The organism is candidate division WOR-3 bacterium (assembly GCA_039802205.1).
Lineage (GTDB): Bacteria > Hydrothermota > Tepidihabitantia > SM23-42 > JAOAFX01 > JAOAFX01.
The window spans coordinates 1-47153 of sequence record JBDRWD010000006.1; the positions used below are offsets into that span (position 1 = coordinate 1).

Annotated in this window: 31 protein-coding genes; 20 read left to right on the forward strand and 11 right to left on the reverse strand. The window is 38.8% G+C overall.

All coding sequences use genetic code 11. The annotated features are described in order from the left end of the window. The 17 genes from ABIL39_02160 to ABIL39_02240 all read left to right on the forward strand — a co-directional run. Positions 1-181: hypothetical protein (locus ABIL39_02160; GenBank protein MEO0164923.1), on the forward strand; the 181-nt coding region annotated here is incomplete at its 5' end. Beyond that, positions 178-3057: a CHAT domain-containing protein gene (locus ABIL39_02165; protein MEO0164924.1), complete on the forward strand. Its 2880-nt coding sequence runs from the start codon at positions 178-180 to the stop codon at positions 3055-3057. The genes ABIL39_02160 and ABIL39_02165, both read left to right, overlap by 4 nt. A 16-nt stretch (positions 3058-3073) precedes the next feature. Beyond that, positions 3074-3769 carry a hypothetical protein gene (locus ABIL39_02170; protein MEO0164925.1) on the forward strand — a complete coding sequence of 232 codons (696 nt, stop codon included), beginning with the start codon at positions 3074-3076 and terminating at the stop codon, positions 3767-3769. Between the two features lie 47 nt (positions 3770-3816). Beyond that, positions 3817-5538 (forward strand): M48 family metalloprotease, encoded by a 1722-nt coding sequence (locus ABIL39_02175; protein MEO0164926.1) that lies wholly within the window; start codon positions 3817-3819, stop codon positions 5536-5538. Positions 5539-5716: 178 nt separating this feature from the next. Beyond that, positions 5717-7687: a tetratricopeptide repeat protein gene (locus ABIL39_02180; GenBank protein ID MEO0164927.1), complete on the forward strand. Its 1971-nt coding sequence runs from the start codon at positions 5717-5719 to the stop codon at positions 7685-7687. A 2-nt stretch (positions 7688-7689) separates the two neighbouring features. After that, complete coding sequence (locus ABIL39_02185) at positions 7690-8013, forward strand: hypothetical protein (GenBank protein ID MEO0164928.1); 324 nt, start codon at positions 7690-7692, stop codon at positions 8011-8013. Beyond that, entirely contained in the window at positions 8010-12605 is a 4596-nt protein-coding gene (locus ABIL39_02190; protein ID MEO0164929.1) for a WG repeat-containing protein, read from the forward strand. The genes ABIL39_02185 and ABIL39_02190 overlap by 4 nt, the downstream gene beginning before the upstream one ends. Positions 12606-12670: 65 nt before the next feature. Next, positions 12671-13852, forward strand: a complete 1182-nt coding sequence (locus tag ABIL39_02195; protein MEO0164930.1) for a WG repeat-containing protein — start codon at positions 12671-12673, stop codon at positions 13850-13852. 43 nt (positions 13853-13895) lie between these two features. Beyond that, the gene (locus tag ABIL39_02200; GenBank protein MEO0164931.1) at positions 13896-15506 is read left to right on the forward strand and encodes a WG repeat-containing protein; all 1611 of its coding nucleotides are present in this window, start codon (positions 13896-13898) and stop codon (positions 15504-15506) included. An 8-nt stretch (positions 15507-15514) separates the two neighbouring features. Beyond that, positions 15515-19177: a CHAT domain-containing protein gene (locus ABIL39_02205; GenBank protein ID MEO0164932.1), complete on the forward strand. Its 3663-nt coding sequence runs from the start codon at positions 15515-15517 to the stop codon at positions 19175-19177. Next, a complete protein-coding gene (locus tag ABIL39_02210) occupies positions 19174-19347 on the forward strand; it encodes a hypothetical protein (GenBank protein MEO0164933.1) in 174 nt (57 codons plus the stop codon). The genes ABIL39_02205 and ABIL39_02210 overlap by 4 nt, the downstream gene beginning before the upstream one ends. A gap of 92 nt (positions 19348-19439) precedes the next feature. Continuing rightward, positions 19440-20009 (forward strand): hypothetical protein, encoded by a 570-nt coding sequence (locus ABIL39_02215; GenBank protein ID MEO0164934.1) that lies wholly within the window; start codon positions 19440-19442, stop codon positions 20007-20009. 123 nt (positions 20010-20132) lie between these two features. Further along, complete coding sequence (locus ABIL39_02220) at positions 20133-21374, forward strand: TolC family protein (protein ID MEO0164935.1); 1242 nt, start codon at positions 20133-20135, stop codon at positions 21372-21374. Next, a complete protein-coding gene (locus ABIL39_02225; protein ID MEO0164936.1) occupies positions 21371-22462 on the forward strand; it encodes an efflux RND transporter periplasmic adaptor subunit in 1092 nt (363 codons plus the stop codon). Before ABIL39_02220 ends, ABIL39_02225 begins: the two co-directional genes overlap by 4 nt. Positions 22463-22519: 57 nt before the next feature. Further along, complete coding sequence (locus ABIL39_02230; GenBank protein MEO0164937.1) at positions 22520-23191, forward strand: ABC transporter ATP-binding protein; 672 nt, start codon at positions 22520-22522, stop codon at positions 23189-23191. 3 nt (positions 23192-23194) lie between these two features. Beyond that, a complete protein-coding gene (locus tag ABIL39_02235) occupies positions 23195-24433 on the forward strand; it encodes an ABC transporter permease (protein ID MEO0164938.1) in 1239 nt (412 codons plus the stop codon). 100 nt (positions 24434-24533) lie between these two features. After that, positions 24534-27692 (forward strand): diguanylate cyclase, encoded by a 3159-nt coding sequence (locus ABIL39_02240; protein ID MEO0164939.1) that lies wholly within the window; start codon positions 24534-24536, stop codon positions 27690-27692. Here ABIL39_02240 and mfd read toward each other — a convergent pair. Beyond that, positions 27679-30495 carry a transcription-repair coupling factor gene (gene mfd / locus ABIL39_02245; GenBank protein ID MEO0164940.1) on the reverse strand — a complete coding sequence of 939 codons (2817 nt, stop codon included), beginning with the start codon at positions 30493-30495 and terminating at the stop codon, positions 27679-27681. The two genes, ABIL39_02240 and mfd, sit on opposite strands and share 14 nt — an antisense overlap. 137 nt (positions 30496-30632) lie before the next feature. Between mfd and ABIL39_02250 the strand changes: the two genes are divergently transcribed. Then, positions 30633-33338 carry an AAA family ATPase gene (locus ABIL39_02250; protein MEO0164941.1) on the forward strand — a complete coding sequence of 902 codons (2706 nt, stop codon included), beginning with the start codon at positions 30633-30635 and terminating at the stop codon, positions 33336-33338. A gap of 19 nt (positions 33339-33357) precedes the next feature. After that, the gene (locus ABIL39_02255) at positions 33358-34806 is read left to right on the forward strand and encodes a tetratricopeptide repeat protein (GenBank protein MEO0164942.1); all 1449 of its coding nucleotides are present in this window, start codon (positions 33358-33360) and stop codon (positions 34804-34806) included. Here ABIL39_02255 and ABIL39_02260 read toward each other — a convergent pair. Both ABIL39_02260 and hisC read right to left on the reverse strand, forming a co-directional pair. Continuing rightward, a complete protein-coding gene (locus ABIL39_02260; GenBank protein ID MEO0164943.1) occupies positions 34778-35671 on the reverse strand; it encodes a phosphate acyltransferase in 894 nt (297 codons plus the stop codon). The two genes, ABIL39_02255 and ABIL39_02260, sit on opposite strands and share 29 nt — an antisense overlap. A 39-nt stretch (positions 35672-35710) precedes the next feature. Next, positions 35711-36796: a histidinol-phosphate transaminase gene (hisC, locus tag ABIL39_02265; GenBank protein MEO0164944.1), complete on the reverse strand. Its 1086-nt coding sequence runs from the start codon at positions 36794-36796 to the stop codon at positions 35711-35713. Between the two features lie 557 nt (positions 36797-37353). Between hisC and ABIL39_02270 the strand changes: the two genes are divergently transcribed. Beyond that, entirely contained in the window at positions 37354-37800 is a 447-nt protein-coding gene (locus ABIL39_02270; GenBank protein MEO0164945.1) for a hypothetical protein, read from the forward strand. 11 nt (positions 37801-37811) lie between these two features. Here the strand turns inward: ABIL39_02270 and lptB are convergent, their stop codons facing one another. The 8 genes from lptB to ABIL39_02310 form a co-directional block, all read right to left on the reverse strand. Further along, on the reverse strand, positions 37812-38528 hold the full coding sequence (lptB, locus tag ABIL39_02275) for an LPS export ABC transporter ATP-binding protein (protein ID MEO0164946.1): 717 nt from the start codon (positions 38526-38528) through the stop codon (positions 37812-37814). Next, positions 38515-39402, reverse strand: coding sequence for an LptA/OstA family protein (locus tag ABIL39_02280; protein ID MEO0164947.1), 888 nt, complete (start codon positions 39400-39402; stop codon positions 38515-38517). The genes lptB and ABIL39_02280 overlap by 14 nt, the downstream gene beginning before the upstream one ends. Next, positions 39399-39926, reverse strand: coding sequence for an LPS export ABC transporter periplasmic protein LptC (gene lptC / locus ABIL39_02285; GenBank protein ID MEO0164948.1), 528 nt, complete (start codon positions 39924-39926; stop codon positions 39399-39401). The genes ABIL39_02280 and lptC overlap by 4 nt, the downstream gene beginning before the upstream one ends. Further along, on the reverse strand, positions 39919-40578 hold the full coding sequence (locus tag ABIL39_02290) for a hypothetical protein (protein MEO0164949.1): 660 nt from the start codon (positions 40576-40578) through the stop codon (positions 39919-39921). Before ABIL39_02290 ends, lptC begins: the two co-directional genes overlap by 8 nt. 4 nt (positions 40579-40582) lie before the next feature. Further along, the gene (locus tag ABIL39_02295; protein ID MEO0164950.1) at positions 40583-42184 is read right to left on the reverse strand and encodes a CTP synthase; all 1602 of its coding nucleotides are present in this window, start codon (positions 42182-42184) and stop codon (positions 40583-40585) included. 31 nt (positions 42185-42215) lie between these two features. Continuing rightward, positions 42216-43556 (reverse strand): sigma-54 dependent transcriptional regulator, encoded by a 1341-nt coding sequence (locus tag ABIL39_02300; protein MEO0164951.1) that lies wholly within the window; start codon positions 43554-43556, stop codon positions 42216-42218. A gap of 34 nt (positions 43557-43590) precedes the next feature. Continuing rightward, complete coding sequence (locus ABIL39_02305) at positions 43591-46020, reverse strand: TonB-dependent receptor (GenBank protein MEO0164952.1); 2430 nt, start codon at positions 46018-46020, stop codon at positions 43591-43593. Positions 46021-46051: 31 nt separating this feature from the next. Then, positions 46052-47153, reverse strand: a 1102-nt coding sequence (locus ABIL39_02310; GenBank protein MEO0164953.1) for a hypothetical protein, incomplete at its 5' end; no start/stop codon positions are given.

Here is a 47153-nt window from a genome sequence, read left to right on the forward strand (position 1 = left end):
ATGTGAAGAGAATGGGTTGATTCTTGATGCGATTAGGGCATATGAAGAATCATTAAAATTAAAGCCAAATGAACCTTTAATTCTTAAGTCCCTTTCATTGCTCTATAACAAATATGGACTTGTCGAAATTGGAAATAGGTATCTGGATCGGTATGAGGAACTTACCGGAAAGGAAAAGTGAAAAACGATTACAAATACATAAATCTTCAGTTCTCCCTTGATAAGAGGGGATTAAAGGATTCTTTTTTAATAATCTGTTTTCTCTTTTTATTATCTCCTGCCAATGAAATTGATCCAAATATCAAAATTGCAGATTCATTGTTCTATGCGGAAGACTTTTCAAAGGCAGAGAGTATTTATAAAGAGATATTAAATTTTGCGCAAGGGATTGATAAAGGATTGTGTCTTAAAGGGCTTGGTAATATTGTTCTTTCTTTCGGAGACCTAAGTCTTGCAGTAGATTATTACAATCAGGCACTGAATATATTCAAAGAAAATGATTATTATCCAGGTCAGGCGAAGATTTATTTAAATCTCGGTTCAATCGCCTTTTATCAGGGAGATTTAAAAGGCGCAGAGAATTTCTTTAATAATGCCTTAAAAAATCAGGATTTGATAAAAGAAAAAACGCCGGATGATTTAATGGATGAAATAACCATCCGCATGATGCTGGCAAGGGTCGCCTTATCGAAAAATGAATACAATAGTTCAAAGAACAATCTTTTAACCGCAATAGATAAAGCAAAGTCAATAGATTATAAAAAGGGTATTATTGATGGTTATTATTTCCTTGCGAGTTTATATATCCAACTGGCAGAAGCCGATAGTGCCCTGAAATATTTTAATCAGTCCTGTTCACTTGCACTGGAATTGGGTTATCAAAAAAGTGCGGCAGATGCCTATCGGGAGATGGGTAATATTCATCGCAGGCTCGGTGATTATGACATTGCCTATGAGAATCTATTAAAATCTTTGACCTTACTGGCAGGCATCAAACAGGAAAAAGAGATTGCACTCGGTGAAGGCGAATTGTTGAACAATTTGGGCACTCTTTATCTTGATATGGGAAAGTATCGTCAGGCTTTGGAGAAGTTCTTATCAGCATTAGAAATTTTTGATAAAACAGGCAATATTTCCTGGAAGATTGAGGCATTGCAGAATTTAGGCTATACTTACATTTTACTTTCGTCAACAGATAATACATATTTTGATTCCGCATTATATTTTTATGAACTGACAAGACCTTTGTTAAAAGACAAGAAGGATGAGGCACTATTTTATAATAATCTCGGTATTCTTTATGAAAAAAAGAAGGATTTTAAACTTGCGCAGGCGAATTACCAAAAGGCATTAAATTTATATAAATTCCTTCAGGATAGTATTGGACAGGCAAAGGTCTATTGTAATTTGGGTAACATATTTGTCCTTTCCGGTGATTACAACAAGGGAATAAAATCATATCAGGATGGGTATAATATAATTGAAAATATGAATCGAAAAGATTGGCAGGCATCAGTTCTATCAAACCTCGGTTTTGCCCAGCACAAGGCAGGGCAGATTGACGAGGCAATAAATTCTTTGACCAAAGCGGTGGAACTTGTTGAAAACCTGCGCGGCAGGATTGTCAGTCAGGAATTTCGTTCAGCATTCTTTGAAAATAAGATTGTATTATACGAAGAACTCATAAATTTATATTATAAAATGGGGAATGCAAAAAAGGCATTTGAATATGCAGAAGGCGCCAAATCACGGGCATTTCTGGATTTGATTTCAAATGTGGATATTGCGCAAAAACCCAATCTTGACCCAAAGATAAAAGCTTTAATTGAGCAGGAGCAAGTTCTGGAAAAGAAAATTGAATTTCTGGCCGGTATGCCCGAACAGTCAGATGCAATAATTGAACATAACCGTATAATAAAAGAGCTTTCAGAAAAATTTCCTGATTATGAAGTCTTGAGGTCATCAAAGCCGCTTGATATCAGAAGACTTCAGGCCATTTTAGATAATCAAACCGCAGTTCTTGAATATTTTATAGGATTGGAAAATGGCTATATCTTCGCGATTACCCATCAGAGGATGGGAATTAAAAAGATGGATATAAATCCCGCTGAAATCTATGAGAATGTTGATCGTTACCGCAGAGTAATCAGGCGCAGGGTAAACTATGAGGATAATGAACTCGCCGAGATTTCAATGTGGTTTTATACCAACTTGATCGCCCCGGTAATGCCAGAAATAAGGGATAAGAAAAGACTTTGTATTATTCCTTATGGCATTTTGCATAACCTTCCATTTGCTACGATTATGGTAGATAAGGATTCAAAAAAACTTTTGATTGATGATTATGATATATTTTATGCACCCTCGGCGACGGTTTATGAGATTGCACATAATAAAAATAAATTGAGAAAAAATAAGTTTGCAATATTTGCCAAATCTGATTTTTCGGAACACCCAGATTGGTTTGATATGCCATTGCCCGGAACAATTGCCGAAAAAGACTCGATCTTAAAAACCGGGGGTTTACCAAATATCACAATTTTTGAAGATAAAGATAATTCATCACCCCCGCCTTCAGAGACCAACGCAAAAAAATATCTAAAGGACTATGACATAATCCATTTTGCTACCCACGGAAAGCTTGCACCAGGCGATTCCGCACTTGAATCAAAGATAATCCTTTCTAAAGATGACGAGAACGACGGTGAATTAAGGGTCCGTGAGATATTTAATATGGAGATAGATGCCTATCTTGTTACTCTCTCGGCGTGTGAAACAGGACAATTGCGGGGTTTTTCTGAAGGTGCATACATTGGTGATGAACTTACTGGCTTAAGTCGTGCCTTTATCTATGCCGGCACCCCATCGGTAATTGCATCTCTATGGAAGGTAAGTGATGTATCAACTGCGCTATTGATGGCACAGTTTTATAAGAACTTAAGGGGTGCGGACAAAACAAAGGCGCTATGCGATGCCCAGAGATGGTTGATGAAAAAGGAATACTTTGATAAACCATTCTTCTGGGCACCGTTTGTGGTTATCGGTGATTGGCAATAAAAACAAAGGAGGTATAATGAAAGCCATAACCAAAATAATAGCAATCTTATTGATTGCTGGTCTCATTATCCCCGGGCTTGTTTATGCCCAAAAAGGTGGTAAGGGTGTCGAGGAGAAGACCGGGTCAGCGCCATTAACAGTAGAAAAACTTAAATATAAAAATATCCAGGATGAGTTTGATCCGACCTATGATTTTCTTGCCGATATTGGTGAGATGATTGATAATGCACGGCATCAAAAGGATGGTTTTGACTTACTTGCTGCTACTCAATTGCTAATGCTTGCAGAGAAGATGTCGGGAAAGAAGAGTTCAGTGATCACAAGCGAGGCATTACTTAATGAGGTTGGCGAACTAGCAAAAGACCAGAAGAATGCAAAGCTCGCCAAGCTGGTTGCAGAATTTTATACAAATGCAGGGAATAAGACTAAGGCAGATGAGTTTACAAAACTTGCCAAAGATTATGAGGCACTTGCGGGCACAACCCGTGGTTATTGCTGGGTTCGAGTTAATAATTATTCATCGTGGACGGTAGATGTTTATATTGATGGTTGGTATAAGGGGACGCTCTCACCGGGGTATTATTCTTACTTCAAAATCTGGGAAGGTTATACAAAGCTCTATGCGGAAGGTACTTATACTGATTACTACTGGGGTCCGATTTATCGTGACATCGGTGAAGGCGAAACATTTACCTGGAATCTCTGGGATTAAATCAAACAGCGGGGGCACGGTAGAACCCCGTGCCCCCAGGAGGAATTATGAATAAAGTTGTTCATCTTATTTTTTTTATCCTAATATTCTCAAATGCCCAACAAATTGGTCCAGGTCCTTCGTTTATCATTAAAGCAAGCGAGGATGCTGCAAAACAAATAGAAAAAGCAACTGGCTTAATAAATGATACGATTCTTGTTAATCGTATAAAACCTATTGCCCAAAATGTTATGCGAGCATCAGATTTGAGAACAGTTTTTGAATGCAAGATATTAAATACTGATGCCATAAATGCCTTTGCCTTGCCTGCAGGGCCTATTTATGTAACATTAGGATTGATCACAGTCATTGATTCATTAAAAACGGAGGAAAGCCAGTCAATGCTCGCAGGTATTCTGGGACATGAACTTGCCCATATCTACCTGCGCCATTCAGTTGCGATGTTGCGACTGGAGAATTTTATCAAGGTCGGAACTTCCTATATCCCTGAAGATGTTGCACAAATTTTACAGAGAGGCTATAGCCGTGAGCAAGAATTTGAAGCCGATGAATACGGCGTAATCTATGCAATGCGGGCAGGCTACGATTTTGAATCAATTATAAAGTTTTACAAAAAAATGCGTGAATTATATGGCGAAACCCCACCTGGGGATGAAAAATATAACGACCATCCCCGTGCCACCGAGCGTATTGCAAGACTATACGAAGTTCGAGCACAGATTGAGCGGGATTTTGACCAGTGGTATTTTGGTGTGGAGGCATTGAAAGAAGGTCGGTACAACGATGCAATAAAGTATTTTAAATTATTCACCACCACTTTTTCCAACAGTGCCTGGGGCTGGACGAATTTAGGGACTGCCTATTTATTTGAAGCGATGTCAAAAATGGAAAATCCCCCTGTGTTATTTATGACTGTTTATTACACCGAACCATCTTTTCGGTTAAGGGGTGAGCCTGATGAATTATTGTATGCGGAAGAGGCTTTTAAAAAGGCGTCTGAAATGGATACCACTTATAATATTGTTTATTACTCTAACATGGGAATAATCTATGCCTTACGCAAGAAATATGATCAGGCGATTGAGTATACCAAAAAGGCCCTGGAAGGTAAACAGGCAGAACATTTTTTCTATAATAATTTAGCAAATATCTTATTTCTTAAGAAAGAATATTTAGAAGCAATTGAGTTGTATAAAAAAGCGATAGACATTAATCCTGATTGGCCGATGCCTAAATACAATCTTGCTATTACCTATGAAACTATTGATAGAAAAGATCTTGCAATAGAAATGTGGAAAGAACTACTTGATGTTTCGGGTTATAATAAAGAGGCAGTAAAGCACCTTTCAAAACTAAATAAGAAGTTTAAATCTTCAAAAGATAAAATCCAGCCTGAAACTCAAATTGGCGGTATTAGTATCGGAATGTCCGAAGATAATGTTCGGAAAAACTTAGGAGAACCCGATGATCAAACTGTGCTTGAGAAAATGACTGCTTTGGAATATTCAACAAAAAATCTTGTAATATTTATCAGGGAAGGTAAAGTGAGCGGCATTCTTGCACGTGTAGGTTTTTCAGAAAAGACAGCAAAGAATATCGGTATCGGTTCGTCTATCAACGATGTTCGTAATGTCTATGGCCTACCTGATGACATTGTCCAGCAAAAGAATGGTGAGCAATGGGTCTATGGCAAATACGGTCTGCTCTTTAATATCTATGAAGGCACAGTCAGTCAATTTCAGATTATTGAGGCATCAAAAGATGGTTAATGGGTTAGGGTTGAGATGCTGGCAAGTATAGGGAAAGGCTTCAGCCTTGCTTTTTGGAAGAGCAGAGTCCACTCCGTCGGAGTAAGGTTTTATTTCCATAAAAATGGAAAATTTAAGAGACTCTCGCTCTCCTTTCCCTTGAAGGGAGAGGATTAAGGTGAGGGTGAAAGGAGATATGATGTCTACTCGACAGTATTTTATCTTTTTTGCGTTAACTGTTGCATTTGGCTGGTCTACCAAAGTTGATATTGCCCAGGAATATTTTCTCAAGGGCACTGAGTTCTACACTGCCCAAGAATATACAAAGGCGGTTGAACAGTACTATAATGCAGTTAAACTTGAGCCTACAAATGGGTTGTATAGATTATCCCTCGCTGGTGCCTATGGAAAGAATAAACAATATGCTGAAGCCTTACCCCATTTGAAAAAGGCTGTTTTGTTTGATACGACACTCATTGATGCCTATTATCTTATAGAAGATTTTTACGCAAAACTCGGTAAAGAAGATTCTGCCATTGCGTATTTTAATGAAGAAAAAAATCTCCATCCGCAGAGGGCAGTTATTTATATTAATCTCGGGCATCTCTATTATAGAAAAAAAGATTTCAATAAAGCCGTCCAGGAGTTTTATCAGGCACAGACCTTTGAACCGAATAATCCGGTAATACAATGCGGTCTTGGGGTGGTAATGCTTGCCCAGGGTGATGACAGCACTGCTGAAGAATTCTTCTTAAATGCAATAAGACTTGATTCGCTATATCCTGAGGCACATTTGTATTACAGTATAATCTTGGAAAGAAAAGGAATGATTAAAGAAGCAGAAAAGGAGCGCAACCTTGCCTATCAGTTAAAGCCCGAGTTGAAAGAGGTTGATTTGAGTGGTGTTCTGCCGATCCGGGGAGAAAAGGCAGATATCCCGTTTATTGTATCAACCCTTGATATAATTGTCCAGAAACTTATCAGACCTGAAGAGCGGCTTGCAGAAATGGTGAGGAAGCCTTTTGATTTGAACTTGGGGACCGGGTTGACAACAATCAATAAAGAAAAGTGGTTATCTATCAAATCAAGGCCAGCAATGGAAACGAAATGGTTTGGATTCAATCTCGCATTTGATTTTCTTGTCAATCAAGACAGTATCCGCACTAAAGAGTGGGATTATAAAAAGATATTCCAGAGTGTGAGGATTGGACATCCAAATCTGCCGTTCTATGTCGGAACCGGCGCAATAAGCAATTATACACTCGGCTATGGATTGATCGTGCGTGATTATTTCAACCAGGCAGATGAAAATAACCGAAAGATGGGCGGGGTCTTTACCCTGCAAACAAAGGATAATGCAATTGGTATTACCGGAATGGTAAACAATCTTTCACCAATGGAGGTTACAATCGGCAGGGCGTATCTTGGGAAATGGGCACAATCTTTAGAAGACCTTCTACAGAGAATGGAATTGGGATTCACCTATGCCCAGGATAATGAATATGAATATAAGGTTTTGGGTGGTGATTTACTATTTTATCTCACTTCCCGCGGTTCATTCCATTTTCTTATTGCCAGTGAATTTGCCAAGACACTCGAACACGGTTATGGCAATGTGTCAGGATTATTTGTGCAATTAGGTGGAATGAGAAAATCAGATGTTTCTTTATCGTTATATGGTGCAGGATTGATTTTAGGGAAAGATTTTGAACCAGCGCCATTCGATGCATTCTACGAAAAAAAGCGAAAACAATATGGCGCAGATCTTGTGAATGTGGTTTTGAGTAAATATGATAAAAATACAAATGGATTTTACGGTTCCGGTAGTTTGAATCTCGGTGTAGTTTTAAAACTCTCAGCCGACTATCAGAGTGTATCTGGTGTTGATTCAAGCGGGCTTTTTTCCGCACGGATTGCTGTGGCAGATGATGAAAATATTCCGATAATTTTGCGTGGGGTATTCTACAAATATAACTTTGACGACTTCAATACCCTGACTAAAATGGATGAGAATACCTATCTCGCCGGAATTGCGGGTTTAAAATTCTTTAAAGGACTCTTCTCAATAAATCTGCTCTATGAAAGAACTTATGTCTGGAATGAAGAGATGGGGAATTACGAAACTCAAGAAAGGATTTCACCCCATATTCTGTTTAACAAAAGTTTTTAACGATGTATCCTCTGTGTAAGAATTGCAACAAAGAACTTTCACATAGTGGAAAGCATATATCAATCCTTTTGATAAATGGCAATGAAGAGACATTCGTCCTTTGGTATTGTTCCAATTGTAAGAAATATTTTATCCTCGGCTATGAAGATGTCTTTATATCCGCCGATGAAGAAAAAGAATGGTTTTATGGAGAGTATAGTGAAGAAGATTTTAAGAGATTGGAAGAAATTATAAATAAATGCCCCGACCCATCTGATAAATTCTGCCGCTGTGATGCACATAAATATTTCTATAGATTCATTTATGGAAAGGATATGGAAGAATGAAGAGAATCTCTCTAATGGTTAAGAGAAGGGGAATATTCACTTTTGGTTTACTATTCCTCGGAATAATACTTTGCATCCCTCTTTTCGGCGAAGATTCGAAGAATGAGCCAGATTATCTAAAAAGACTCTCTTACTGGCTGGAGCAGGCAAAATATGCGGAAAAGTGGTTATATATTGATATGAATGGAAATGTTCTGGATGAAAAAAAATTTGAAAATGTTTATGGTAGTTTTGATAGTGGCTATGTAAAGGTATATAAGAATGGGAAATGGGGGCTCTGTGATACAGCAGGTAAAATAATAATAGAACCAAAATTTGATGATATTGAATCTTTTAGAGAAGGGTTGGCTCGAATAAAAATCGGTGATAAATATGGTTTTGTTGATATGTCGGGTAAGATAGTAATAGAACCAAAATTTGATGCAGCAACATATTTTAGCGAAGGTCTTGCAGGAGTCTTGATTGGAAATAAATGTGGGTTTATTGATAAAACAGGTAGATTAGTAATAGAGACAAAATTTGATGAAGTGTATAATTTCAGAGAAACTCTTGCCCTTGTTCGTATTGACACACTTTATGGTTTTATAGATAGGAATGGAGAGTGGGTAATAAAGCCAGTATATGATGATTGTTATTATTTCAGTGAAGGCTTGGCAGCAGGAAAAAAGAAAGACAAATGGGGTTATATTGATAAGGAAGGTAGGGTTGTGATTGATTTTAAGTTTGATAATGCATACCCATTTTCTGAAAATAGGGCACTTGTATTGATGGATCAAAAATATTTCTTTGTAAATAAAGAAGGAAAACCTGTTATAGAGACGCAAGATTACGAAACAATGGGTATTTACTTCAATGAGGGTTTGAACTTTATCCAGATTGATGAAAAGTGGGGATTCATTGATACTACTGGGAAAATCATAATTGAACCGAAATTTGATAGTGTTATCAATTTTTCAGAGGGTTTGGCGGTTGTAAAGATAAAAGATAAATTAGGGTATATAGATAAGACTGGTAAAATTGTGATTGAACCAGAATACCATTACGCTTATAATTTTAAAAGTAAAATTGCATTAGTAAAAATTGATAATCGCAGAGTTATTTGTGATAGCATCGCAGACATTCTTGAACATATACCGAAGGACGAATCCAATCAGGCTGTTAAACTAATTCTACAATCGTTGAATGAAGGTGATAACGCTTACACATTGTTATCTGATTTGTTATTTATTGGGTGGGATCTGACATACTTTATTGGAAAGAATATACATTACGGTAACAATGATTTAGGAAACGGGATATTTTCACTAATCAAAAATTATAAATCAATTAAAGACAAAATTCATAAACGTCTTCAAACTGAGTCCCTCAACCGAGCAATTGATATTGATTCTGCTCTACAGACATATGAATACAATTTGAATGTGTTATGTTATCAATTAAGTTCAATGATAAAATCGGTTTTTGGTTCCGGCGCAGTTCAAATTCTCTTTGACCTTGCCATGAATATGGAACTTCCCGAAGGATTGAGAGAACATTTTTGTGAGTTAATTGCGGAATTTCATAATAAAGACGATTTTGAAAAATTATTAAATATTGTTAAGGGATTTGAGAATAAAAGCCGATTCATAAATGTCCTCTGTAAAACAGGTGATGAAAGGGCAATTGATTATATTTTACCATATCTTGAAACGAATGAAAGGGATATTGCCTGGGGTTTAAGATATATTCCTTCGCGACGCTCCATAGAAATATTGATTAAAATATTGGAGCATCAGATAGCAATCGGTGCCGAAGCAACTGGAAAGGTGGATGGCACAGCATATGACGGCGCAATCTTATCATTGGGTGTCATTGGAGATGAGGGTGCAGTACCGGTTTTGAAAAGGGCACTCGCTGATTCAAATCAGATTCAGGCAAGAAGGCTCGCTGCCTGGTCTTTATGGATGCTTGAAGACAAAAGCGGCATACCGGTGATGGTGAAAGATGGACACTGGGATGATTTAAAAGTAATGGCAGACCCCTATATCGTGCCTTATGTAGTTTCATTACTTGAAACCAGTGATGAAGATACGAAAATCTCAATTATTAAATTATTGAATGAAATAGGTAGCACTGATGCAATACAGACACTAATTAAATTTTACGAAAATCCTGAAGTACCAGATAGTATAAAAGATTATATTGCAATCCTACTCGCACAAAATGGCGAGGAAAAGGGATTGCCAAGAATTTGTTCAATCCTCAGTGATACATTAAAACAAGACATTTTTAGAATGGTGAATTGGAGAGATGCACTTTATGCATTATCTTTTATTGATAAAAATGAAACATTTAAGCCCATGTTGTACAATCTTCTAAACTATATAGAAAATAATCCGGGAGTCCCTCCATTGTATAAAAGAATATATAAAGCCCTTGCGGTTATAAACCTCATACTTGCAGGAGAAAAGATTGATGTAAAAAAGACCATAGGGATTTCTGAGACAGAAATTTTGTTAGAATATCCAAAATTTTCAAAAAAATTAAAGAAATATCTTAAACCTTCAGTAGCCGAATTTATAGAGATTTTGTCCAAAAAACCAGATTATCACGAAAGCATTTTACATTCATTGCCGGAAATATTCACACCAACGGATATTGCCGGTATCGAAGCGGAATTCACAAAATATCATTTCTCTGAAGAGATAAGGGCAGATTTTTATTTGAAATTAGCGTTTTTATTTCAGTCAAAAAAGGATTACGCAAAAGAAGAAAAATATGCCCGATTGGCATTGGAGAATGCCTATAGAACGAATAGCCCCTACTGGATATTACAATCATTATGGCTTCTTGCCGATGCCTGTATGTATAATGCAAAATACACCGATGCTGAGAAACTTCTGAAAGAGGCAGTAGAGATATGTAGCCACCTGTCCGATGATGAAAGACATGATTTTGATATAAAATTCCCTGATGCCTATACTTATTATCTACTGGGGGAATTAAATTTAAAACGCAAGAATTATAAAGAGGCGATTAAGAATTTTGAGAGTGCCCGTAATGAAATTAATTATCGTGCGTCTATTAAACTTGTGGAATTTATGTCCCAGAGAGAGCCAAGGGATAGGTTAAAGGCGATGATCGCTTCAGGTGTTGGGGTCTGTCATACGGAACTGGGCAAAGGTGCATTCAAAGAAGCGGTTGAGGGGTTTGAAAAGGTTGGTGCGACCAATATTCGTGAGCAGGAGAGCAGGGACCGGGCATATTATGGTTTGATTCGTTCTGCGGTTGCGGATGGCAATTATGAAGAGGCACAACGATTGACTGAAAAGTTGATATTAATAAAGATGAATGAAGACTTTGAAAGAATGGAGGTCAACCCGGTGAATCCCGAGCGTAAAAAAGAAATGGAAGAATTAAAAAAGCGAAAAAAAGAGATAGAAGAAATGAAACGGGAACTTCAGAAAGAAGAAAAGCAGGGCGTAGTAGCAGATACAATAATCCAGAAAAAAACCCGGGAGTTCAAGAAGTATATCCATAAATTAAAGACGGAGAATCCCAAGTTATTTACGATTGTGAATGCCGAGCCATCAAATTTAAAAGAACTGCAGGATATGGGGATAATTCCTGAGAATATGGCGATTTTGCAGTATCTGCTTGGTGAGGAAGAGTTGTATATCTTTATCGTGAAGGCGTATGATTTATTTATCAAAAAAGTTTCGGTAAAGCAGACAAAGATCGCGGGATTGATAGATGAGTATCGCACGCTGATAAAAAATCGTGCTCCAATGGATGATATAGATGAGTACGCAAATGAGTTATACAAGTATCTTATTGAGCCGGTAGAGTCTGAAATTTCCGGGGTTGAGATTATTGGTATTATTCCGAATCAGCAGTTGTATTATCTGCCCTTTTCGGCACTAAAAAAGGCGAAAGAAAAAAGTTTCCTTGGAGAGAAATACAAGATTTTCTATATCAATTCTACGAGTCTGTTAGGGATTGTGGCACAGCAAGCGGGTTGTGATATTGCAAGTGCATCCTTTATTGCCTTTGCGAATGCGGATGGTTCTTTGCCTGAGGCGGAGACAGAAGTAAAAAATATTTCTAATTTATATTCTGATATATTGGCATTGTATCGAGATAAGGCGGTAAAGGATAGCGTTTTCAAAACTTCGGGTTGTCAGATATTGCACTTTGCGACCCATGGTGTTGCGGTGCCTTATGATCCGACCTCTTCGTATTTGGTTTTGGCGCCGAGGGGTGAGAAGGGGCAATTAAAGGTAGAAGAGATCTGGGGATTGGACTTAAAGGATTGTCCGTTGGTAGTGTTATCGGCGTGTGAGACTGCGGAAGGAAAACTTATTGCGGGTGATGAGGTAGTGAGTCTGGCATTTGGTTTTATCTATGCGGGTAGTTCAAGTTGTCTTGCGACTTTATGGGAGGTTGCGAGTCAATCAACTGCGGAGCTGATGCAGGAGTTTCATAAGAATTTGAAAAATGGTAAGAGCAGGATACGGGCATTACAGGATGCGCAGATTTCTCTGCTCAAAAATCCCAAGACTTCCCATCCCTTCTTCTGGGCACCGTTTGTATTGATAGGGGATTGGCGATGATTTTCGTTCAAAAGATCTCCTATCCCACAAAGGGAGAGGGATTTTATATATCCTAGGAGGTATCTATGAAAAGATATAAACGATCTCCAAACTTTTCGGGTTTATCCCGGATGATGCTTTTGGTGGTTTTGGTTTCCGCTGCAGGGTTATTATTTGCCCAGACACTTCCAAATTTACCAGAGCTTATTCCATATCGTAAAGGTGATAAGTGGGGATTCTGTGATAGGAATGAGAAGATAGTAATAGAATGTAAGTATGATGGTGCATTGAGTTTTTCCGAAGGACTCGCAGGTGTTAAACTAAATGATAAATGGGGCTTTATAGATAAAACGGGTAAAGAGGCGGTCCTCCCAAAATATGATTTGGTAAGGAATTTCTCTGAGGGATTGGCGGCTATAAAATCGGATGGCAAATGGGGATATGTAGATAAAACCGGAAAAATGATAATTCCACCCCGATATGATGGAGCCTGGAATTTTTCCGAAGGTCTGGCGGTGATTGAATTGAATGGGAAATGTGGCTATATCGATAAAAGAGGTAAAGAGGTGATACCAATAAAATACGATCGTGCTTTTCCTTTTTCCGAAGGTAAAGCAGTGGTTGCAGTTGGGGACCTAAGTGCCAGATATGGTTATGTTGATAAGACAGGTAAGGAGGTAATTTCCTTAAGATATAATAATGCCTTGCCTTTTTCCAAGGGGCGTGCATTAGTGCAATTGAATAATAAATGGGGATATATCGATGCCAATGAAAATGAGCAGTGGGAAGGTGTATCTTCCAGTTATAACATATTTGATGTGGTGAGCTATGGAAAATATGCCGAAAGGTTCAGGGTGGAACTTGATATTCAAACGCTTTATAATGTTGCAAAATGGGAACAGATTGAGAAGTTCATAAATTCAAATAAAGACTTTTTTTATAATTTGGGTATAATTAGTATTGAATCAAAAGGCGATGTTAGATATTTGCAGAACTTGTTGAATGAAAAATTAAAATTTCTTGGATTTATTATCGAGACTGATGGGATCTTTGGAGTTGAGCTGTATGCCGCTTTAGAGATGTTGATAAAGATGAGAAAATTAGGTTTAGAAAATGTTAAAAATGTGGAAGAGTTACAAAAAGAATTGAACACGAGAATAAGCGAACAGGGAGCGCAAGATACCCTAAAAATAGATGGAATATTTACGAGCAAAACTATGGAGATAATAGAAGATCTTTCAAAAATACAGGATGATAAAACAAAATGATTATTAAACCTGAAGCAATTAATTTGAAAATAAGGAGGAAGTTATGAAAATTCTAAAACAAATTTCTTTTTTTTCGAGTTTATCCCGAGTGGTTAATTCAATGTTTTTTATTACCCATGCCGGCATCTTATTTGCTCAAACCATTGTTTCGCAACCACCCGAACTTATTCCTTATCGCAAAGGCGATAAATGGGGATTCTGTGATAGGAATAAGAAGATAGTGATTGAATGCAAATATGATAATGTCTGGAAATTTGATGAAAAAACGGGTCTGGCAATGGTGGAAAGAAATGAAAAATTTGGATACATTGATAAATTGGGAAAAGAAGTTGTGCAATTGAAATATGATGAAGTAGGTTGGTTCGCCGAGGGATTGTTTGTGGCACGATTACAGGATAAATTTGGTTTCGTGAATAGTGAAGGGCAGGAGGTCATTCCGCCTCAATATGAGGAGGCGATTGGATTTTCTGATGGTCTTGCCGCTGTGAAACTCAATGGCCGCTGGGGCTATATTGATAAAACGGGTAAGGTTGTAATTCCTTTTAATTTTGATATTGCAGAGAGTTTCATCAAGGGTGTGGCACGGGTTAATATTAACGGAAATTACACTTATATAAACAGGGATGGAAATTCAATTCTGCCAGATGACTGCTGGGAGGATCGTCATCGTAATTCTTATTTTGGTGATTATATAATCGTTTACAAAGAAATGGTTGATGAATATGGATATAGAGAGATAAAATATGGATTGTTCAATAAACAAGGGCATAAAGTTTTACCTTGTGAATTTGACCTTATTGAATCAATTTCCGAAGGTAGGATAATTTTTTTCAAGGAATACATGTTGGGAATTGCGGATACAAACGGAAAGATAATCCTTGAACCCAAATATAATGATGATGACCATTATATTGCTGAAGAAGAATATAAATTTTCTGATGGTATGATGCGGATATGGCAGGATGGAAAATATGGGTTTATAAATAGAATGGGAAAAGAGACCATTCCGCCTAAATATGATGATGCACACCATTTTTTTGAGGGATTGGCCGCGGTGAAGTTAAATGATAGATGGGGCTTTGTAGATACCACGGGTAAAGAAGTGATTCCGTTGAAATACGATTTTGTTCATAATTTCTCTCAAGGATTGGCACCAATCGGCAAAGGTAAAAAATATGGATTGATTAACAAAAAAGGTGAAGAAATCGCCAAACCGATATATGAAGAGATTGGCTTGGTTGGCAATGTAATCGCATTAAAACAAAACAAATGGGGTTTTATTGATAAAACAGGCAAAATTGTGCAAAATTTTCAATATGATGATATAAAAATATATGAAGATGGATATGCGGGAGTATTAAAGAGTGGTCTATGGGGGATTGTTGATGGAAATGGGAAGGAAATTGTATCGCCGAAATACGAACAACTGCCGGGTGTGGAAGATGGATATTTATATACCGACCAGAAATTATTTTATGAAAATATTGCGCGTGTTTCAAAAAATGAACTCTGGGGCTTTATTGATATTATGGGTAAAGAAATTGTCCCTCCTAAATATGAATCTGCTCATGACTTCAGTCAGGGGCTTGCCGAAGTAGTTTTTGAAGGTAAGAGTGGTTTTATTGATGCCCTGGGCACTGAGTACTGGAAATAGTAATTTTTATGTTAAACTTCTTGTTTTTGCTGTTATTTAGTCAGGCAAATCTAAAAGAAAAAGCCGATAGCCTTGATAAAATAGTTGCCGAGCAGATAAAATCCGGCGATTTTGAAAATGCCCTTAAAACTGCTGAAGAATTGCTCACGGTGTATGAAAAAATAGGTGAGAAGAAAAATATCTCGGATTGCCTGGCAACGATTGGTTTTATCTATGGAAAGCTCAATGATTTTGATAAGGCATCAGAATTGTATAATCAGTCACTGGAGATTAAAAATGCAATTGCTGATTCAGCTGGAATCCTCGAGGTTCTATTCTTGAGTGGTGTTTTATACAAAGATTTCAAAAGATTCAAAGAATCCGCTTCTAATTTCGAAACGGCACTTTTGCTTGCTGAGAAATTAAAACAAATCTCTTTAAAAAAATCCATTGTCTTTGGTTTGGCACAAGATTATTTTGAAATTGGTGAGATATTTCTAAAAGAAGAAGAAAAGGATTCCGCCGAATACTATTATCTAAAGGCGATAGATAATGCAAAAATCGTAAATGATACTATCACATTAATTCAGGTATACCATTCGCTCGGTGCAACTTATGTCTATCTTTTTAATGACTCACACCGAGGTCGTAAGGCATACCTTAATGCATTACAATTGTATCATATTATCAAAGACCGAGAAGGTGAGGTTGATCTTCTCAATGATTTATGCGAATCATATTTTGTAATACCAGATCATAGCATTGCCTCGGGTATTGAGTATGGTAAGAAGGCTTTATCCCTTGCCGATTCAATAGATTATTTAGATGGTTATTCGACAGCATCAGAAAACCTCGGTGATTTGCACCGGATTTTAGATAATTTCTATCAATCTGCCGAATATTATAATCAATGCCTTGAGACATTGAAAAAAATAAATGACAATTGGACCATGGCACGCATTTTATATAAAATTTCAAGATTGTATTTTGAGTATATGCCAGCAGATACAACCTTGAAAATATGTCGCATCGGTCAAAATGTTGCTCAGGAATCAAATAATCAGGATTATTTAAAACTGATTCTTGGCATTGAATATCTTGTTCATAGCCGAAGATATGATTATGATAATGCAATCAAGACGAAAGAGAAATTGCTTGATATTTATCGTTCTGAAGATAATACAAAAGAATTAGTAAATACGCTTATTGACTTAGCAAATGCCTACTTGAATAAAGATGATTATAAAAAATTTAAGACCTTGTATACCCAAACGGAAACCCTTATTCAAGAAATAAATTATATTGAAGGTGAAGTAAAAATACTGATGTTAAAGGGCGAGTATTATTTAAAGAATGAAAAAACAGATTCACTTATTGCTTTGGCAGATATTATTTTTCCGAAATTATCAAAAGTTGAAGATAAAGAGTTGATTTCTGATGTTTACAACTGGCTAAGCTCGGTTGCATTTGTGATTGGGGATTTTAAAAAATCAATAGAATTATTGGAAAATGGTTTAAAGATTATTGATGGGGCAATATCAGCAATTAATACCCGAGACCAGATTGCAATTATTAAAAAGCAGAGTTTATATTCGGCAAAATCTTATCTTCTTTTAAATACAGGTGTTCTTTATCAAAGCATTGGTTTTTTGCAGAAGGCAGAAGAATTTTATAAGAAGGCAATAAAAATAGCCAGAGAAGAGACAGGGGAAAAAGATTTTACAAAATTCCATACCAACCTTGCCCTGGTTTATCTACAAACCGGCGACTACGAGCAATTCAATAACTATTTAAATGATGTAGAAATGGAGAATTTTAAAAATCAAAATACTGAGGGGCAGGCGTTCGTGCTACAATTGCGCAGTATTGAAATGATAAAAAAAGGTCAGTGGAAAAAGGCAATTGAATTCCTTAAAAGGGTAGATAGTTTAAAAAGCAAGCCGAATCTTTTGTATCCATTCCTCCTCGGCATTGCCTATCGCGGCGATGGTGATTATAAAAATTCTTTATTAATGTTTAACAGGGCACTAAAATCACCAGAAACGTCATACTCGCCACAATTGCAAGGGATTATTATGACCGAAATCGGAAGTGTATCCCTTGCCCTGAACGATTTGAATAATGCAAGATGGTTTTTTGAATCGGCGCGTAAAAGTTTTGATATAATAGACACAACATATAATACAGTTGAACTGGAAATGGGGTGGGCAGCCCTTGCCCTTAAAAACAAAGATACAATTAACGCCATTCCCCATTATAAAAAGGCAATCCAGATTGTGGAACGGGTTTCCGCAAATTTATCAAATGATTTAATGAAGGTCGCGCTTGCCAGTAGTGGTGTGAGCGCCTATGAAAAGCTCATTGAGATTATGCTTGCCCGAAAGGATTATGCCGAGGCATTCAATTACTCAGAGCGAAGCCGTGGTCGGGCATTCCTGGATTTGCTTGGGACCGCCGAATTAAAGTTGAAACCCGACAATAGGCTTTATATGAATGAAATAAAAGAGAAAGAGACGAAACTTGCCTTTTTAAGTGGTGATTTAAAGATTGGAGAAAAGAAGATTTCAGGACCAGAAATAAAGGATATTCAATCAAAGATTATAGAGATAAGAAAAGAGATAGAGAGGACTAGACCGGAGATTGCTTCTTTTGTTTCGGTTCAGGCAGTGGGTTTAAAAGAACTTCAGAATTTAATAAAAAACGAAATTATAATTGAATATTATTTTATTGGCGAAGAAGGTTATGTATTCTTAATCAGCAATTCAAATATTGAAGTTTTTAATCTCACAAAAAGATACTCTGAAATTTCAAATCTTTGTGAATATTTTCGGTCTTCTTTGATGAAAACACAACCACCTTTTGATCAAGAATTTTATGAACCAGCAAATGAATTATACAACATTCTGATTGCACCGATAATCGATAGAATCACCAATCATAAAACATATGTTGTTCCTTATGGTGTGCTCCATTATCTGCCGTTTAATGCCCTTTATGATGGAAAAAATTTTCTTATTGAGAACACAGAAGTCTGTTATCTACCCAGTGCCAGTGCATTAAAATTTCTTCGGAGTGAACCCGATAAAAAAGAAGACAAAAAACAATTCTTGGGCATTGCCAATCCGGACCTTGGTGATACAGCATTATCGCTCAAATTTGCAGAAGAAGAAGTAAAAACGATTGCCCCGCTTTTTATTGCCAGCAAGGTTTTCTACAAAGGTGAGGCATCAGAAGGTAAAGTTGTATCATACGGCAAAGATTATGATATCATCCATTTTGCCTGTCATGGTATATTCAATGAGAGTAAACCACTTTATTCGGCGTTGTTATTGTCAAAAGATAGAGAAAATGATGGTAGACTTCAGGCTTACGAACTTTTTGGAATTGAATTGAAAGAGGCAGATTTAATTGTCCTCAGTGCCTGCCAGACCGCGCTTGCCCGTTTGACAAAAGGTGAGGATTTGATTGGATTATCAAGGGGATTTTTCTATGCCGGAACTCCATCGCTTGTGGCAAGTTTATGGAAGGTAGATGACCAATCCACCGGATATTTGATGTCACAATTTTATAAAAATTTGAATAGGGGAATGGATAAGGCGGTAGCATTAAAGAATGCACAAATTGTAACGAAAGAAAAATTCCCCCACCCCTTCTTCTGGGCACCGTTTATATTGATAGGGGACTGGCGATGAGATTTTCCCAAAATTCCTTTTTTCTATTTGTCGTTAACCGCTATACCGGTAAAATTATTCAAAAAATTAAACTTGATAGTGCCCCGGAGACGATGATTGTAAAAGGTAAAAAACTCTATGTTCGGACATACAATCGCGATTATATCTTTGCAATAAAAGAGGGAATGTAGTATCTTGATAAAATGCTGCCATTTCATGATTGTTTTTTGCAAGATAATTACCAATTGGTAAGTTTTCTTGACAGGAATAAAGGGAGACAATATTGATTGATGAAAAATCTCCACCTCCCCAAATTAATGCAGTAAGGAGACCTTCAAATGATATTGTGCCTGACCAGGGGGCTAATCTAAAGAAAGATATTATTTTCCGAATGGAAGCAAAGGCAAATTATTTGATTTTTACGAATCTCGGTGGCATCATCTTGGGGGGGATATTGTTATTTATTCTCTTGTCTTTACGCAATTTATATACCACTGCCATTTTTCTTATCGGGTTTGTCATACTGGTACTTTATATGGTGATAGATTTTCTTATCTGGTTGCAAAGGGGAATCAGGGCTATTGAGATAGATAAAAGCGGAATAAATTTCTACCGGGGGAAAGAAAGAAGACTGGTTAGGATTAATAAAGAACAAATAACTGGTATTGATTTTTTTACAAAACTGGGTCGGCGCATAGTTACAATTATGATTGGAGGCAAGGTAATAAAGCCTACAGCATATATCACCCTTTTTAGTGGACCACGAATAAGGATTGCAGATGATTCTTTCAATGATGGCGATTTTTCTGCGTTTGTTGAACTACTAAAGAAATTTCAATCCGACCTTAATTAAAATTTTTGTGATAAAAGCAAAGTGATTCTTTTTTTATCAGCAGTAATAAAAATTGTATCCATTCCTATTTCCCAAAATCAAATTTTTGCTTGATTTTTGTGAAAAGATGGATATAATTTGTCGATGTTTTTCGCCATTATTTTCCTCATGCAAATTGATACAATTTCCCTGCAGGAAGCAATTGATATTGCTTTAAACCGGAGCCCCACGTACCTGGAATCCCAAGCGACACTGGCAAAGACTAAGATTCAATTTTTAAGGGCTCTTTCTTATCTTTTGCCCACTAATTCTACAACCGGTTCTTGGACTGAGAGTGAATATCAAAAAATCCAAAGCACTTACTACGCTGGATCAATCAATTTTACTTTTCCTCTCTTTGATCTTGATGTAATAAGCGCAATATTTACTGCTCATGGACAAAAGCAAGGAGCAACCATTAAATATCAGCAAGATGTCGGCAATTTGGTGCTTAATATCAAAAAAGCATATTACAATATCATTACTGCTAATGAGTTAGTAAAGGCTGCAGATAAAGCAATGCTAAGGGCATTAGAGAATAAAAAACTTGCGGAGATAAAATACAAACTGGGTTCAGCATCGAGATTGGAGTTGCTTCAGGCCGAGGTTTTCTATTTTCAAACCTTGCAGAATAATTCACGGGCCAAGGCTTTTGAAGCACAAGCGCAGCAGGAATTAAAGGCACTGTTAAACATTGACCGAGATATCTACCCGACGGATACTTTTGTTACCCCGGATACATTTGTATTACCCGATCTGGATTCGCTAAAAAAGCTCCTTCAGACTGTCAATTGGAACATCCGATTGGCAAAGCAAATGTATAACTTATCACGAACAAACCTTTGGTTTGCGATATTAGCATTTCTACCAAAAATTTCGCTATTTTATGGCTATAATACCAAAGTGGATTCGTTTTCTCTGGATTTTGATTATCTGGAAAGGAATACAACAAAGAATTATGGAGTGAATATCAGTTTCCCGATTTTTGAGATTAAATCTTTGATTTTTAACTATCTGGAAGCAAAAAAGGATTTGCAGATAAAAAAATTCAATTTAGAGAAAACTACCCTTGAGTCCGAGAAAGCACTGCTTACGAGCTATTATGGTTTTCAGGAAGCGATTGACAAGTTAAGATTCTCACGCAAAAGCCTGGAAGTGGCAAGTGAGGCAAGCGCAATTGCCTATGAGCAGTACAATTTAGGGGTAATTTCTTTTTTGGATTTATTAAAAACAGAAGAGGATTATTACAATGCGCGGGTTAATTATCTTCAAGCACTTAATGATTATTATCTGCAGCAGGCAAATTTTTCTTATTTATTGGGAATGATCACTTTGGGGGCACAATGAAGAAAATATTTATTATTGGTGGGATAGTAATCATCTTTATATTGATTGTTATTCTCAATCTCCGTTCGGGTACCGCGGGTGAGAAGGTGGAGGTGGTGGTGGCAAAAAAAGGCGAAATTATCTCCAAGGTGAGTGCCGACGGAGAGTTAAAGGCAAAGGTCCAGGTTGATATTTCGGCGGAGACGATCGGTCGGATAAAGCGCATTTATTATAAAGAAGGTGACTTTGTAAAAAAGGGTAGTTTGTTGATTGAATTAGACGACATCCAGGCCCGAGCAAATTATAAGTTAGCCGAGGTGCGACTGAGACAGGCGGAGCAGGTTTTCCAGCGGAGTAAAAGCCTTTACGAAAAAGGTTTGATCAGTAAAGAGAACTTTGAAAATGTTGAGTTGAATTACGAATCTGCCCGGGCAACTTATGAGCAGGCATTGGATACCTATAAAAAGACCAAAATTTATGCTCCTATTGCCGGAAAGATTATGAAATTAAATATTGAAGAGGGTGAAACCGCCGTGATGGGAACACTGAATTATCCCGGGACCGTTCTGGCAACGATTGCCGATATGTCCAAAATGATTGCGGTGGTAAAGATTGATGAAACCGAGATCCCTCAAGTTAAATTAGGTCAGGAAGCCGAAGTAATTCCAGATGCTTTGCCGGATTCGGTTTTTGAAGGAAAAGTAATTAAAGTGGGATTGATGCCTATTACTTCAATCGCAACAAGCACGGAAAAGATAACTGATTTTGAAGTGGAGATAGAGCTTGTTGATTTTTCAGAGAGTTTACGCCCCGGAATGAATGTGAAGGCGGAAATAGTAACCGGCAAAAAGAGCGAGGTAATAATTGTTCCAATCCAAGCAGTAGGCAAAAGAAAGATAAAAGATAAGCTGACCGAATCAATATTTGTGGTTGCAAATAAGAAGGCTATTCTCAAAGAAGTCCAAACCGGCTTGTCAAGTGATAAGGAAATCGAGATAATCTCCGGTATTAACGAAGGAGATACGATTGTCGTGGGACCTTACCGGGTGCTTTCAAAGTTAAAGGAAGGAACAAAGGTGGACTTCAAAGAGACAGAATTGGAAAAATGAGAAAAGAAAACTCCCACCTATTCATCAGGGGTGTCTGGCACTATCCATTTGACTCTTATGCTCCTCTGTCGTGCAGTAAATATCTATAAAGTATATAATCTGGGCAAGGTTGAGGTTGTAGCCTTGCGGGGGATAAGCTTGGAGATTGCAGTGAATGAATATATTTCCATAATGGGTCCTTCCGGCTCCGGGAAATCAACATTGATGCATATTCTGGGTTGTCTGGATACACCCACTCGAGGCGAATATTACTTTGCCGACAAAAAGGTTTCGGATTATACTGATGCCGAATTGGCGAAGATTCGGAATCGGTTTATCGGCTTTGTTTTTCAAAATTTTAATCTCATACCCCGGCTTTCCGCTATAGAAAATGTTGCCCTGCCTTTGGTTTATGCTGGAGTCAAAAAAAGGGAACGCACAGAACGCGCCGCAGCGATTTTGGAAAAAGTGGGACTTGCCGACCGAATGAACCACCGACCGAATGAATTATCGGGCGGTGAATGTCAACGCGTGGCAATCGCCCGGGCATTAATCAATAATCCTAAAATCCTCTTCGCGGATGAACCAACCGGTAATCTTGACACCAGGACGGGAAAAGAAATTATGGAGCTATTTGATGAGTTGCACAAAGAGGGACATACCGTGGTGTTAGTCACCCATGATCCGAACATTGCTCAGCACGCGCAGAGGATTCTCAAAATTATTGATGGGAAGATCATTCCCGAATAAGCTATGAGGGACATTTTTGACATCGCATTGCAGACCTTTAAAGCACATAAACTCCGTTCTTTTCTCACAGCGCTGGGTATTATCATCGGAGTAACGACCGTTATTGTAATTCTCTCTCTCATTGAAGGACTGAATCAATCAGTGGCAAAACAGATAAGGTCAATTGGCTCAGATTTGATATTTGTTACCAAGTATTCAATGGTCCAGATGGGGCCAGCTAATATTGAAGAGATCGCTCAGCGCCCGGATTTGACCCCGGAGGATGCCCTGGCTATTAAACAATTACCCTCGGTGGAGACAGCAATCCCCACAATTGAGCAGAACTTTACCAAATTAAAGTATCGGGATAAAGAGATTGCCAGAACTTCCATTGAGGGTTCAAGTGAAGATTTTTCTAAATCGCACAATTACATTGTCGAGGTGGGACGTGATATTAATGCAGAAGATATTTTATATAAAAGAAATGTGGGAATCATTGGTGCTTATGTGGCGAAAAATCTTTTTGGTGATGAATCACCCATTGGTAAGGATTTAAATATTGGGGCACACCGCATTAGGATTATTGGTGTATACAAAGAAAAAGGTTCATTTCTTGGGCAGAGTATGGACAATCTTATCGTTATCCCATATTCATTTTATGAAAAAATCTTTCCCCGGCGTAGAACAACCTTATTTGAGAAGGCTTTCGGCGGATATACAATAAGTGTCGTGCCGAAACCCAAAAAAGTGGAGGAGGCAATGGATGAAATAAGGGAATTGATGCGGCGCCGGCATGGATTGCGTCTTGATCAACCCGATGATTTTGAATTAGGAACCCAGCAAATGTTATTTGAATTATATCAGAATATAACCCGGGTAGGTTTTGTAGCGATTGTTGCGATCGCAGTGATCTCACTGATCGTGGGCGGAATCGGGATAATGAACATCATGTTGGTCTCCGTCGCCGAAAGAACAAGAGAGATCGGCATCCGCAAGGCTGTGGGCGCTTCTAATCAGCATATTTTATTTCAGTTTCTTGCTGAATCATCGGCCCTGGCCCTTGTTGGAGGTATTATTGGTATTTTTCTGGGTGTGCTCCTTGCCTGGTTGATTTCCATTGTTTCGCCGCTTAAAGCCGCGGTTAGTCTGTGGATGATTCTTTTAGGATTTGGATTTTCCTCGGGAGTAGGAATCTTCTTTGGTATGTACCCGGCGCGTAAGGCCGCAGCTCTCAATCCCATTGAGGCATTGCGCTATGAATGAAAAAGACAAAATCAAAGGGAGTTTTCGTAAACAATACCCTTCTGAGACCACACCCCAGGATATAAATTGACTAACAGCAATTTCTGATTATAATTAACCGATGCGAGAGATATATTACGATGAGCTAACTGGTGTCTATAACCGGCGTTTTCTTTATCACTGGGTAGATAATGAAATAAAAAGGGCAAACCGGTTTGCCACTAAGTTTGGTATTATTGTTATTGATCTTGATAATTTTCGAGATATCAACAATAATTATGGACATCTGGAGGGGGATAGAATTTTGATCGAGTTCAGCAATTTTTTAAAAAATACAGTCCGCGAGGTGGACAATGTAGTCAGATATGGCGGTGACGAGTTTGTGGTGCTTGTTCCTAACACTGATGCCCGCGGTCTTTTTGAATTAGCACAAAGAATTTTGGCTAATTTGAATCAGACCGAGATCGGCGGGCACCTGATTCACTGCAGCATTGGTTGTGCTTTGTATCCTGACGATGGTACTCATGTTGAAGATTTAATCAATCAAGCAGATAAATTAATGTATCAGGCAAAAAAGGAGGGGAAAAATCGGATTGGATTAAAAGCCGAGATAACCAAGAAGATTGAGTTGCCTGCAAAAATTGTGATTGGCCGTGAGCGAGAGTTGGATTTGATTGCTCAACGTTGGAATGATTTTCCTACAATATTTTTGTGTGGAACTGCTGGTGTTGGCAAAACACGTCTGGCACTGGAGGTGCGAAACCTCTTTACATCGCATCTTTTCCTGCGGGCAAATTCCTATGCAGCCCTTGCTCTGGTTCCGTATCATCCTTTCTGCAATATGTTCAGGGATTTTGTAAATAGCGATTTTATATTAATTCAACGTGTATTAAAGCAATTGCCGGAAGTACACCGAGAGGAATTGATAAAACTGCTACCCGAGGATACAATTGTTTCTATAAAAAGCGAAGGGCTTGATAAGTATCGCTTGTTTGAGAGTATAAAATTATTCTTTATTAAACTTGCCGAATTTATTGCACCAAGGGTTGTTTTGCTGCTTGTTGATGATTTACACTGGACCGATCGCACCAGTTGCGAACTTTTAGATTTCTTAATTCGCAGCATGCCTCAGAATCTGCATATTCTGGGGACATATCGTATTGAAGAGATTAAAGATGCCCCCATCAATGAATTTTTGGGGATTTGGGCGCGGGAAAATTTCTATACCAAAATTGATGTTCCTCCTTTAAATGAATTCCAGGTGGAAAAGTTACTGGAAATAATAATGGGAAGTGTTTCCCGGCAATTGAGCGAGTTTATTTATAGAATGAGTGGTGGTAATCCTTTTTACATTGAAGAAATACTCCGGGAACTTGAGCGTCAGGGTCATATTTTTTACAATGGCAAAGAATGGGTACTTACGGTGGAAAAGGAAATACAGGTACCTACCAGCATTGAGGCGACAATTTTACGAAAAATACAATTTCTGGATGAAGAAACAAAATCATTCTTAGAAGTTAGCGCAGTATTTGGTCAGGAGTTTAATTACGAAATTATTGCCCTCTGCCTTGGGAAGAATGTTGGCGAAACTATGGATGCACTGGACCGGTTGCTGCGGCTGGGTTTCATTAAAGAACGGGGTGATGATACCTTTTTCTTCAGCGAAGATATTGTGCGGCAGATTATTTATAAAAATATTCCCCAAAGTGATTTGGTAAAATATCATCGTCAGGTGGGCGAGGCAATGGAAAAATATTTTCGCGGCCGTATCCATGGTTATTATGAGCAACTTGCGGCGCACTTCATCCAGGCGCGAGATTCGGCTAAGGCGTTGTTCTATTCCAAGCAGGCGGCTTTTAAATGCAAAGAAAACTATGCTCATAAAGCGGCGGTGGAATTTTTTGAAACGGCGTCTAAATTTGAAAAGAATGCTGATGAGTTGTACAAGATAAAAATGAATCTCGCGGAGATTTATTATTTGATGGGAGAAAATGAAAAGGCAATAGCCAATCTTAATGCCTGTTTAAAAACCAATCCCCGGGATTATAAAATATATCACAAGCTCTCTCAAATCTACGAAACGATGGGTGATTATCGCAACGCATTGCATTATACTAATAAGGGGTTGAAGATTGCTACTGAGCCCAGTGCCGTTTATCAATTCAAAGGCAATATCGCCTGGATCTATACCCGTCTTGGGCAGTATCAGAAGGCAAAAAAAGAATGCGAATATTTGCTTAAGAAAAAAAAATTGATACCAGGGGACGAACTGGCAGTAATATATATAACATTGGGGGTTGCTTTTTTGTATTTAGGCGATCTTGAGAAGGCAATTTTTTATCTTAATAAAGGGTTGCAAATCCGGCAAAAACTTGGGGATAAAAAAGGAATGGCAGCGTGTTATTTAGATCTGGCAGTGGTTTATCAACAACAACTGAATCTTTCCCGAAGTGAGGAGTATTACCACCACGCATTGAAGCTCTATGAGGAAATTGGTTATCAATCAGGAATTGTGGTAACACTTCTGGATTTGGGTAGTTTATATTTTCACTATAGCTTGCTCAAAGCCGAAGATTATTTAGTAAAAGCCCTAAATATCGCAAAATTAATTAACGCAAAAAGGGACATGGTATTTATTTACGACAACTTGGGTATGATCTATCTGCGTCGCCTGATGGTGGATAAGGCATGGGAAAATTTTCAACAGGCATTGAAATATGCACGGGAGACAAATTTTACTGAAGGCTATTGTTTTATCAATGTTCATCTCAGCGAATTTTACCGGGAAACGGGTAGAAGAAAACAGGGATTAGGATATTTAAAAAGAGCTTATGCATATGCGAAAAGTTTGAAATTAAAACAATACATCTTTGATTGTCAGTTTGAAGAAATGGAATATTGGTTGGCGTCTTCAAATCTTACCCGGGCTAAATCATTAGCCAAAAGGCTCCTTGCCGATTTAGCCCAAAATCCTGATATCAATCGGCGTGTTTATGGATATATATATAATGGCCGAGTATTATCCGCCTCCCGTGAATTTAAACGGGCTCAGGAATATTTTGACCGGGCTCTCAATATCACTGTGAAATTGCCCGAGAATGCAATTACTGCAGAAATATACTACTATATGGGATTAAACTTTAAAAGGCAGAATCGGTATGCTGAAGCACTTGATTTCTTTTTAAAAGCCAACGAAATATTTATGAAGTCAGGCAATTTAATATATCTGGACAAGATTGAAAATGAGGTGGTGGGAGTTGACATCTCTAAAGCGCAGTAATGTTTAATTCTTGTATCAAGTTGCCGGCGCGGAAGAAACGGATAGTATCTTTTACTTGCATTACCTCATGGGCATTTAGACTTATTGCCTTAAGCCTAATTTTTGCGATTGTAAAAAGGTTTTCAACGGTTTCTGGATATTTGCCGAAACGATCGATGAGCTCTTCCTTTAAAGTTTTTAATTCGGGAATCGATTGCACCTCCATGATCCGTTTATAGAGTGCAGTTCTCTCATAAGCACTGGAGATGTAATCAGCCGGAATATAGCCCGGAATTTTTAAATTAAGTATCGGCTCCCAAACGTATTCCTTCCCCTGTAATTCACTAAGGACCTGGTTAAGAATTTTAACATAATGATGATAGCCGACCGCTGATATATAACCGGATTGTTCCTTTCCTAAGATATTACCCACCCCTCTTATCTCCATATCGCGAATTGCCAGGCGGAAACCAGAGCCCAAGGTGGTATAAGTAATAAGTGCACTCAACCGTTTTTGGGCTTCTTCAGTTATCTTGGTGGGGATGATGAAATAGGCATAACCCTGAACCTCTGAGCGTCCCACACGACCCCGAAGTTGGTGCAAATCAGCCAGTCCAAATTTATCGGCTTCATTTACAATAATCGTATTAACATTAGGCATATCAATGCCGGATTCAATAATGGCAGTAGCCAAAAGCAGGTCATATTTACCTTCAATGAATTCAAGCATCTTTCGCTCACTTATTGAGGACCTGATTCTTCCATGCAGCAAACAGATGCGTAAATCAGGCAGGATTTTTTTTAACCGATCTCTTATTGTTTCAATCGTCTGAATGCGATTGTGCACAAAGAATATTTGCCCCCGGCGGTTCAATTCGAATAAGATTATTTTTCTTATCTCCTCTTCATCAAATGGGATGATTCTGGTTACTATTTCTTTACGTCCCAGTGGAGGAGTATAAAGGACAGTGATATCTTTGATTCCAGCCAGACTCATGTAAAGAGTCCGGGGGATGGGTGTTGCTGAGAGATAGAGGACATCAATCCCTAGCTTAATTTTTTTAATTTTTTCCTTCTGGAGCACACCGAAGCGGTGTTCATCGTCAACGATTAACAGCCCTAAATCTTTGAATACTACATCCGGAGCAAGCAGACGGTGGGTACCAATGACAATATCAATTTTACCTTCGGCAAGTTCCTTGAGAATTTTTTTAAGTTCGTGTTTTTTTTGAAACCGCGAGACCATCGCCACCCGGGCCGGGAAATTTTTTAATCTTTGGACAAAGGTGTTGTAATGCTGGAATGCGAGAATGGTGGTCGGACAGAGAATCATAGTTTGCTTAGAATCGAGAGCAGCTTTAAATGCCGCTCTGAGGGCAATTTCCGTTTTTCCAAAACCTACATCTCCGCAGATCAGACGCTCAGTAGGGTGCGGTGACTCCATATCGTTTTTTACATCAGCGATCGCCTTTTTCTGGTCAGGAGTTTCTTCAAATGGAAAACTGGCTTCGAGTTCGGTCATCTCGGCACTATCAGGGGAAAAGGCAAAACCCGGGACTAATCGCCGTCGGGCGTATAAATTTATCAATTCTCTTGCCAGCAATTCCGTAGCTTTTTTTACTCGTTGTCGGGTTTTAAGCCATAATTCACCGCCCATTTTTGAGAGTTTAGGGGGACGATCATTGGACCCCACATACCTTTCAAGCTGATTCATTTTTGCGACCGGTAGATAGAGTTTGTCACCATCGGCATAATCAATGCGCAAGCATTCTACCTTTTTACCTTCAAAATCAATCGGTACCAATCCCTGAAATTGGCCGATGCCGAAATCATTATGGACTACATAGTCGCCGATCTTTAATCCCTTAAGATCATCAATGAAAAGCCCCTGGAATTTTGTTTTCTTTCTGGGAAGATGCCCGTAAATATCGGATTCAGAAAGATAGACTATTTTTTTATTGAGGTCAATGAAGCCTTCTTTTATTGGTAGGATACATGCGTCGATCTGGCCGATTACGGATTCTAAATGTGGGATTACAGATTCTGGTAAGAGAAACTTGTAGGTGTATAATTGGCTATTCATATCCATATGTAACTGGCGTAGATTCCCATAGTATTTGGGGGCGGAACTCAACGCAAGATTAAATTCCGATGGCGACTGTAATATCAATTGCTGCACAGCATCATTAAGTTTTTTTTCGGAGATAACCAGCGCAGTGTGTTTCATTGTATCCCAGATTCTCGTGTGTATTTCCGGTGAGACGAGTTTCAACGAAAATTGTTTTATTGATTCTACGGAGCGTTGTGTCTGGGGATTAAATTTACGCAAAGAGGCAATTATATCGCCTTCCAATTCAATTCGGAGAGGTTCTGAGTCATATAGCCAACAATCAATGATACCACCTCTAACTGAGTATTCGCCTTCCTCCTCGACCAGTTCTTCGCGCTGTAATCCGCTTGCCGAAAGTTTGGTGAGAAATAAATCACGATTGATGGTCATACCGATGTGAAGTTCGTATCGTTCCTTCACATTGACAATTTTGTTCAAATATTCTTCGCTGGTTATAATAATGTGTGCGGATTCAAAAAATGGGCTTGCGGCGTCTATTATTGCGGTGTCGGGAAAGAGGGCAGCAATTTCCGGACCAAATCTTTCAATATTGTTGGGGTTAGTCACATAGAGTATTTGATTGAATATTTTCGCAAGTTCAATTATAAAAATTGACAACGAAGAACCCGCAAACCCGGAAACCGTGGTAAACTTTTTGTTTTTCAGGGTTGCCAATATTGCCTCAGTTTCCGAGAAGAATCTATTATCCTGCATAGAATAGAATATTTTATTCTTACTTTATTAAAAGTCAATCCGGCGACCAAAATGGATTTGAGGGTTTTGTAATTTCAAAAGATATGACTCTTGATTTTTTGACAGATTCTGGATAAAATCCAAAAGCAGGAGCACGGATGGCAAAATCCAAAGAAGATTTTGCGACGGCGCTGGCGAGTTTTCTGCCGCGTAAAATTATTTTATCAAAAATTTATGATCCCCAGCACGAAATTAGTGAAAGATTAAAGGTCGTCCTTCTTTTTGCTGATATTTCAGGCTTCACTGCGATGAGTGAGAGACTTACGCGTTTGGGGAAGGCGGGGGCAGAAGAGGTTAACAGTATAATTAATCGTTTTTTTGATCCACTCATTAAGATTGTGTATAAGTGGAATGGTGATATCTATCGTTTTGGTGGCGACGCTTTTTTAGTATTCTTTCTGGCAAAAGAAGGCACTTCTTTAGCAAGCGAATGGGCAATATGTGCGGCGCAGGAGATCCTCACGTTTGTAAAAACACATGCCCAGACCACCACTCGCGTTGGGAAATTCCGCATTAAAGTCCATTTAGCCCTTACCAAGGGTGAAGTATATTTTCAGGATTTGACAAATAATTTCTTTCTGGGCGGAAAAGCGATCAATTATTTAATGAGAATAATTGATTTGGCTGGCCCTGGGCAGATAGTGGTTAGTGCGGAGATTAAAAATGACCTTAATAATGTCGTTTTTAAACCGAAAAAAGGTGGGTGGCAATATGTTCGGACGAAAAGACGAATTTTGGAGCCCGTGGTTCATCCTGAAATAGAAGTGTCAGGGATTAGAAAAATAACTCCGGCACTGGAAAATTATCTTCCGCAATGGTTATTAAAAAGAATTGCCCATAAGCCAAGTTTTGGTCCCCAAGATGGGGAACATAGAAAAATTGCTATTGTATTTCTTCATTTTTCAGGGATCGACTATGAACATAATTTGAGGGACGCCCGGACCAAACTAACGAAGCTTTATAAAATTGTCCACACCACTGCCGAAAGATATGATGGCTGGATAAATGCAATTGATAGTTATAAAGATAGCGAAAGATTTCTGGTGGTTTTTGGTTTTCCAAATGCCTATGAGGATGACGAAAAGAGAGCAGTGCTTTTTTGTTATGAAATTTTACATCATCCGGAATTGAAAAATTTCAATCTTCGGGCAGGAGTAAACTCGGGATCCATATTTGCTGCACCGGTAGGTAATTATTTAAGAAGGGAATATGCCACACTGGGAGATGCAGTTAATTTATCAGCAAGATTAGGCGCTAAGGCTAAGGATAGAACGATTGTGGTGAGTGAGCCGATATTTAATAAGACTTATAACCTTTTTGAATATATTCCCTTAGGTGCAAAGGAATACAAGGGCAAGAAGAAAAAGATAAGGACCTATCAACTTGTGGCAAAAAAAACTATTGAGGCGAAGACACTGGGCAGATGGCTTAGGGAGAGTGCGCAGATTGTTGGGCGCGCACGCGAAATCGCCATCATCAAAAATGTCATTGCACACTGCCGTTCCGGTAAGGGGCAGATTCTGTGTATTACCGGTGAGCCAGGGGTTGGAAAATCAAGGCTGGTGCAAGAAGGAATAAAATATGCGGAAAATGCTAACTACCAGATATTGAGAGGGAATTGTTTTTCCTATGAAAGTGTCTCTTCCTACCATCCCTGGATTGATGTTCTTAACGAATTTTTCCACATTCTGCCTGAAGATCCCATGGAGTTGAGGATCGCCAAAGTCCAGAAACAAATAGAAATTATGGATAAAGGCTTGGTAAATTGGTTACCATTGCTAGGTGAAATTCTGGGAATAGATTTTCCTCAGAACAAGCTTACTAAACATTTCGATTCTAAACTTAAGAAGCAGCGAGTTTTTGATATTATATTTGAGTTGCTGAAGTCGTTGGCCCAACAGAAACCTCTTCAAGTGGTGATTGAGGATTTACATTGGGCGGATAATCCATCAATTGAATTGATTAATTATATTGCCAGGAATATTCAGGATATACCAATTCTACTCACGCTTGTCTATCGGCCTTTAAAAAACAAAGAAGAGTTTATGGAAAAAGAGTGGAGTCGAATCATTAACTTAAATGAACTTGATAAGGATGCCAGTCTTCAATTGGTGAGAAATCTTTTGAATATAAAGGAAATTCCTGAAGATTTGCAGAAAATAATAATTAATAAATCACAGGGCAATCCGTTTTACATTGAAGAGTTGATAAAATCCCTTATTGAACAGGGTTATATCGTAGAAGGTAGGGGAGGCTGGCGCTTCCGAGGCGACATAAAAAAGCTGGTACTTCCCGATTCTGTTGAAGCCGTGATTCTTTCGCGGATCGATCGGCTTGACCTCGATGATCGGGATGTTTTACAGGTAGCCTCGGTGCTGGGTCGCGAGTTTGATGAGTTTTTGCTCAAGGGAATTTATGGTTCACAGAGATTTTTGAAAAAATCACTTAGCAATCTGGAGCGGTTTGATCTGATAAGACAACAAAAAGGTGGTCGTCAGGTAAAATATTTCTTTAAACATATCCTGACTCAAGAAGTGGCTTACGGGACATTGTCATTTGCCCGGAAAAAAGAATTACATAATAGAATCGGTGAATTTGTGGAGCAGATGTTAAAGGAGCGTAAAGAAGAGTTTCTGGGGTTGCTTTCTTATCATTTCTACCAGGCAGAGAATTATGAAAAAGCTTTAATTTATTCTTTTGAGGCAGGGGAGAAGGCAAGAAAGGTTTATGCGAATGCCGAGGCGATTGAATTTTTCACCCGCGCAATTGCTTCCTTTGAAAAATTGGAAGGAAGACTAAAATAAAATTTGGAATTTGAAAAAAATGACGACTGCTGGGAACAGTTCGCAATTAAACCAATGGAGGAAGATATTTATCAAAGCACTGCTAAGGAGAGCGGAGCTATTCAATCGTATTGGTTCTAACGAAAAGGCACTAAACGATTTGGAGAGGGGTCTCAAATTTCTTCAAAGGATTGGGCAGCGAGAATATGCGGCTGACTTTCACCTTTATTTTGGTCATGTTTATGCTTCTTTGGGTCGGTATCAGGACATGTTATTTACAATTCGAAAGGCACTATCAATCTATACCAAGATTAATGACCTGGAAGGACAAGCCCGATGTTTAAATTATCTTGGTTATGTTTATGAAATTAAAGGTGCATATGGTCGGGCATTAAAATATTATGACCAATCAATGAGAATAAAACAAAAAATTGGCGACCGTGCAGGTGTGGGAATTACTTTGAACAATTACGGTTATCTGTTCCTCAATCAGGGTGATTATCAAAAGGCACTCACCTATTTTAGCAGGGCATTGGAAATAAAAAATGCACTTGGGGAATTACCCGGTGCAGCAAATACCCTTAATAATATGGGGATTGGTTATGGTCAGTTGGGAAATTACTCAAAGGCAATGAGGTATATTTCCAAGGCTTTAAAGATCTACCAAAGGATTGGAGACCGGGAAGGGGAGGCATACGCATTGCACAATCTGAGTCAGGGATTGAGAAAAATTGGTAATCATCGGCACGCAACCGAGTATGACCGGAGAGCATTGGAAATCTTTAAGACAATCGGTGATCCTTCGGGTGTTGCCGCCTGTTTGAGAGGTATTGGTTTGGATAGTTTGGTGTTTGGTGAACTTGGTAAGGCACGTAAATACTTTATGAAGTCCCATCATCTCGATACCAAGATCGGAGATAAATACAGTGCCATCCTCGATCTTAAATACATTGCCGAAGTTTTGGTTACCCAAGGGGCATTGGTCCAGGCAAAAAATTATCTCCAACGTGCGGAAGAGATGGCAAAGCAAATTGGTACGCCCAAAAATTTGCTTCAAATTTATACGCTGAAAGGAGAGATAGCATATAGCTTGAATGATTTTAAAAGCGCAAAGATTCATGCTCGAAAAGCCCTGGCTATTGCTGAGAGATTGGGCATAAGCGCCGACAGGGGAGAAATTTTTTTATTACTGGCGCGGGTTTATGCTCGGCAGGCAAGCCGGAAACTGGGCAAGGCTGATAGGGAGTGGCAAAATGCGCAAAAGAAATTCAAGGAGGCGATAAAAATATTCAAAAGAGCGCATCAGTCTTTGGAACTGGCGCGTGCCTACTACTACTTGGGTGAAGCCCGGATAAAAAGAGGGATGAACGGTAGAGCATATTTAATGCGCGCCCGGAAGATCTTCGAGAAAAATGGTGTGCAGAGCTGGCTGAATAAAGTAACTGAACTTTTAAAAATTATTAGGCCACTGCTACACCAAGGGCGATAGAGTGGAGTTTTGTTGTAGCATCGTCGGCACGGGAGAGCAGGACCACTGGTTTGCTCGCCCCGACCACAATTCCGGCGGCTTTAGCCTGGGCAAAGTAGATGAGCCCTTTTGCCCAGATATTGCCGGCGGCGATATTCGGCATCAGAATGAAATCGACATCACCCGCAATTACACTCTGAATTTTTTTATGCTCAGCGGCTTCTTGGGAAATAGCCACATCAAAACCGAACGGACCTTCAATGATCGCACCGGCGAATTCGCCCTTTTTATTCATTTCCACAATTTTTTGGGCATCCCCGGTTTCCGGCATATCAGGGTGGATGGTTTCGCTTGCTGCCACAAGCGCAATCTTGGGATTTTTAATTCCGAGGTTATTCAGAAGCCAGATGCCATTATTGATGATATTGATGCGGGTTTCTAAATCCAGTTTTGGATTCATCCCACCATCGGACATGAAAAGCAGTTTATGATAGCGGGGAATTTCCAGGACTGCTACATGACTGAGAATTTTGCCGGTTCGTAAGCCATATTCTTTATCGAGTACACCTTTTAAAAATGCACTCGTAGAAATCATCCCTTTCATCATAAAGTCGCCTTTTTCTTTGACGATTTGAAGTGCGATTTTCAAGGCTTCCGAATCTCCAGGCACATCTATTATCTCGACGCTCTGAAGGGGAATATGAATTTTCTTACCCAATTCCTGTATTGCATTTTTATCACCCACCAGATAAACCTGCGCAAGTAATTCTTGTTGTATTGCCAGATTGATCCCCTCAAGTACCGGTTCATCTTCAGCCTTAACGACAACGCAAATCTTTTTACCTCTGTGCTTGGCTTGATTTAATAGTTCCTTGAAGCTTTTCATTCTATTTTTACCTCCCTAAATTTCATTTGCTACAAAAAACTACAAAATTTTTTTCAAGGCTTTGATGAGACGTTCATTCTGTTTTTCGGTTCCAATGGTAATTCTTAAGGCATTGGGAAAACCATACTCCTTTATCGGCCGGGTAATGATACCCTGTTTAAGCAATTTTTCATAGACCACCAGGCTGTCACATTCAAAATTTACAAAGATGAAATTACCGTATGTCGGAATGTAAAAAAGTCCTAATTTTTTGTAGGCATCGTAAAGATATTCTTTCCCATGATTATTTACTTTTTTTGATCTGTTTACGAACTCTTCATCTTCAAGGGCCGCGATACCGGCTGCCTGTGAGACTCGGTTGACATTAAAGTTAATCCTTAATTTCATTAAGTTGGCGATGATCTCTTTTGCGGCAATTCCATAGCCGAGGCGAATTCCAGCCAAACCGTAGATTTTAGAAAAGGTTCTTAAAATCAGAATATTTTTTTTTCTCTTAAGAATACTGATGGAGTCCGGATAATCAGGTTCGTCAATGTATTCACGGTACGCTTCATCAAGCACCACGAGAATATTTTCGGGGATCTTTTCAAAAAATTCCTCTAATTCTTGTTTGGTAATTATTGACCCGGTTGGATTGTTCGGATTATCGATAAAAATGACCTTGGTATTTTTTTTAATGGCAGCGAGCATCGCCTTGACATCATGGCGGTAGTTATTCATTGGAGTTTCTATTAGTTGTGCTCCCGAAATATTCACCGCGATTTTATACCAGATAAAAGCACCCTTACCGACAATTGCACTATCTTCTGGCCCCAGGTAAGCAAGGGCGACCAGCGGGATGATTTCTACTGAGCCGTTGCCGACGATGATCTCTTCAGGGTGAACCTGCAATTTTCGTGCCAGGGTATTTTTAAAATAAAAACAATTATCATCGGGATATAGGAAAGTTTCTTTGATTGCCTTGCGCATTGCTTTCAAAGCCAAGGGAGAAGTACCTAGGGGATTTTCGTTGGATGCAAGTTTGATTATTTCGGTTTTTAAATTTAATTCACGAACTACTTCTTCAATTGGCTTACCGGGCTTATAGGGTTGAATTCGGGCAATAAATTCCTTAGGCTCTATCACTCAACCTCCTCTCTACCTTATATAAGTTTATAGGGAATGTAACTATAAATCTTTTGCAAGAATCTTTTTTTTTCTTGCACCAGATCAGAATAAATAAAAATATCTCTCCAGTCGTGTACTTTCGCGTCGGACTAAATGCAGGATCGATTGACACGCCTAATTATATATAAATTTGCGATAAAGTCAACCATCCGATTATCTGAGCCCTCTCCATATTTTTTTATCCTATGAAGGATGAAACTCAAGGGCAAGATTTGTAAGGGTAATCAATGATTTAGCGTGGAGCAAGGCTTTCGCCTTGCATAAATAAAAAATGCCAATTTGGAGTCATCGGATGGTAACCGGTAAATGGTAGTCGCAGGCTTTAGCCTGCGGATAAATGTCTTTAAACCCCAGGGTATTTCGCGTCCTGAAGGGTGTGACTACCTCTAATAATCCAGTGCGTATGAAAATAATTTGACAAAAAGAGGAGAGGACTTAGTTTGATTATCATCGAGCGTGAAATTTGCTTGATTTTTATTGAAAATTATGCATAATATTTACAAAAAGGAGTGTGGATGAGGAGATTACGGACTCTTTTAAAATCAGCTGGTCCGGTAGTTTTTGTTTTGTTCTTTTCGGGCTGGGGAGCGAATCTTGATGAATTCATTGCTATTCGTAAAGGTGATTTTGCTTCCTCCCAGTTGAATCAGTATGCTTATGCCGCCTGGCAGGTTGCTTTGGTTCAGTTTGATGTTTTTATTTACAGTTTTTATGATCAGTCGGATTCCGCGATCGTGGTGGAATTATACGGAATGAAGGAAAAACCGGATGAGGCGTATAAAGCAATTGAGCACTTCCGCTTGCTTTTCAAAAATGAATTTGTCCCCTTGTTCAAGAATAATTATCACATTGAGATTGATGAACTCAGGGAGGTTAAATTTGTCTATCGAAACCGGAATGAAGAGGGGAGACGAGAGATATATCGTTGGGAAAGGGGCAAGTATCGCTATCCTCTAAAATAAAAGGTGGAATTTTAAATTTTGAACTTCCAGCCTAAATATAATTCTCGGGCCTTAGGATCATTGATGAGGGTCTGGGCATCACCGGATAAGAGAATTTTGGATTCATATATAAGATAAGCCCGGTCGGTTATTTCAAGGGTTTCCCGGACATTGTGGTCTGAGATTAAAACTCCGATGCCTTTTTTCTTTAGCCCCAAGATTATCTCCTGAAGTTCAGCGCGGGCAATCGGGTCAATACCAGTGAAGGGCTCATCAAGTAATAAATACTTAGGTTGACTAATTAATGCCCGGGCAATCTCAACTCTTCTTCTCTCACCACCCGATAGGGTATATGCCTTTTGGTCTTTGAGATTGATAAGATTGAATTCCGCTAACATTTTTAACGCCAATTCTTCTGCTTGAGCAGCTTTAATCCCATGGATTTCATAGATTGCTACCAAGTTGTCAAGCACACTCATTTTGCGAAAGACGCTCGATTCTTGACACAAAAAAGAGATACCCATTCTTGCCCTTTTGAACATCGGTAAGTGGGTTATAACCTTGCCATCAAGAAAGATGTCACCTCCATCCGGCAAGATCAATCCCACAATCATATTAAAGGTGGTCGTTTTGCCTGCTCCATTAGGACCGAGTAAGCCTACAATCTCACCGGGGTTGATTTTTATATCCACCTGATTTACGACTGTTCTTTTGCCAAAGATTTTGGTTAAGGATTTAGTCTCCAACATTTTCTTTTAAATAAAGTTTTCCCCGGGAGTTTCCGGTAATTTCTACCCAGAATGCCCGTCCTTCACGGAAGAGGATATTGATATTTTCTCCCTCCACAACATTATGAGTACCATCAGCGGTCCAATAACTGGCAATTCCCGATTGGACTTTAAAATAACTGATGGTATTATCCTTCAGGACAAATTCGCCACTTATTCCCTTTAATTCGTTTTTTTTCTCCAACGCGCGCGGATGAACCATAAATCCTTTACCATTTTTAAGATCGTAAGCGATAGTATCACAAAAGATGATGATGCTATCAATCAAAGCGGTCACCGAGTCATAACCATAACAATAATTTTCTTTGGTTTTCAAGAAGAATTCACGGGCGGTGATGACAATCGGTGGTTTATCGTTTCGACTCAATGCAATTTCCGCATCACTGGTGAGACTACCAATTTCGCTATTTAAATCGTACCAACCTTTTTGACCTTTGGCGATTATTTTATTTTTCATGTCTTCCAGCACAATATTTTGGAACATCTCTACAAAACGCCTATTTCCGTGATACTCTAAGGAGTCAGCAGCAATTACTTGATTTTCAAAGAGCAATTTCACACTTCCTTTCAGAATGCTGAAGTGTTCTTTAAAGAAATAAACTGCGGTGTCAGCCTGGATCTTTCCGGCTTTATCTTTTATCTGAACATCTTTTTTTAATACCACCATTCCCTTTGTTTCATTTAATTGGGCTTCACCACAGATAATTTCGGTGGTATCCTGGATAATTTCTACATTACCCGAGAGATGCACAATTCTTTCGCCCTGCTGGTTAATAATTTCCACCCGCTGGGCTCGGAATGGTGTGGTATTCAAGAGCAAGATGAAAATTATCATTTTATTTTGGGAAAGGTGATGGGTGAAGCACCTTGAATATCCCCGAGGATTTCAATTTTCTTTAAATCCGGAGTAGTTCGTAAACCATTGCCTTCCACCGTGGTGCTGTCTTTTTTGATGATTTTTACCCGGGCATCGGTGATAATAACTTGAATGGCATTATCCCAGAACAGCGAATCAGTAAAGAGATAAGTTGAATCTTCAGTTATCAGTAATACACTATCTCGAACAATGATGTTGTGGGTTTTGGTGTTCAACTCGCCTTTATTACCATAAAGCCAGGCATATTCCTTTTCCTGTTCGTCAAAGAATTTTATCTTAACAGTATCAACATTTATCAATTCTTCAAATACTGATGCGGTAACTGCAGTCAGTATCCATTTTTTCTTTCCTTCGTTGGTTTCGGTAAGGGTAAATTTCTCCAGAGTGATGCGAGGGAGATGTTTTTCCATGGTTTGTTTTATCGTTTCTTCTTCACACGCAAGAAGGATGAACAAAATAAAAGGCAAGATTTTTTTAACCATAAAAATAATGCCTCCGGGATTTATAAAACCACCAGTAATCAGCAGAGCGCTCTCTCAGAAGTTGTTTTAAATCACAGCCAATTTCTAAGATATGTGTGCCATTTTCGTGATATACTGCAAAAGGAATTAAAGGAACACAGCACAGATGGGCGAGCCTTTTAATCTTTTCCAATTTTGCAAAAGGATTATCGCCATCAACAAGAACCGAAAAGATTCCCGCTTTTTTTATAAAATCAACAATCTTAAATATTTCATCGGGGTAAAAGATTTTTATCTTCGGGGAATTCCGCAAATAATAAAAAATCCGGTCAAGAAATTTGCCTACCCACCAAGGATTAGTTTGGGTGTAACGTTCAACCAGGATTCCGATTTCTCTATCATGAAGATGGGTTTTAAGAATCTTCGGCATCAATTCCCAGGTACCAAAGTGGATGGAATATAGTATCGCACCTTTCTTGAGCAGGGCGGTGTCTCCTCTAACTATGACTTTTTTAGCGGGCAGGAGCATCAAACTGATATTTTCGGCAGTGGCTTTGAGATTGAGATTTATGTTATCTTTTAAACGCCTTTTTAACCACCGCTGGCGGGGAATATTCAGCCCGTAGAGGGTTAACAAAATCAAAAAAATGAATGTTTTTAAAAAACTTCGCACTGCTTTATTTATTTTTCAATGCTGCTTCAATAAAATGGTAAAAGATGGGATTGGGGGAGAGGGGACGGGAAGTAAATTCGGGATGGAATTGGGTACCGATAAAAAAAGGATGATCCTTTATTTCGGCAATTTCCACCAATTTTCCATCCGGCGATTTGCCCGAAAAGATCAAACCTTTTTCATTGAGGATTTTGAAAAATTTGGGATTTACCTCATAACGGTGCCGGTGGCGTTCTTCGATAAGGTCTTTTTTGTAGATTTTGTAAGCCAGGGTTTTAGGTTCAATCTGACAGGGCCAGTTGCCTAGACGCATCGTTCCGCCCATATCTTTGACCTTTTTCTGTTCCGGGAGTAAATCGATGACCGGGTAATCGGTTTTATCATCAAATTCAGTGGAGTTGGCACCTTTCAGATTACAGACATTTCGGGCGAATTCTATCACCATGCACTGCATACCGAGGCAGATACCAAAAAAGGGTTTTTTATTCTCTCGGGCATATCTTACCACTTTTACTTTGCCTTCTACACCGCGCATCCCGAAACCACCAGGGATGAGTATCCCATCTACATAGGCGAGGGTATTGTTGAGTGTGACTTCATCAATCCGGTCAGTATCTACCCACTTAATCTTCAAACGGGCATCATGGGCCACGGCAGCGTGATTCAAGGCTTCAATAATGCTTTTATAGGCATCGCGTAACTCCACATATTTTCCGCAGATGGCGATTTCTACGCTTTTGAGTGGATTTTTGGCTTTTTCCACGAATATTTCCCACTCGGTGAGGTCATAATCCTTTTTGTCGAGGGCAAAGTAATCCAAGATTAAACGGTCAAGTTTCTGCTGGTGAAAAATCAAAGGAATTTCGTAAATGCAGTCAACATCGACCGCGTCAATAACCGCATTGGGCGGCACATTGCAGAAGAGCGAGATTTTTTTTCGTTCCTCTTCACCCAACCAGGAATCACTCCGACAGAGCAGGATATCCGGCTGAATTCCCATGGAAAGTAGGGTTCTTACCGAGTGCTGGGTGGGTTTAGTTTTGAATTCCCGGGTCGTTTTGATATAGGGGACAAGGGTGAGATGGATATAAAGGACATTTTGCCTTCCTAAATCAATCCGCATCTGGCGGGCGGCTTCCAGAAAAGGTTGGCTTTCAATATCACCCACAGTGCCCCCAATTTCGGTTATCACGACATCAACCTTATGCTGCTGGGCAAGTTTTTTTATGCGTACTTTTATTTCATCGGTGATATGGGGAACTACCTGAACGGTCTTACCGAGGTATTCCCCACGGCGCTCCTTGGTAATGACTGAATAATAAATCTGTCCAGTGGTGATATTATTATCACGGGTAAGATTTTCATCCAAAAATCTTTCGTAATGACCAAGGTCAAGGTCGCATTCGGCACCGTCGGCAGTCACAAAGACTTCACCGTGCTGGTAAGGATTCATCGTCCCGGGATCGACATTGATGTAAGGATCAATCTTTTGAAGGGTGACCTTAAGTCCGTAAGATTTTAGCAGCAGACCGATGGAGGCGGTAGCCACACCCTTACCTAAAGATGAGACTACTCCTCCAGTCACGAAGATATATTTTGTATCCATGCTATCAAGTATAGTTAAAAATTCGGCAAAGTCAAGATTTTTTCGGCCCGGGCTTTTGCAGTTGATACTCTTTCATTTTTAACCTTAAGGTGTTCCGGTGGATTCCCAGTCTTTTTGCTGCCTCTGATAGATTCCATTCTGTTTTTTCCAGGATTTTAAGGATATGGTCTTTTTCCACCTCGGAAAGCAATTCTGAGGATGGGGTCGATATCGGTGTGGGCAGGGGGACATCCTCGGGTTCAATCCATTCACCCCGGCAGAGCACGAGCGCCCGTTCAATGACATTCTCCAGTTCCCGGACATTACCCGGCCAGTCATATCGGATGAGATTGCTCAATGCCTCTTTCGTTATTCCTTTTACTCTTTTGCTACTCCGCGTGGTAAATTTGTTTATAAAATGCTCCACGAGTGGTTTTATATCCTCTTTCCTTTCCCGCAAAGGAGGTAGGGTTATGGTTACTACATTTATCCGGTAATAGAGGTCCTCGCGAAATGTTCCTGCAGCAATTTTCTTTTTCAAATCTTGGTTTGTTGCACAGATGAGCCGAACATCTACTTTTATCGGGATGTTGCTGCCCAGTCTTTCAAAAGTGAACTCCTGGAGTACCCGCAGCAGTTTGATTTGGATGGTGAGGGGTAAATCCCCGATTTCATCTAAGAATAATGTGCCCTTATCAGCAAGTTCAAATTTGCCGAATTTTCTTTTTTCGGCACCCGAAAAGGCTCCCCGTTCATAACCAAAGAGTTCGCTTTCAATGAGGGTCTCGGGAAGGGCAGCGCAGGAAATGGGAATGAAGGCACGATTCTTGCGGGGGCTTGTTCCATGAATCATCCGGGCAATCAATTCCTTACCTGTCCCCGATTCACCAAGGATTAAAACGTTTGCATCCGATTGAGCAATGCGCGGGATGAGTGCTAATATTTCTTTCATCTTGGGGCTTTCGGCGATGAAGTTTGCTACTTTAAATTTTTCTGCCACCTGCTCTTTTAATGATTCCAATTCCTGATTGGTGATCTGTTCTCGGTGAATTCTCTTTATAAGCATCTCCAATTTACCAAGGTCAACCGGCTTGCTTAAATAATCATAGGCCCCAAGTTTTATCGCCTGGACTGCCGATTCAATCGTCCCAAAACCTGTAAGGATGATAAAATAGGTCTGGGGATCGATTGATTTCATTTCCCGCATAGTTTCAATGCCATCGATCTCGGGCATTTTTAAATCAAGAATCGCAAGATCAAAACTTGTGGTTCGATTTTTCTCAATGGCTTCTTTACCGTGGGCAGCAATGGTTACGGAATGACCAAGGTTTTTTAAGAATCCAGCGAGTAACTCCCGTTGGGATGCCTCGTCGTCACAGACTAGGATATGCATAAATTATTATATGGAAATATGGCAAAAAATCAATTTAAAAGTTATTTTCCATATCTTCAGAATCTCCTTCCATTTCATATTTTTTAGGCTCCGGACGATAATTGTTAAAATTGTAATTAATACCCATTATCAGCGTGGGTGATTTTCTTTTGTGTTCCTGATGGATATAAAAATTGGGACCTTCAGAGGTATTCTCAAATTTGCCCGTGCTGAATATATCCCGCACCTGGATGGTGAGACTTAAAGAACGCGGAATGATTTCTTGTCTTAGCCCACCATTGACCACAAAAAATGCATTTCTTTCACCCTGGGCGATGATTTCTGGTCCTTGATACATGGTCGTTATTTGTAATCTTGTACCCTTGGCTAAAAGAATTGAGTTCATATTGCGCAGGCTCCAGGTTTGATTTTGTCTGGAGAATGGGTTATTGTCGATTGTACCTTCAATACGCTGGTTAAAGATACTTGCTGAGAGATTGATATTTAACCATTTGAGGACTTTCAAGTCCAATGTGGGCTCCACCCCATAGGTCCGTTCCCTGCCGCTGTTTTCCACAGTCGATAATATCGTATCACCACTATAAAGGCGGTCAATATTTCCAATCTTATTTTCGGTCAATCGGTAATATCCATCAAGTGCAAACAAAAAACCACTCCACTGCTTTTGGTAACCGAGTTCAAAGGTATTGACAAATTCCGGTAATAAAGCAGGATTTCCTCTGTGTATTGAATAGGGATCGCGTCTGATTTCAAACGGTTCCAGGTCAAAGTTTCTCGGTCTGTTCACACGTCGAGTATAACTGAACATGATTTGGTCAAATGGAGAAAATCTCCAAGATAAGTGCAGGGTGGGGAATATATCAAGTCTTCTGATATTTACATTCTGGGCGGTGTTGGTTAATTCAAGAAATCGATAGGTGTATTCGCCCCGGACGCCGAGTTGATAACCGAAATTTTTGATTTCGCCACTACAGGTGGAATAAAATGCATAAACATTATGGATAAAATCAGCAAGATGGCTGAATTCTGGTTTGTAGACATATTCTTGGGTTAGTGTATCATAAAGATATACATCCTGCCCACCATTGGATAGATCGATCGTTGTTTGCGCCCCAGCTTCTATTTTTCCATTTGTTGCACCAAATAGATTCGCAGGTTGTGTATAATCAAGATTGAAAAGTAATCTTTTCATCGGACCTTTTTCTATAGACCGCCAGCCATTGTAAATTTGGGAATTTTGGGTTTTTAGTTCATTTGTTGATTTGTCTTCACCATTGTTGATATGAATAGAGAAGCGGGTAGATAGTTTTTGGTCCTTTTTAAAATTTACAAGATAGTCTGAATTTATTCCATACATTAGCCCCCCGCGTTCAGTCTGGTTATTTCGTAGAAAGATTGTTGTATCTCCTGGGATTGACCATTTGATAAATTCCTGGGTAGAGGAACGTTCCATACCTCTTTTCCTCAATTCAATGTTTATGCTTGCTTTGGCTTTTGAAGTTATTATATACTCGGTGCCGAATTTAAACCCATAAAATTTTCTTAACCAGGAACTGCTTCCCTGGGTTAATGAATAAAATGTAGTATCCCGGGTTTTCGTTTCTCTATTTTCAATCTCTGTTCCCGGAAACCTGAAGTTGTTGTAATCAACACCAAAAAATGTTCGAAATTTTTTGTAACGATAATTCAATAAAAAATCACCAGAATATTTTTGCTCAAGGCCAAGATTTAGATTTGCAATACCATTTATGCCTGATTGAATGTTCTTTTTTGTTATTACATTTATTATCCCGGCAATCCCTTCGGGGTCATAACGGGCAGATGGATTTGTTATTATTTCTATTCGGTCAATCGAGCTTGCTGGGATCTGCTGGAGGGCATCTCTTGGTTCAAGGAGTGATGGTCTGTTATCGATCAAAACTCTGAAATTCGTGCTGCCACGCAGACTTACATTTCCTTCAACATCAACCGATATTGAAGGAACATTCTCAAGTACATCAACCGCGGTGCCAGATTGACTTGTGTAGTGCTCTTTTACATTAATAACTTTCTTGTCGATTTTGAATTCAATCGGTGGCTTTTCGGCGGTGACCTCAACACCTTCAATTGTTATCGGTTTCTGTTCAAGTTTAATAACTCCAAGGTTTAAAAATGGGTTATCATCGGTTATATTAATTGTATCAATCTTTGTTTCAAAACCGACAAAAGTTATTTCAATAATGTAATCACCGGGATTAATACCGGTTAGGAAAAATCTACCGGTTTCATTTGTGGCGGTACCGTTTAACTGTTTATGGTTTTTGTCATATATGATTACATTTGCCAATTCAATCGGCTGTTCAGTAGTTGCTTCCACGACAATGCCGGTTATTTTTCCTGGGCCATTATTCAATCTCTCTTGGGCATATAAAACATACCCTGCAAAAAAAGTCGCGATTGTAAAAAAAAGTAATTTTTTGACCATATAAATATGACGCAATAACGTATGTTAAAGTTTATTTATAGTGTGAAAAGTCATTTAGCCACTTCTTTGCCAGTTCGGCTTCATTTATTCTATTTGCCCTTATGAGATAATTGATATTGTTAATTAGCATTTTCTTTACTGCTTCAATATTGAATTTTAGGCGGGGATCATTTATAAATCTTGGATGATTAATCTTCAATTTTGAGAAATCAAAGGATGCGGGTTGAATGTCTTTCGTAATGAGATAATTCAAACCATACGGAATGCGATAATAATCAGGCTTCACAGAATTCAAATCATAGTCAGGGAAGGGGAGGGCAAAATATACTCCGGTTGTTTCTTTGATTTCTACAAATCTTTCCAGCATCTTTATATACTTTTGCTGTATAATGCGTGGATCATACGGTTTATTGTATTCAAAATTATAAAGTTCAGCTAAATAATCGTTTATTTCCTGTTGGGCAGAATTATAGAATTCAGGGTATTCATTTTTCAAATATTTTATATACCAGGTTCTTCTAAGGAGTTCCTTGTCAATTATTACAAAGTCCTTATATATATTTTTTACTTTACGCAAATAAATGGTGGGAGAATATATGTCCCAATACGAACAAATCAAAAGGCTTTTTTTTGGTAATTGGGAAATATGGGCGAGACAATAATCAAGGGCAAAGGTATTGTCTTTTAAAGTGCAGGAAGGGTAATTGACCAGGGCGAATATCAAAATCAACGGTATAGCAATAAACCATTTTAGATATTTTTTAAAGGCATAAAGCCCGTAAGCGCTTGAGAATAGGAGCGTAATAAAACCGGGGATATGATAAGATTCAATATCAGGGATTGCGTAATTTATGGTATATAAGAAATTTAGAAAGAAAATTGTTAAAAATAACCAGAATTTTTTTCTATCATTTCGGAATAAATAGTAGAAACCCACAAATACAAAAGCTATAAAAAAATATAAAAGATTGGCAGACTGAAAAATTATCCCTTGCTTTGCATTGTTTAGGATTTCTTTTAATGAAAGAGAAAACATCCATACCTGATATTGTTTACCTGTGATATGCCAGAAAAGACGCTGTAGGTTAAAAGTGTTGCACCAGGCAATTTCTGCGCCCGCAAGGGTTCTGACC

Bases quoted from the DNA above. Each gene is read 5' to 3' on its own strand.
- ABIL39_02170 (MEO0164925.1), top strand. From the start codon at position 3,074: ATGAAAGCCATAACCAAAATAATAGCAATCTTATTGATTGCTGGTCTC.
- ABIL39_02175 (MEO0164926.1), top strand. From the start codon at position 3,817: ATGAATAAAGTTGTTCATCTTATTTTTTTTATCCTAATATTCTCAAAT.
- ABIL39_02180 (MEO0164927.1), top strand. From the start codon at position 5,717: ATGTCTACTCGACAGTATTTTATCTTTTTTGCGTTAACTGTTGCATTT.
- ABIL39_02185 (MEO0164928.1), top strand. From the start codon at position 7,690: ATGTATCCTCTGTGTAAGAATTGCAACAAAGAACTTTCACATAGTGGA.
- ABIL39_02190 (MEO0164929.1), top strand. From the start codon at position 8,010: ATGAAGAGAATCTCTCTAATGGTTAAGAGAAGGGGAATATTCACTTTT.
- ABIL39_02195 (MEO0164930.1), top strand. From the start codon at position 12,671: ATGAAAAGATATAAACGATCTCCAAACTTTTCGGGTTTATCCCGGATG.
- ABIL39_02200 (MEO0164931.1), top strand. From the start codon at position 13,896: ATGAAAATTCTAAAACAAATTTCTTTTTTTTCGAGTTTATCCCGAGTG.
- ABIL39_02205 (MEO0164932.1), top strand. From the start codon at position 15,515: ATGTTAAACTTCTTGTTTTTGCTGTTATTTAGTCAGGCAAATCTAAAA.
- ABIL39_02210 (MEO0164933.1), top strand. From the start codon at position 19,174: ATGAGATTTTCCCAAAATTCCTTTTTTCTATTTGTCGTTAACCGCTAT.
- ABIL39_02220 (MEO0164935.1), top strand. From the start codon at position 20,133: ATGTTTTTCGCCATTATTTTCCTCATGCAAATTGATACAATTTCCCTG.
- ABIL39_02225 (MEO0164936.1), top strand. From the start codon at position 21,371: ATGAAGAAAATATTTATTATTGGTGGGATAGTAATCATCTTTATATTG.
- ABIL39_02230 (MEO0164937.1), top strand. From the start codon at position 22,520: ATGCTCCTCTGTCGTGCAGTAAATATCTATAAAGTATATAATCTGGGC.
- ABIL39_02235 (MEO0164938.1), top strand. From the start codon at position 23,195: ATGAGGGACATTTTTGACATCGCATTGCAGACCTTTAAAGCACATAAA.
- ABIL39_02240 (MEO0164939.1), top strand. From the start codon at position 24,534: ATGCGAGAGATATATTACGATGAGCTAACTGGTGTCTATAACCGGCGT.
- mfd (MEO0164940.1), bottom strand. From the start codon at position 30,495: ATGCAGGATAATAGATTCTTCTCGGAAACTGAGGCAATATTGGCAACC.
- ABIL39_02250 (MEO0164941.1), top strand. From the start codon at position 30,633: ATGGCAAAATCCAAAGAAGATTTTGCGACGGCGCTGGCGAGTTTTCTG.
- ABIL39_02255 (MEO0164942.1), top strand. From the start codon at position 33,358: ATGACGACTGCTGGGAACAGTTCGCAATTAAACCAATGGAGGAAGATA.
- ABIL39_02260 (MEO0164943.1), bottom strand. From the start codon at position 35,671: ATGAAAAGCTTCAAGGAACTATTAAATCAAGCCAAGCACAGAGGTAAA.
- ABIL39_02270 (MEO0164945.1), top strand. From the start codon at position 37,354: ATGAGGAGATTACGGACTCTTTTAAAATCAGCTGGTCCGGTAGTTTTT.
- lptB (MEO0164946.1), bottom strand. From the start codon at position 38,528: ATGTTGGAGACTAAATCCTTAACCAAAATCTTTGGCAAAAGAACAGTC.
- ABIL39_02280 (MEO0164947.1), bottom strand. From the start codon at position 39,402: ATGATAATTTTCATCTTGCTCTTGAATACCACACCATTCCGAGCCCAG.
- lptC (MEO0164948.1), bottom strand. From the start codon at position 39,926: ATGGTTAAAAAAATCTTGCCTTTTATTTTGTTCATCCTTCTTGCGTGT.
- ABIL39_02295 (MEO0164950.1), bottom strand. From the start codon at position 42,184: ATGGATACAAAATATATCTTCGTGACTGGAGGAGTAGTCTCATCTTTA.
- ABIL39_02300 (MEO0164951.1), bottom strand. From the start codon at position 43,556: ATGCATATCCTAGTCTGTGACGACGAGGCATCCCAACGGGAGTTACTC.
- ABIL39_02305 (MEO0164952.1), bottom strand. From the start codon at position 46,020: ATGGTCAAAAAATTACTTTTTTTTACAATCGCGACTTTTTTTGCAGGG.